This is a genomic window from Marinobacter sp. 1-3A (genome assembly GCF_016597775.1).
GTDB classification, from domain to species: Bacteria; Pseudomonadota; Gammaproteobacteria; order Pseudomonadales; family Oleiphilaceae; genus Marinobacter; species Marinobacter xiaoshiensis.
Genome location: NZ_VCGZ01000001.1, coordinates 461,373 through 519,043 on the forward strand (window position 1 = coordinate 461,373; position 57,671 = coordinate 519,043).

The window sequence follows — 57,671 nt, forward strand, 5'->3', positions numbered from 1 at the left end:
TTGGTACCGGCGAGCTCCTGACTGAACAGAGAGCTGACATCGATCGCGAAGCTCTGATGAGCATGTTGGACCGAGAAGACGTAAAAGGTGCACTTGCCAGTATGGGCGTGGGAGAGCAAGAAGTGCGAGACAGGATTCAAAGTCTCACACCCTCCGAACTTGCAGACTTTAAACAACAGCTTGCCGAAGCACCAACTGGCGAAGGGGTTGTGGGAATAATCGTACTGTTTCTACTGGTTTTCATTATCACGGACATGCTGTGTGCAACGGATATATTCCCGTTTATTAACTGCATTCGCTAAGTAACACGTTTATGTATACTTTCCGGCCACGCCCGGCCGGGCTTCTATTGGCAGCGCTCCTGGGAGTAATCCTCTCAGGCTGCGCCAGCCAACCAAATTGGCCCGACACCTCCAACACAGTCACACTTACCAACGTACCCTTTCATCCTCAAGAGCTGTATCAGTGCGGCCCTGCCTCTCTGGCGATGATGCTCAACGCCCAGGGTGTTCAGGCAACGCCCGATGAATTGGTAACCAAGGTTTACCTGCCTGAACGCAAAGGTGCGTTGCAAGTCGAGATGGTGGCTGCAGCCCGCCAATACGGGATGCTGGTTTATCCGCTGAAGCCAGAACTGGACGTTTTGCTAAAGGAAATTGAAGCCGGGAACCCGGTTCTGGTTTTGCAGAATCTTCGTTTTGGATGGTGGCCACAATGGCACTTTGCTGTGGTGATTGGCTACGACAGCAAGAAGGAAGTGCTGATACTGCACTCCGGCACAGAAGAGAATTACCGCCTACCCGCCAGCGCATTTATGGCGACCTGGGATCGCTCGGAACGATGGGCACGGGTCATGCTGCCGCCAAACCAGATGCCTGTAACGGCGGAACCGCTGGAATTCCTGATGGCGGCCCACGATCTGGAAACAACCCGGCAAACAAACGCCGCAAAAGCTGCCTACAGCGCCGCAGCCCAAACCTGGCCCGATCAACCTGCAGCTTTGCTTGGCTTGGGCAACCTGGCCTATCAGCAGGGCAACTGGTCAGAAGCGGAGAACTACTACCGCACCATGACCGAACGATTCCCTGATATTAGTGCTGGCTGGAATAATCTGGCTGAAGTCTTGTCCAAACAAGGCAGAGACAGAGAGTCTTCTGCCATGCAGAACAAAGCCCAGAAAACGAAGGGAGTTTCAAAAACTCCGGGTGCCGATTAACCGGTCTCAGTGGAATTATCCACTTCTGGCTCTTTACCTAGAAACAGCTTCTCCAAATTCAGCAAGCCTTCCTGAATAAGGTTGAAACCTTCATCGATTTCCGCACTCAGAGTTTCGTTCATCATGCCCAACGCAACTATCTGTTCTCGCGCTTCGGCATAACCTTTCTCGATACCCGCACGGGCCTGAGACATCAAATCTGTCAGCTTTTCCAAATCTGCGCCACCGTCTGCCTCTGCTTGCAGCCGGTTCTGCACAAACCCGAGGATCACACTGGCGACATCCGAAGCGGTGGGTGGTTGCGCCTGTGCGGAATACTTGTCCGCCCCGGATACGGCTTTGTTCTGGCCGCCCATGGCTTCCTGTAGCCGCTGCTCTATACGTGCCCGCATTACATTAATCGCATCTGCAGGTGTACGAATAGCCGCCTGCTTTTCAATTCGAGCCTCGGCAGCTACGCGATTGGCTGGATTGGCTTCGGTGGGGCTCGTGTTCACTCGACCGGTCACATCCGGCCCGCGACCAATGATTGGCGCTACCATAACCTAAACCTCCTGCAAGGGCTTATATGTATGAGTTAACGGCAGGCACGCGCCAAACTTTAATATCGATTGGCTATAACGCACTCACCCCTAATCTATACCTTCTATTTTTTTATCCAACGCTCACCTACCCAAATGTACTGCCCAGCGGGCGTTTTCTCGACTGCTTTCTGGCCCGCTACAGTCTCAACTTTAGTGACCGCGATGCCGTGCTTTTCAGCAATTTCTTTATAGGCTTCACGGCGGGCATCGTTTATTGCACTCACAATATCCTGTGCCTTCTGATCCGCGCTTACAGCCGCCAGATAACCCGAGGGTGTTTCTCCCACAAGACCTTGGCTTTTCGCGGATTCGAGAGCGTTTTTCGCTTCATCCAAACTCATGGCCATTGCCGGCAAAGCAAGGCAGAACGCTAACACCAGGGCGCTGAATCGGGTAAATAATGTCATGGCTAACTCCTTAATCATTCGTTTTTTACACAACCCCAAGGCAATCAGAACAGGCCCTTTTCACTGAACAGTTCGTCTACGTCTTTATCAACTTTCACATAAATTTCATGCTGGATTTTCACGTTCAAATTCACAGTAATCGGCTCCTTGGGCGCCGCCACCTGAACGGTTGGGGTGCAGCCGAGCAATAAGATACCGATCATCAAGCTCGCCAACAGGGCGAATACACGCCCGGGAAACCTCGAACCAAATTGCGTCATATCGATGTACTCCTTTGTTACCCTTTACTCTAACAGGTCGTCTGAATCCCGCTCGCGCTTCTTCAGCATACTTTTAACTCTTTCCGCCACCGCATCACTCACTCTGCCGCTTAACTGCAAGCTGGTAAGCAGCGCCGGTATATTCTCTTCAAGATTGATGTTCAGTACGACAGGCTGACCTTTGCCAACCTCCGGGCTATTGCCTTCAAGGTGGAGTTCCAATATCAGAGTGCCGTTTTCATCATAATTGATCGCGCTATCGAGCACTGAGTAGCGGAAATCCTCCAGAGCACGGGCAACCAGTTTCATGGACTCGCTTTGGCTGGCAAGGGCCTTCAATCGCTCTGCCGTTACTTTCAGCCGCCCGCCCGGCTTAAGGGCATCGATTCTGCCTCTCTCCACCCGAATGCCGGTGGCAGGATCAAACAGCACAGGTACAGTTCCACTGAGGATACCTGTACCGGCCAGCCCTTCCGTTGGGTAGAGCTGCAATAGATGAGCGAGGCTGAGTTGGTGAAGTTCCACGGGAATCGTCACTGGCGCCTGCGCCAAGTTCCAGCTTCCGGGCTGTATGTTTACTTCTCCGCTCAAAGCGCCGGAGCTGGCTTGCTCCAGAGTCATCACCCCCGCTGCAAGCTGGGCCAGAGGCGCTTGGTAATGGCCTGCCAAAAGTACTGGGCCGAAGGGTAAACCCGGGTTCACCTCCTCTACAGTCAGCTCCGTGGTGGCCACTTTAACGCGCTCATTTTCAAGAAAGAACTCAGTGGCGCCGTTCATTTTTGTCCACGCCGTGCGATCGTAGGTGCCGCTCCAGTCTGCAAACACCAATTTTCCTGCCAAGTGCATTGAGCCGTTCCGGGGTCGCTCATATTTGGCGTACGCACTGACATTGCCACCGGATACAAGCAATGATTCTGGCCATGCTGCAAATATGCGAGACAAAGCCTCCACCTCACTTTTCCCGCTCACCCGCATGTTGGCTTCAAGAGATAGAAGCCCGTCATAGGGGAATTTCAGATCGAGGTTTACGGACGTCCCGGCTTTGGCTTTCAGCAAACCTTTAACATCTGTACGGTCCAGTGTGGCATTCACATGACTATCCAGCTGCCAAGGCTGCGGTTGTAACTGCGGGTGCCGGATCTGTTTTGCCTTGATGCCCAGCGGCCCAATCAAAGACAGCTGGCTCAGCTCGCCCTGCTCGCGACGGTAAACCGCTTTAAGGGTCGCTCCGGACAAGTCCACACGCAGGCCATTAAGTTGCGTGCCACCCGTCGCGGCGGCAGTGCCGGGAAGTGGCTCGAGTTTCTCAGCTTCCACGAATGCACGCTTTCCGAATTCCAGCGCAACTGCACTGTCGTCCAGCCAACCTGTTAGCGTGGCCTCTACCTTGGGTTTGGTCAGCCGCCAGCCGGCCACATCAAGTTGTCGCAGTGCTGCAGTAATCTGTGTATCCCCCAACTGCACGCGCCAAGGAGGGCTTGTGGATGCAGCCAGATGGGAATTTATGGCAAGATTTGCACCCCCGCGGCTGGTCACTGCAAGTGTTAACGGTAGCAAAGCAGGCTCTGCCCCGGCTTGGGTAGCAGCGGCTCCGCCAAGAGTTAGGGGTAAAGCCTTTGCGGGTCGCACGGAGAGTTCGAGAAGCTCAGGGCGCATCAGCTCGGGTATGCTTTTGATCCAGGATGCCGGATGACTCAACTTCAGATCCGCCTGCAAGGTTTCGGGCTGCCATATGCCTTCATCAACCTTCAAAGCCACCTCTGCATTGCCACTGATTGTTCCAATACCTGGTGCGGGCCAGGGTTGCGGCAATCGTGCTTGCACCTTCACGCTCCCCGTCGCTTTGGCCAAAAAGGTTTCGTCTCCGGGCCCCTGCAATTGCCAGTTGGCGGCGGCAGAGCCTGTCTTCGGCTGATCCGGCCATTGCTCCATGGGTATGTTCTGCCAGGTTTGCAGCCAGGCCAGCAACCAATCTGCCCGGGGTAACTCTGGCACATCAACAGAACCCTGCCACGACACCAGGTCATTGGCGCTCCGGGTACTGTAAGCCGTATGCGCTGAAAGATACCGCACACCATCAATCGATAATTCTGCTGACAAGTTCAGGTTATCGCGCCCAGCGCGATCAAGAGTCGCCAACAGACCAAGCTGATGACCTTCGTGGTGGAGTTGCACCTGGGCCTCAGTAACCTGAGCCTCATGGGAGTTGTTCAAGGCAAGGCTGCCTGCCAATGGGCAGCGGCCTGTTTCACACGGCAAGGTCACATCAAACTGCTGTACGCTTACTTCCGAAGGCAGCAAGGCCAGCAATTCTGGTTGCCACTGGATCGGCTGTTGCACTCCCGGTGCCGTTTCAGACTGAGCTACCGGTTTAGTGTATAAATCGAGCCACAGGTACTCCGCGGTCAACGTAGCTAACTGCGGCTGCCACCCGCCTCCCCATTCCGGCCAGCGCCAACCAAGCGACACATTCCGGCCATGCAAGGCAAGGTCTCTTTCCGGGATGGACTGAGTCAACGTCAGTTCGCGAATCGTTACACCGCTAAACGACAGATCCAGCCCCAGCCACTCCAGTGATTCGATTCCGTTTTGCTCGAGCGCCTGATTCCAGAAATAGCGAGCGGCCAGACCGCCCGCCAGCACAGTGAGCACCAATACTGCAAACAGTCCCCAACCAACCGGTTTCCAGGCAATGCGCATTGCGGGCTGTCTCCTGACACCTTATCGGTTTATGACAGCTCTCTACCGTACATTGGTTACTGTGGTTCAAACAGTTAAAATATGTGCATACAGGCGCGCACTACTAACCGTGAGACAGCTGGGAGCTGCGCCTCATGGTTGCCACAAACGATCCTGCAACAACCAGCAGAGCGGCAAGCGGTAAACGCCAGTCTGGTGCAGCAACCCCGGCAATCACCAAAAAGGCAGCCGCCAATACCGGTACGCCATAGGCAAGGCTGCCAACCAAGGCGGCCGGGCCGCTACGTAAAGCAACATCCCACGCTACCATGGCAAGTCCATAGGGGCCAACGCCAAGCCCCACACCAGCAACAAGTGCCAGGCCTGAAGGCAATCCAAAGGCAGCACCGGTGAGAACATCGGCTGTTACAGCGCCCACAGCGGCGATCAAAAACAGGCCAGGCATAATAGGCGCAACCGCCACAGGTGCGGCCTGACACACCCACGAATACAGTGCCCAGCAACAAGCTGCCAACAACGCCAAACCATAGCCCAGCATGTACTGGGAAAAACCTTCTGTTCCAGTCCCCGGCGAAAGCAGCATCGCTGCGCCTGAAAAGGCAATGAGCGCCCCACACAACACCGGAAGCGGTATCCGGCGATGGAAAAGCCACTGGCTGATCACAATGAACATGATGGGCCAGGTATAGGTGATCAACGCTGCCTCTGCGGTTGGGGCCATACCGACCCCTGTGAGGTAGCCACCAATAGCACCCAGTATCAGTGCCGGTAACAGACCGTATATCGCCAATTTCCATTTCAGGGTTAGTGGCACCTGAACTGCCTGGCCAGCCCGATTACGGCGCTTGCCAAGGCTCGCGGACCAGGCGACCGCAGCCCCACTGAGCAGAGCAATGGCCGTGAGCTGGAAGGGCGGCACGGAGCTCGCCAGATTCACCAGAATAGGTGCACCCGCCCAGAGCACAACAGCAAAAAGGGCGGCAATGATACTGACATAAAGCGGGCGGGAAGGGTTTGCGATTAGTTGCACCGTCGTGACTCCTGTTGCTGTGGGTGAATTGAATTCGACAGTGACAGGCTACCCAATTACCATTCATCACAACATCAATGCTTTTTGATAGCGAACATCACGAGAATTGATACATTGAGAAACCGCATACTGGATCTGAACATGCTCCTCACACTGGTGACCATTGCGGACACCGGAACGGTTACAGCGGCTGCCGAACGATTGGCTTATACCCAATCCACCGTGAGCATGCAGTTGAACCGTTTGGAAGCTGCGCTTGGCGTTCCGCTTCACGAGCGGGATGGGCGGCGTATAAGGTTTACGGCAGAAGGCCAGAAGCTGGTGGGCTACGCCCGAAAAATGCTGGAGCTCAACAATGAAGCCCTTGATGACGTGCAGCAACGCCAGGTTTCCGGGGAACTGAACCTTGGCATTCCGGAAGACTATGCCTTTCTGCTGACCTCGGCGTTGTCTCAATTCAACCGGTTGTTCCCAGCGGTGCAGTTACAGGTAACTTGCCGCTCAAGCGTTGAGCTAGTGAAGCAGGTGCAGGCGGGAACCATGGACCTGGCCGTGGTAACTCGGCAAGCGAGATCTCCGGGTGGTGAAGTCATCCGGCGTGAGCCTCTTATGTGGGCCGTTGGTGCAAACGCCCAACCCTCTCTGACCGACCCAATCCCTTTGGCCTTTTACTCTCCGGGAGCAGATGTTTTTCGCGATCTTGCCGAACAGGCATTAACGAACGCAGGGAGGGATTGGCGAATGGCCTATTCCAGTCAATCGATGACTGGCCTGATGCCGATTGTTGCTGCAGGGCTTGCGGTAGCGGTTATCACACGGAATATGCTCACACCGCAGTTGCGCGTGCTGGATGAGCGCAGCGGCATGCCTGCTCTGCAATCCGTAGAGATTGCCCTGCACCGACCAACTGGCAGGCCTTCAGAGCCTGCAAAGCAGTTGGCCGAGCTTATTCGCAGTCATGTGTCGACGGCGGAATAAAGTGCATCAGGAAAATGGAGAAGGAGCTTCCTTAAACTCCTCGTACAATTCAGGATAATCTTCTTTAAGCCGTGCCAGATTGGCTTGTGCACCTTCCGGCAGCATTTTAAGGAGGCTTTTTTGTTCTTTTTCCGACAGGTGTTCGCGGAAGAACGGGAACAATAGCTCGCGCTCTGCACGCAGGTATGCGCTATGTGCATCGAGATAGGCTTTAAGGTCATCGGCAAAACGATCCATAGGCACTACAGCGTCCAGCAGGATCATATCAATATTCTCCGACAGCAGGTTCAAACGATCCCGCAACGCCTGGTAATCCTCGGCTAGCCTTTGGCCAACTTCGCCTTCCTTGAACTTTTTGGCCACAAGGTGCTCGGTGTATAGCCGCTCAAGAGGCGTAACAAAGCCGTTCATATAATCGAGAATATAGTCGACAACCTCCCGGATCAGATGAAAATCAGGGCGGTCGCCTTGGGTCAGGGATTCATGCCTGAGCAAGAGTACGTGTAGCAACCGGGCCATGTTGGCATGGTCGTGGCGTATTTGGTTAAGGGTCGCCATATATAAACCTCCTCATGATGGTAGCTCGTATTATAGCTATCTTTTCTAAGACCATATTGGATCGTTCGCTTTTAGATTACCAGCACAGGGCAGTGGCGTGGGTGGCGCGATGCAGAAAAGCCGGGAAGGCGTTACCCTCCCCGGCAACCGGAATACTATACTAGGCTGCCTGTGCTTCCTGCGGCACTAATGGAGCAGACTTTTGCTTCCGCGCTGGGCGAGCCCTCATCAGGCGCATGCCGTTGATGACCACCACCAACACTGAGATCTGGTGGATGAACATACCGCCTGCCATATGAACCTCGTTAGCGAACACGCCTGCCAAGAGGCCAAACACTGTCAGCAGTGCGATGACTACGTTCTGCCGAATATTGTTCAAGGTGGCTCTCGCCAGCCCGATCGCTTCGCCTATCTTGCTTAAATCATCCGCCATCAGTGCTATATCGGCACTTTCAATCGCTACGTCCGTTCCGGCAACACCCATGGCTATGCCAATATCTGCAGTCGCCAGCGCAGGCGCATCGTTAATTCCATCTCCAACCATAGCAGTTGCACCGGTTTCGCGCTGTATTGCCTGGATTGCTTCAAGCTTTTGCTCAGGTAAAAGCCCTGCATGAACTTCATCAATCCCGACTTCACGAGCGATCCGCTGGGCACTGGCTAAGTGGTCGCCGGTTAGCATCACCAAACGCTTCACACCGATATCGCGCAGGTGCTGCAATGCAGCGGCAGCTTCCGGGCGCAACTTGTCAGCAAACCCAAGCAGCCCAACAAGTACGCCATCAACCGACACTGCTGCGACCGTTTCGCCACGCTCACGAATCTCATCCAATGCTATGCGTGCGAGTTCCGGCCATTCATTAACCCGCTCCTCTAGCCACACCGGGCTACCAATTTCTATTCGCTGGTTCTGCCACTGGGCACTGATACCACCACCCGGCGCAGTTTCAAACTGATCTACACGCGGGCCTACATAACCCTCTGGTAATGCACGTTCAACAGCACGCCCTAGGGGGTGCTCAGAACCGCTTTCTGCCAGCGCCGCCCACTGCAATAACCGGGTGCGAGGTGAATCTTCACCAGCCATGCCAGGAAGTGCTGGAATACCAGCCAATGGAGTAGCGGTAAGTACTTCCGGCTGCCCTTCCGTGAGTGTTCCAGTTTTATCAAACGCAACAGCGCGGATTCGGCCTGCTGTCTCCAGGTATTCACCACCTTTGATCAGAATACCGCCACGGGCTGCCCTGCCAATGCCTGCAATCACCGAAATCGGTGTGGAAATAACCAGTGCCCCCGGGCACGCAATCACCAGCAGAGTCAACGCAAGCGCAACATCCTTTGTGACCAGATACGCACCAATAGCCATCACAATAATTGCCGGTGTATACCAACTCGCAAACCGCTCAATCATTCGCTGAGTGGGCGCTTTGGCTTCTTGCGCCTCTTCAACACGCTGAATAATCCGTGCCAGGGTTGTATCTGCACCCACGCCTTCGGCACGCACCTCAAGATAACCGTCGTGGCTCACCGTGCCGGCGAATACCATGTCACCGCTTTGCTTCTGTGCAGGAATCGGCTCTCCGGTGATAGCACTTTCATCTATGGCCGCTTGACCACTCAGGATGACCCCATCAACACCCAAACGCCCACCGGGGCGAACAATCACTGTGTCGCCAGTTACAACTTCGTGGGGCGCCTGGGTAACCTCGGTACCATCCCGGAGAACCGTCACCTCCGTAGGCGCCAACGCCAGCAAATCGCTAAGCGCTGAACGCGTGCGTGACAGGGTTCGCGCCTCCAGGTAGCCTCCTAAAACAAACAGGAAGGTGACTGCGGCGGAATCCCAATACTCTCCAATAAACAGGGCGCCTACGGCTGCAATGGTCACCAGCAACTCGATGCTGATGATTCGGGCGCGCAGTGCAGCAAATGCCCGCAATGCAATCTCGGTACCCGCGACAGCTGCTGCAAATAACCATAATGCGCTGGTAAGGCCGGCCGGGCCACCAAGGAAATTACTGGCAACACCGCCCACACCTGCTGCACCGGACACTAACACGACCAGACCACGCCGGCTTGCCGGTGAATGCCACAAGCGGCGCAACTTATTAAAAAATTCCATGTTCACTTACCTCAACATAGAGCCAGGAACAAACACCGGGCTTGCCCCTGACCTCAAGTTAAAATGCGCTGACGCGAGCCTCGTAACCGACATTCCTAACTGCTGATACCAACTGGTCGGTTTTCACCTGATCAGCATCGTATTCAACCTCGATGCGTCCGGTGGTGAAGTGCACTTTGGCGTGAGCGACACCTGCAACCTGGCCCAAGGCTTTCTCGATTTTGGGAACACAGGATGGGCAGTTCAGTTCGTCACTACGTAAGATAAGTTTCATAGTCATTCTCCTGTCTCTTTACTTTTGATGCATACAGGATGAATGATTTAGGCGGGTCTTTATATGCGCTGGAACATGTTAGTCCAAACACTTGTTAAATATGGGAAAAATCACAAAATCACTCAGCCAGGGCCGCGTCTTTAGCCAGTTGTGCAAGGCCGTCACGATCACGAATACGGATCCATTGGCGCCCGGTTTCAACATAACCCTGGCGGCGAAGATTGGAAATAACACGGCTGACTGTGGCCGCTGTTGACGCAACCATGGCCGCGAGATCCTGTTGTGAGAGCGGAGATTGAATCAGAACGCCGGATTCATCGCTCTCACCTAACCGATCTGCAAGATCAATCAGGACCTGAGCGATGCGCGCTTCCACCGGAAGCGTACTGAGCGACCGAATCACATCGTGAGCAGCTTCAAGATCACGAGCGACACCGTCGAGAGCACTGAGGGCTACTTCTGGATAGGTACGAATTAGATGTCGGAAGTCTGCTGTCGTAATCGTCAGCACGCAGCAGGCGGTCTGCGCCACTGCTGTTTGTGGATAGCGGCGCTGGCCAAGCGTCGCCAGCCCACCGAAAGGATCACCCCGCCCCAGCAGATCAAGCACAACCTCGTTTCCGGAAGCGCTGTGCTGAAGAAGTTTTATCCTGCCATGAGCAACCAGGAAAAGTGCCTCTGCCGAGTCGCCTTCGTGATAAAGAGCAGCGCCCGCGGGATAATCCACACTTCTGAACAGTCGATTCACCGCCTCAATTGCCTGCGCCGGTAACCCACGGAAATAAGGCGCATTGCTCAGGATTCTCGCGCGAAGGTCGGTTGAGCAATTTTCGGGGCTGTGGTGCCCATCATCTAATGGCGTTGAGCGTTTACGTCTCATTTCAACAATTCCCTTCTTTACAATAGTCAGCATGCACCAATCCAGGGTGCCAACCCAATTCCGACAACTTCTCTGCACAGGTTAACTCGCCGGTCGTCATAGACTAACCTCGCGCGTATGTCCCAACATGATTTGCCAAGATGCCTTCATTTTCAGCACTATAGCGCCCACGCTCTAAATAATCAGTCCAAGAGAAGCAGTAATGAACCAGCCAGATACCCATAGTATTACCACAGACGCGGGCCACAGCCTGACAGCACGGCTATTTGCAGCCGACAGCGCCGAGGTGCGGGGTATTTGCGTGCTTGCGCCGGCAACCGGCGTAGCCCAGTACTTGTACGACGACTTCGCCCGCTGGCTGAACACCCAGGGCTTCCATGCCCTGACCTTTGATTACGAAGGCATGGGGTTATCGGTAAACGGCCATGTAAAGGACAGCAAAAGCGACAAGCTGAGCTGGGCAAAATACGACTGTCCTGCGGTTCTTGCATTCATTAAAGAGAAATTTAGCGGCCTGAAAATTGTGTGGATCGGCCACAGCGTGGGCGGCCATATGATTGGTTTTATGGGCCACAACCCGGATATCGATCAGGTAATTACCGTTGGGTGCGGCACAGGAACCTGGTGGCATAACTCACCCCCAACCAAACGTATTGCCTGGTTCCTCTGGTACATTCTTGTACCCACGGTGGTGCCCATTGCAGGCTATTTCCCCGGCAACCGCCTGAAACTCATGTGTGACATGCCCAAGGGCGTGATCATGCAGTGGCGGCGCTGGTGCCTGAATGAAGAATACTCCGTCGGCTGCGAAGGAGACTGGCTGCGGGAGCGGTTTGCCAGTGTGCGCACACCCATTACGGCCATTGAGTTTTCCGATGACGACATGATGTCGCCCACAAACGTTAGAATGCTACACGAGTTCTTTACCAACGCGCCGCAAAAGCACATTCGGGTAACACCGGAAGAGATTAACCAGAAGCGCATTGGCCATATTGGCTGGCACAGGAAGCGGTATGAGGTGCTTTGGGAGAAGGTGTTTGCGCCGCTGCTGCCGGGTGATGAGGGCGCTTCCGGGGCTGAATCCTGACGTACGCTATTAATCCCCCCCCTGCCCTGCACAGGGGGGGGAATTAGGTCACTCGGCTTTTGCACCCACCCCGCTTGTTTCAGTAACGCGCTGATAATATCTCTCGTAGCCAGGATGATAAGGTCCGACAGGGATACCCTGGTTGCTGCTATTGGCAGGTGTTATCAGGGCCCGGGCGTGAACGGTTTTGGTTAAAGGAATGTAGGTCGGATTCGCTCTCTCTACTGCCGCTTCCACTGCATCCACGATCAGACCTATAAGGCCGCCACCGCTGTTATTATTGGGTGAATATTCCGCCTTCAATCGCTCTTCCCAAAGCAGGGAGCCATCGGCAGAAACCAGCTTGTAGCCGAAGTCCACCTGAGTAACAGTGGCAAATACCATGTACTTGGATGTCCACTCGTGGATGGTCACATACAGAACGGCGTCAGCCTTGAAAAGGTTAGTCAGCTGCTCTGGCGGAGCAGCATGAACTTCTGCAGCTTCGTAATACCCCTCAAACTCCAGCAACGTTTTCACCGTATTTACCGGGAAGACATAGAAGCCCTTCTCTCCGAGAAAGTACGGCAAAGTTGCCAAAACCGAAGTCGTGGCCTGAACGTCCGTTACCTCATTCATTGGTGGAACAACCAGAATGGAGGTTGGTTGGGCATCATGAAAGGCGTTTAGCCTGTCAGGGTCACTTGTCGTAGTGGCACAACCCGAGGCAACCAGAGAGATGAGCAGCAGCAGTGCAAGGTTCAGCTTGTTCATTGTTGGGCCTCCAGGTTTTCAATCAGGATGCCAAGCATCGGCCGACTCTCCGGCCACTGTTCGTACTCCATTTTGTAGAAATCAACAGCCCCGCCAACGTCACCCTGCTCCAGCAGGAAGGTGCCTGCCTCCGCATACAAACCGGGAGCCAGGGTTCCCTGGCCGTTATGCGTTTGGACAAAGGCCAGGTAATCGCTGAGCGCCTGCTCTTTGTACTCAGGCTCGTGATAAACCACGAACAGTGTTTGTTCATACTGGCCCCAGTCGTACAATTGCTTGTTACCTGTTGCACATCCCGTCGCTAAAACCGCAGCCAATACCATGGGAATAAAAGGCTTATTCATAACTTCCTACCTTCAGTACCCGGTTGCTGCCAGCGCCAAGATAAACCTTCTGGGTGTACACCACCTGGCCATTGTTCATCAGCTCCACCACATGGCTACCGTCAATAATTCGCAGGCGGTTTTCTCCGTCAAGGTACTGCCCAACACGGCCATAAGAAACACCATCCACTTTCAGCTCGTATGCCTCAGCTGCAGAGGAAGATAGCTCAAAAGCCAGCCCGGGCCGGTCATCAACTACCTGGGTGTTCCGAGTGGGTGACTGAACACAAGCAACCAACATTAACGCAAACACAGATACAATCAGGAATCTCATTACTTCTGCTCCTTAATCTGGAGTTCATTCAGTTTGTAACCTTCAATTGAGCCACTAATAACCATTGTCGCTGCGCCCTGGTTCAGTATGTCGTCGCCAAACAGGCTGACCACCTCTAATTCGGCCACTTTCTTGCCAGGCAAGGTAATCGTTGTGCCGGTGGTCTGGGACTTCACTTCGCGGCCCTTGGTTTCCACGTCAAACACCATGCCGGGCTTTACGCCCTGGCTTTCGCCGCCGCTAATAAACACCATGCCCTCTTCCTGCCCCAATAGATCAGCCGTCCAGGGCTTGTCCATAAACAGCCGAGTCATCTTATCAACAGCCGCCGTTACAGCCGCCGCAATAGCCTGATCATTCAGACTTCCGTCATAACCGGCAGCGGAGCCGAACCCCATGGTGCGAGCATGTTCTGTTGAGGAAACACCAGAACCCGTCACCGACGCAAAGGCCCTGCCTGTTTTTACATCTACCAGACGAATATCGACGGTTGCAGTTGCCTCCTGCTTCTTCGAAGACGAAAGAAAACCACGCTCGCCAGTAGTGGCACGACCAAACTTGGTAAGTGAACCGATTACCAGGGTATCTACACCAACGATGTCTACCTTCTGGCCAAAGAGACTTGCCTCTTTCTGTAAAAGGGAAATATCAGGGCGCTCGAAAACCAGAAAGCTATCGCTATTGGTCAATGCCTGAAGGAACATATCAGTTACTTTGCCACCCAACTGATCTTCAGCGTCACGGCGCAAAAGGCTACGACCATAGTTGGTCTCATTGGAAAGACGGCCAACCGCAATCTTGCGTTTCAGCGCCAGTTGTTCTGGTGCAGCAGCCTCCTGAGCTGCAACCTGAGCAGCGCGTTGCTTTTCAGCAGTTATGCCAGATTCAACATCGTTCATCTGAGGTGTTTGGGTTGCACAGCCGGCCAAGGCTATCGCAAGGGTTAACGAAAGTGTTTTTTTCACGAATTGCTCCAGTTCACAGTTTTGCTCACAATGACGCTTAATTTCTGGCAGATCCCCGCCTTGAAACGGGGCCTTAACGTGTGCTGTCTGACAGCCCATTCACAAATACTTAACCGTAAAATACTCTTGCTTGGAGTTGAGGCAATTGACGTTGAACTGCCGAAGGAGTGTAACCGTCGCTGTTCTCGCCGATCAGGCTGCGGATTAGAATAAGAATAGGATCAAAGTTTTGCAGGTCTGCTTCCAGCAGCTTTGTCATAACCCCAAACATCCGATGTCGTTGCATAATTGATTAAATATTTGTTATCGACATTATGATGCGTCAGATTGTCTCGTAGCGAAAGGGCAACAATGTAAAAGACAGTCATTTAACCAATTGACTTCTTGTTTTACCTCCATCCTAAATCAAATCGTTGAGTGTGGCGTGAGAAGCGGTTAGCACTAGCAACAAAAAGGAACGTTCGGCCCATGCCCTACCCGATTGAAGAGAAACTCGTGATCGCAGTGTCTTCAAGCGCTCTATTTGATCTGGCAAAATCTGACCGGGTGTTTCGGGAACAGGGGGAAAAGGCCTATCGGAAGCATCAGGAAGCCAATCTGGACAAGCCTTTACGGAAGGGGGTTGCCTTTCCTTTCGTGAGGCGGTTCTTGAGCATTAACCAGAAGTTCCCAGAGCAATGCCCGGTTGAAGTGGTATTGCTCTCGCGGAACTCGGTGATCACCGGTAAACGGGTATTCCACTCCATTCATCACCATGGCCTGGATATTACGCGGGCTGCGTTTCTGGAAGGTAAATCACCCTACGCCTACATTCCGGCGTTCAATGCCTCGCTGTTCCTGTCTGCCAACGCTGGCGATGTATCCCAGGCGATCGACTACGGCTACGCTGCAGGCACTGTACTGCCAAGTAAGGTGGTAGACGATGAAGCGGATACGGAGCTTCGTATTGCATTCGATTTTGATGGCGTGATTGCAGATGATGCTTCCGAGCGGGTCTACAAAGCCGGCTCGCTGGAAGACTTTCAGGAGCACGAAACCTCCCGTTCCCAAATCCCCCACAGCCCTGGCCCACTGGCGGATTTGTTCCGCAAGCTTTCACACCTGCAAAAGCTTGAGGACCAGGCATTAACGGACGACCCGGCTTATAAGCGAATACTGCGAACCGCCATAGTGACGGCCCGCAACGCCCCTTCCCACGAGCGGGTGATTACAACGCTGGAACACTGGGGCGTGGACGCCAACGAGGTTTTCTTCCTGGGCGGAATGAAGAAAGACCGCATTCTGAACGTGCTCAAGCCCCATATGTTCTTTGATGACCAACGGTCGCACCTGGAATCCGATGCGGGGGATATTCCTATGGTGCATATTCCGTTTGGGGTGGCGAATGTAGACGCCACCTGACCTTAGTCGACCATGGTTATGCTCGTAATCTGCTCTGAAATACTCAACGAGGCGCCGCTGGTCGTGTCGGTGTAAACCGTATAACCATTCCCGTCGCTCCCCGTGTTTATCCATTCGTTGTTTTTCAGGAACACAGAGTCATCGCTGTCTCCGTCGATTTTCAACTCATTGCGGCTATCGGTTATATCCAGTACATCCTGGATGCTCAGCCCGGCTCCGGTATCACCTATCGCATTGCTACCGCCAATACTGAGATCCAGGGTTTCAATGTTCTTGAGGTTAGCAGTCAGATCGCTGGTTTCCAGGTCTTCGCCAAAGCGAATCTGAATGGTGTCATCTCCACCCCGGCCGTTAATGGCGTTGCCCGTCCAAAGCAGAGAGTCGGCACCATTGGTCGCAAATTGTTTGCTGATATTGGCATCAACACTTTGCCATGGGGCATTTTCAGGATGGGTCCAATCCGAAGTATCACCATTGGCACTTTCCACCGTTTGCGCCCGCACCTCTATATCGGTAATCGCATTATCGGCTTGTATAAAGCCCAATTTACCCAAGTCATCCTGGCTCAGCCCACCAATGGTGTAAACACCCGTGGCACCATCGTAACTAACACTGTGCCCGGGCAATGAGCCATCGCTGATCAAGTCGTTATCGATATAAAAGCTGGCATGCTCTCCCAGGCCTTTAAGTTGCAAGGTGACCGTTTCTACAGAGCTATCTGCAGGGTCGCCCACGCCCGGGTTAGCTGGTGCAGCATTAAGAATAACCTCTTGCAGGTCCTCCATTTCGGCATTGAGATTCAGCGTAATGATCTCGCCTTCTTTGCCAAAACTTGCGGTGGGGTTGATGGTTACATCGTTGGCCACGGCTTCCACTGACAGGCTGAAGTTACGCTCAGTCCCTAACATGCTATCAAGCGCGGTTTCTTTGCTGTTGACCACAATGGCCAGATCGGTAACGGTGCCACTCCAGTTTGCCGGCGGCAGTATCCCTATATATTGGGGCACTGCGCCGTCACCCAGGAGCCAGGTGTTACTGCTACCGTCACCGCCAATATTGTCAGCAAGCGTGGCACTGGCCGCATCGCTTCCGGTATAAACCAGGAATCCATTGGGAAGATCTTTTAGCAGGACACTGCCGATTTCTTCAGAGCCGTCGTTATCGACCAAACCATTGTCGGTGATGCTCACCTCAACAAGGTTACCTCCGTCAGGCTGGGCCTGAGCAAACGGGTTTTCACTGCCGCTTGCACCAGCCACACTGAAATCATACCCACTGTTCACCGGCTTCACCGTTATCACGCCATTTTGTGTATTGGTGATGCGTGAGCCGGCATTGGCCTCTTCTCCCACAACCGAGGCAGTTATACCAACGCTGCCACTGATAACATTGTCTGTCGGCTGATACTTGAGGCTCACCGTGCTCATATTATTCGGCACCTCAATCACGTAGTACTCACCATCTGTTAGCCCGGGAATTCCCGCCACTGCCGTTTTCCCTATGGGTGCGCCAAATGCATCCTGCAACTGACCACCTGCCATATCTCCGGGTTCATTCAAGCTTACGTACAGTTTGCCATCTACCAACGTCCAGTTCGGGTCATCGGCATCATTGCTGATATCAATGCTGATATCGACCGTAGTGCCCTCATCACCGTTTGCCGTTACATTGATTACAGCAGCGTCGGTTACCGGCGTTACTTGCTGGTTAACATTGGCTACCTGCTCTAATCGCACCCCCCCAGGTACGTAAGTTGTCAAATTGGCGTCGTAGGTAAAGTCACCTTTGTTACTGTTCCAGTTTTCAGGCGGCTTCACTGTAATGCCGTCAAGGAGCGTTTGCAGTTCGGCATTGCCGCCGGCGCCCGATGCGGTCCAGACGGTTTCACCATGGATAATAGTTTCGACCATGCCAGTGACTGTCGCGCCAACTGGCAAGCCTTTCAAGGTTACGGTGAAGTTGTTAGCAAGCACACCGTTTGCAATTTCACCATTGATGGCATCGCTTAAGGCAAAAGCTGTGTCTTCTGTTGGCTCAAAGATTGTGTCCTGTGCCCAGGCCAGAATATCTGCCGGCTCATCACCCGGGTTGGAGCCGAAGGTGGTACTCAGACTGATATCTTTACTGGATTCCAGCTTATCGCCATTGCCGCTGTCTTCGGTTACCACGGTAACGCTGATAAGGCCATTGCCCGCTATGCCCGTAAGGCCCGACGCTGTGTTGCCTACGTCCAGAGTTACTGTTGGTGACAACACGCCATTGAAAGCTGTGCCGGGGGTGAGCATCCAGGCGCCACCCCCCAGATACTCGGCATTTTGAACTGTTACACCATCGGGCACGCCTTCCAGAAAGATGCGGGTTAGCGCTTCGCTGCCGTCGTAGTCTCCACCCTGATTGCTGATGCTCAAATCAACATCAACAACACCCGCATCTGTCAGCGTAATAGTGCTGTTTGAAGTGATAGCGAGCTCGGGCGTATCTGTTTCCGGAGTCACGGTAACGGTATAGCGGCCATCAAACCCCTGGCTTACTTCAAGGGCGGGATTCGGTGCGCCCAAAGGGTATTGTGCGGGGTCTGTGATCACATAGTGCACGTCAAAACTTTCGCTATCAGCCAGATTCAGGTTGCCTTGGGCATAGATATTTTCAATCGCTGTACCGCTCAGTTTGTACCAACCATCATCCAACGAAATATCGCTTTCGTTCACATCTGCCGCAGCAATGGCCAAGCTGACACCATCTTGCCCAAAGGTCAGGCTCATCTTGGCCAAACTGTCGGCATCGCTGGCTTTAATCCAAACCTCATCAAGGCGTTCATCCGTATCGCCATTTTGGTGCGCAATGGCAAAGCTCAGGTTACCACTGGTATCTTCTTTAACCGTATCGGCAAGGTTAATGCTGGCTTCAGGGGTGGGAGTAACCTGTATATTCACCTTCTGCGTTTCAGATAACGAATCACCATCGTTTTCAGTTGTCACAGAGGTAAGATTAAAGTCAATTTCACCACTGAAATTATTCGGTGTTATGAGAGTGGCGGCGCTTAACTGGGCCTTTGTCAGCGACCAGGTACCATCCACCGTTACCGTGCCGATATCCAGGCCAAAGCCATCAGGCAAGCCATCTATTTTAAAGGTGAGTGTTTCTGACCCGTCGTCATCTTTCAATTCAGCCTTGCTGATCAGATCGGTCAGTTTAATGCCTCCATTTAGCTCTACTGACTCTTCGGTAAAGCTCTGGCTGGCAACATCAACAATCTCAATATCGGCTTCATCGGCCACGCCTTTGGGTGACACTCTGATCTGCAGGTTTTGCGGGGTCGATTCACTGATATAAGGGCTATTGAGATCGCCCGGAACCACCAGCTTATCAACCGACACGGTAGAGACATCAAGTGTAAATGGCACGTTACTGTCTACAGGTGCAGTCAGGCTCATGCTGTTGCCTTTTACCGGGTCAAAGTCGGTAAATTTGATTGACCATTTTTCCCCAGGGGCAGCAGGCGGTGTGACTTCAATACCAGGCAGGCCGGTCGTGCTTTCAGTGATCACCTGACCGTCGTAGGTAATGGTGGCACCTTCAGGAATGCTGCTGACGGTGACATTAAAGGTTTCAGATGGATCAGAGCTTTTCGGTCTGATCGACAGGGGCATCTGCTCGTCTTCGTTGCCTTTGACATTGGCCGTTACCGTTGTGGTAGCGGTGTCTGCTACGGGCTTTATAAGAACATTTTCCAGTACAGCGCTGCCGCTGACAGCTTCAACATAACTCAGACCGTCAATTTCAGACTGGCTAAGCTGATCAATTGATGTTTTGCCAAGCGCGATAATATCGTCTTCATCATAATCGCGGGTGTATGCGCTCACCTTAATCTCGAAAGCGCCTGAGAAGTTATTGGCTGCTTTGAATTCCAGCGTATTCAGATACGCAACAGGCACATCGATGGCATCGCCACCATAAACTTCCTCCACCCATTGGCTGCCATCAAAATACTTGAAAGCAGAGCCTGTAGCATCGGCAATGCTACCATCACCGGCGATCAGTTCAGGCGTTAACCGAGCGTAGGTCAGTTCGGTGGTGCTGTCCTCATTATTCCAGCCGTCCTCCAGATTGAAACCGCCTTCCTCACCCAGCTTGAACCAGGTATCTTCTTCGCCTGGGGTGGTGTAGCTATACCCTGCTGTCATGGTGATGTCGTCAGACAGGTTGCCATCGGTATCGCTACCCACAACTTCGGCCACGGGCGTCACTCCCACAGGGATACTCACGACGGTATCGACAGGATCACTGGCAACCGTGCTGCTATTCACCGTATTGGTATCAACGGTAGTTACCGTCACGCTGATGTCCTGGTCTTTACTGCTGTGGGCCGCCGGCGTTACTTCAAATTCTTTCAGGGCCAACTCGCGATTGGCCTCTGAACCAGCACTAAACTCAATGGTGTACGGGTTGGCGTTACTACCATCACCGCTAACTGTCCAGGCGGCATCACCCACACTGCCTGCTGTGGGCTGGCCTGTAAGTTGCCAACCTGCTGGCAACTCGAACGCCACTTTGGTGATTACCTCGTTGCTACCGCCAACCGCGTTGTCACTTACGGCGATGTTTTTCATAAAGGCAACAGCAGTATCTTCTTCGGTTGAGATCGCCGGGCCATCAGCGGAAACGTCACCCGCCACCGGATTTACATACAGATCAAGCTCAATGCTGTTGTTAGCCGTGTTGGCCTCCCCAGCGCCATCAACAGTCGTGCCATCGTTGGAGGTGTTAAATCCATCATCGTCTCTATCCTGGGCGTTGATGGTGACTTTTATGCCTGTTAAGTCACCACTGAAGTCCCTGTTACCACCAAGGGTAATATCCGGGAAGCTGTCAACGCCGCCGGTTTGCCCGGCGCTGCCCGCTTTGGCTGCAATGTCGCGTGTTGCCCCAGCCGCAAGCGCTGTGCCATCAACCATAATGGTTTGGCCTGTGGTGTTCTCAATGGTGATTGAACGCACCTCTGACCCGTCGAGATCCTCAAAGCTGGCTGTGAGAATATCGTTGAGTTTAAAGGGCGTATCTTCATTGATAGTGACACTGGCCTTGGTATTACTGGCGTAGCTAACATTCACCACGTTGTTGATACCACTTGTCTGGCTGGTATCAAATACCAGCTCAACATCATCGGTCACGGCCTGAACGTACACTTTCAAGCTGGCCTCGGACTCCGCGGCCGCCACCCGGGTGCCACCGACCACAGCAATGTTGCCTGCGCCATCGACTTCATAGCTGGATGCCTTGATGCTGATGTCGATATTTTCGCTGCGATGCGCCGCAGGCAATAGCTGCAGCCCTTCGTACTGGGCCGTAGTCATTTCTATGGCGCCTGCAGGTTTGACGAGATCTGCAGGGTGGTTGATATCCGTTAACCAGATTTCAACGGTGCCATTGGCTGGAACATCCACATCTACAGCGGCTGAACTGCCATCAATAGGGGCTGTGAGCTTTACGTTTTCAACATGGTCACCGCCGCTAAGGGTCAGGGTAATTTCACCCAGGCGCTCGGCCTCTGCGTTGTTGCCTGCCCCCGTGCCGTCATCGGTAATAATGGGCGCCTGCAAACTCAAAGCCACCGCAACATCTTCCTCGGTGGCGAGATCACTCAAAGTAACATTACCACCGGTGGACGCTCCGCCCGCACCGTCCATTTTTGGGGCATCGGCAACCGGGTTTACGGTGACTTCCACCGTAAAGGTTTTTTCTTCGTTGTCCGTTTTGGTGGTGTAGGTAAACGTATCATCACCACTGTAATTGGCATCTGGAACATAAGTTATGGTGCCATCCGAATTAACCGTAACAGTGCCATGGCTGGGGGCCACTGTGTCACCGGACCCATCACCTATGCTGGTATTGGATTGATTGGCATCAGCGTTGGTTTGGAAGATAGCACTGCTATCTTCGTCCACAACCTCGGTTTGTGGCTGAGCCGGATCTGGCGCATCGTCCATGACCGTAACCGTGAAGTCGACGTTTACCGTATCGCCATCACCATCGGTAACTTGAAGGCCCTCAAACTTCAGATCCAGCCCGCTGACGGAGTCACCAAACTTATTGGTGTGGTCAATGGCTTTGTTCAGCACGAACTTATATCCAGGGGTGCCGGTTGGGTCAGTGATCTCAGCGGTGAATACCGGATCGCTAACACTCTCACTCGGCTTGAAGGCTATAAGGGTGTAGCCATCGGCACTGACAGAATACACCAGCGCTTCACCACCAGATTCCAGCCCCATCGATACCAAACCGGCTGTGGTCGTATCAACCACACCTTCGGTGAATTGCACCTTACCCGCGCCATCAGTACCAAAGTCCACATTCAGGCTGTGGGAAACCTGGGTTCTGGTAATGTCTTCGCCCTCGCTTCCGCGCAGCAGATAGGCTTCATCCACTGACCCCGCCGTGGGGTTTGCTGTTATGGATGGGCCATCATCTTTAAAGATGAACTGCCCACCGATATCCTCACTTACGCTGGCGGTATCACCATCGCCATCCTTAACCGTAGCGTTCAATTTCACAGAGCTGTTGGTCAGGCTGAGTGTATCGTTGGGATTTGAGCTATCCGGATGGTCCAGGGCGCTGTATTGAGTGAGCGTTGCAGCGCCTGAAACCGGGTCAATCTCAATACGAAATGCGATGTCCCCGGTGGCGGTGTTGCCAACACGACCCACAACATCATCACCGTCTTTAAACAAATAAATAGCTGTGCCCGTGGCCGTATCCGTTACACCGCTGGCAGGATTACCGGGTGTAGTTTCCAGGCTGTAGACCACAGCACCAGAGTTCGCAGCACCATCGGCACCGTGATTGAAATCGAACACGCCATTTACAAACGTGGCATTCGTTGCACTGACACTGCCACCTGAAAAACCACTTTCATCGACGGTCAGACTACCCGGGGCGGTGCCGGTAATAACAACTTCAGGGGTATCGTCGGCAATGCTGATATTGACTGTGTTGCTTGCCGTATTGCCGTACTGATCCACTACTTCATAAGTGAAGCTGTCGGTATCATCCATACCTTCTGCAGTGGCACCAGTTAGTTCGTAGCTGAACGTGCCATCAGCTGCAATGCTCCAAATGCCATTGGCCGCAGTGCCGCTTTGTGCGCCGTTGACGTTCCAGCCACTGTCCAGCGCAAGCTGCCCCCCGGTAATCTTGTGGCTATCGCTACCTGCGTCTGTTCCCGCCGCAAGGCCTGCTTCGTTCACAGTTGCCGTGGTGGTTTTTGGCGTGCCCGTAACATCGTTCACGTTAATAGTGAGGGTGGTTTCGACCAAGTCACCATCGCCGTCTTTTACGGTGTAGGTAAACACATCCTGAGCATCAGCAGTCACCGCATTGGCAGTCGAAACATAGCTGTAGCTGCCGTCGGCATTCAATGTCAGAACACCGTATGTGCCATTGATAGCCTGGCCAACGGTTGCCGCATCATCTGTTGTGCCGGAACCGCCGCCTGCCACAACACCAACCACACCACCGGTTGCATCCCAGCCGTCTGCGCCTGGGGCATCATTGTTCAACACTCCATCGTTGGAACTGACCGTTAAGGTGGCACCCTCTGTAACTGTGCCGGTATCGGCGTTGGCCTGCGGTGTGTCGTCAATAATGTTGACGGTTAAGTCGCTTTGGCTGGTATCACCACCAGCACCAGTTACTTCAAGCGCAATCGTGTCACTGCTGTTGCGCCCCACATCGGCATCGTTCGGGTCTGCAGGAGTGTTTTGAACATCGGTAAGCTCATACCTGTATTCCAGCTCACCCGCTGTCGGGACGCCGCCCACATCAGACGTGGCATTGAAATTTGTCAGCGTGATCTGGCCTTCATCGGTATTGATGATGATATAGCTGCCCGGGGTGCCGGTATTCAGCCCTTGCAGATCGCTCAGGCCGATGGTTTTGCCACCTACCCTTATGCTGGCCAGGCCGTCGGCGGCGGAAATGTTTATGGTTCCGGTGCCGGTGTGGGTACCGCTGCTGTCGGTTAAACCACTTTCCTGAACGGTGATATCACCCAGGGTAGTAATGTCGCTGGCATCATCAAGGCCATTGCTGTCTTCAGCGGTAATGGCTGGCGCGCCATCCGTATTGCCATTGATGGTAATGGTCAGATTGGCGGTGGATGTATCTCCGTCGCCGTCGGTCAGGGTGTAGTTGAAGCTCTCAGGTAAGGATTCCCCGTCTTTGAGGGCGTTTACCGCTGCATTGTCATTATCCAGCGCGTAGCTGTAGGTACCGTCCGGGTTGATGGTCAGGGTGCCGTATTGACCCTCAAGGGTCAGCACTCCGCTGTTATCCGTTGCGGTATTACCAGGAACATTGGTGCTGGTAACACCCGTAACACTGGCACCATCGCCACCGAGGGTATCGTTGCTAACAACACTGCCTGTTGCTGGTGTTGTACCATCTTCGTCGATGGTCGCAGTATCATCGCTGGCCACCGGGCCGTCGTCCTGGAAGGCAAGCCGGTCGCCTATGGCAACGCTGGCACTGTCTGTATCCCCGTCGCCATCGGTAGCCGTGGCCTGAAGACTCAGGGAGCCGTTAGCAATGCGTAGTACATCCGATGGTGTGTTGATATCACTGTGTTGCAAGGCGCGAATCTGTTCGAGGGTCACATTGCCGTTGGCATCCACTACCACGGTAAAGGCAAGGTCGTTTCCGGTTGCGGTGCGTCCCTCAATCACGCCATTGTTATTTACCAGGTTGATTGGTTCACCACTGGCGGTGTCTATCAGCCCGGATGCAGCATTATCTACAACAAGTTGGTAGGCAACCGTGCCGCCATCCGCACCAAAGGTTTCACTGAAAGTACCCGAGAAGTCGCCGGAAACTGCTGTGCCCAACGCGGACTCGCTTACCTGCACTTCTGGCAGAACGGCTCCGGTGTTCTCGATTGACGGTGCGTCGTCCACGATTTTGATGGTGAGGTTCTGGCTATCGGTATCACCATCTTTGTCTTTGACCGCAATACCAAAGGCATCGTTGTTATCCGTAGCATCTACATCCGGTGCGTTGTTCAGCGTGTACTCATAGTTGACTGCAATGGTGCCGTCTGCGGCCTGGGTATAGCCATTCAGCAGAAGCTCACCGTATTCCGTGGTGAGGGTTTGATTAGCGGTGCCGAGGTTCTCCAACTCGCTTTGGCTTAGCACGAGATTCGCCGGATTGCCGCTGGCGTCGGTATAGCTCATGGTGACCGCTTCGGTTGCATCAACACCATCCAGGGCTTTCACGGTAAAGCTGGATACAACTCGGGTGTCTGCAGGATTCGGGTTGGAGCCGTTCGCCAAACCGCTTTCAAACACCACCTGATCACTGGTGTTGCCATCAGGCGTAATCGCCGAGTTGTCCACCGGTATATCAAGGCTAACACCGTCGTTAGTGCCGTTAATGGTGATCACCAGGTCAGCGGTATCGGAGTCTGAGTCACCATCTGTCAACGTATAGCTGAATGTTTCGGTTAAGGTTTCTGCGTTACTCAGTCCTTGTACGGTCAGGTTGGTGTTATCCAATGCATAGGTGTATGAACCATCAGGATTGATGGTCAAGGTACCGAAGGCACCGTCAATCTCCAGAACACCAGCGGTGTCGGTTGCGGTATTACCAGGCACATTGGCACTGCTGATAGCACTGACGTCGGCGCCATCGGCACCCAGGGTGTCGTTAGCCACAACATTGCCCGTAACAGAGATAGCGTCTTCAGTAATATCGTTCACGTCCGCTACCGCTGTCGGCGCGTCGTCGACAACCTTGATGCCCAGGGTTTGGCTATCCGTATCGCCATCACGATCCGTTGCCGTGATCACAATATTGTCGTTGGTATCGTTACCGGTAACTTGCGGTGCGCGTTCCAGGGTGTAGCTGTAGTTGATGGTAATCGTGCCATCCGCTGCCTGGCTGTAGCCATTCAATACTATCTCGCCGTATTGGGTATCTATTGTCTGGCTTTGTGTTCCCAGGGCTTCAACTTGCGCCTTGCTCAACTCCAGGGTTCTGGCTTGGCCGTTCACATTGGTGTAAGCCAGGCTCACACCATTACCGGCCGCTAATCCATCCAAAGCCGCCACGGTGAAGCTGGATACAACCTGGGTGTCTGCGGCTCCTGGAGCCGATCCAGTCGCTAAAGCACTTTCAAAGACAACGTGATCCGCCGTATTACCATCGGGTGTGGTCGCCGCATCATCCACAGGCACAGTAACGGTTACAGCGTCATCAGTGCCGTTAATGGTGAGGTCCAGATTGGCGCTGGCAGTATCACCGTCGCCATCCGTTAAAGTGTAGGTGAAGGTTTCTGTCAGGCTTTCGGTATCGGTTAAACCTTGTACTGTAAGGTTGCTGTTATCCAGGGCGTAGCTGTAAGAACCATCAGGGTTGATGGTCAGGGTACCGAACGCACCGTCTATTTCTAATACGCCACCAGTATTCGTTGCCGTATTACCCGCCACATTCACGCTACTGATCGCGGTCACGCCCGCACCATCAGCACCCACGGTATCGTTACCAATCACGTTCCCTGTTACTGGTGCAGCCGCATCTTCAACGATGCTATTGGCGTCGTCAGCAGCAACGGGAACATCATCAATAATGTTCACAACAAGGGTGCCTGAAGAATCAGCACCACCGGCATCCGTTACGGTCAACGCAAAATCATCTGTGCTGTTCAAGCCTGCGGTGGGGTCATTACTATCCGCCGGGGTGTTTTGTGCAGCGGTTAACTCGTAACTGAAATGCAGCTTACCCAGCGTAGGTACACCGCCTACATTTGTAGTGCTGTCAAAGCCTGTGAGGGTTAACTCGCCTACAGTGCCTGTAATCGTGATATGCGTACTGCTGTCACCACTATCGATGGCCTGCAATTGAGCCAAAGTAATAGCCGTGCCCGCAACATTGATACCGGCCAGTCCATCGCCTGCGGCAATGTCGACACTACCGGTTTCGATATGCCCACTACCCGCTGTGCTACCACCCGCCAACCCGCTTTCCTTGACGGTAACATGGCCGATAGTATTGATATTGCTCGAATTATCTTTACCGTTGTCATCAACAGGGGTGATGCTCGGCGCGCCATCGGTACGGCCGTTGATGGTGATATCCAATTGCGCTGTATCGGCGTCGCCATCGCCATCAGTAAGGGTATAGGTGAAGTTTTCAGTCAGATCTACGCCATCTTTCAGCGCGTTCACTGCCGGGTTGCTGTTATCCAACTCATATTGGTAAGAACCATCGGCGCTGATGGTCAGCTTGCCATACTCGCCCTGAATAACGAGGTTGCCGTTTGCATCGGTGGTAGACGTACTGCTGTTATTTGTAATAGCTGTTACTGTGGCGCCATCGGCACCCAGGGTATCCGCTACGCCGCCGTCGGTATCGCCAGCGATCACATTACCCACGATGAAGGCATCGTCTTCAGTAATGCTGTTGGTGTCATTCAATGCTGTGGGCTCATCATCGACAATCGTCATGGTGGCGTTATTGATGACTGTGTTGCCCAGCGCGTCTTTGGTGGTGTAGGTGAAGCTATCGGTGACGTTATCACCGTTAGTGTTACCGGTTAATGTGTAGCTGTAGTTACCATTCGCATCAATGCTGAATACACCATGCGCTGTATTGATATTGTTTTGCGGAATCACTTCCACACCAGCCGGCAAAGTTACTGAGCCGCTGCTTATATGGCTGCTGTCGCCTTCGGTAGAACCGCCAGCTAAACCACTCTCATTGACGGTTTCACTAATTGATGTAACCGGAACCGATTCGTTAGCAACATCAATCGTCAAGGTGGTGTGAGCAAGGTCGCCATCGGCATCGCGCACGGTGTAAGTGAATACATCCTGTGCATCGGCAGTAATGGCATCTGCCGTGGATACATAGGTATAGCTGCCATCGGCATTGAGGGTTAAGTGGCCGTAGTCACCATCAATACGACCACCTACACCGCCAGTGCTGTTGGTTGCAGTATTGCCCGCTGTTACACCAACCACGGCACCATTGGTATCCCAGCCATCGGCGCCGGACTGGTCGTTAGCGAGTACGCCACTGCCCGCACCCACGGTTAAGGTTGCACCTTCATTCACAGTGCCGGTATCCGCAGCTGCAATGGGCTGGTCATCGGCAATATTGATGGTGACTGTATTGGTCACCGTATTGCCATCGGCATCTTGCGTGGTGTATTCAAAGCTGTCGGTAACCGCGTCACCATCGGTGCTGCCGGTCAGGGTGTAGGTGTAGTTGCCATCTTTATCAATGCTGAACTCTCCATGCTCTGTGGGGATATTGGCTTGTGGAATGGCTTCCACACCGGCTGGCAGAGCAACCTGGCCAGTTGCGATCTGACTGCCGTCACCCGCTGTGGAGCCACCTGCCAGACCGCTTTCATCCACCGAATCAGTCGTATTTACCGGGGGCAGGCTCACGTCTGCCACGTTGATGGTTAGCGTGATTTCAGCCAGATCGCCATCACCGTCTTTGACAGTGTAAGTGAAGACATCCTGGGCATCGGCTGTCACTGCGTCCGGGTTGGCCTGGTAGTCGTAACTGCCATCGGCATTTAACGTGAGTGTGCCGTATAAACCGGAAACCGGCTGACCTACGTTTGCGTTCTCAACAGCACTGCCGCCGCCAGAAATAACGCCCACTACGGCATTGCCATTATTCGCCCAGCCATCTGAACCTGGCTCGTCATTACCCAGTACGTTGCCATTGGTGCTGCCACCTTCGGTGGCGTTGGCGCTGTCTGCAACAGCGGTTGGGCCGTCATCCCGGAAAACAAAACGGTCGCCAATGTTCACTTTCGCGGTGTCGGTATCATTGTCACCGTCTGTTGCGGTGGCCTTCAGGCTGATGGCACCGTTGGTGATTTTAACCGTGTCGTTCGGGGTGAGCGGGTCCTGATGCGCCAACGCACGGTTTTGCACCAGGGTTACTTCGCCGGTTGTTCCGTCGACTGTGATGGTGAAAACCACATCGCCATTGCTGTTACGACCTTCAACCATGCCGTTATTATCAAAAAGCTCTACGGCATCGCCGCTGGCTGTATCCACAAGGCCAGAGGCAGTGCTGTCGATCACCAGCTCATAAACAATACCGTTGTCGCCGTCGGCGCCGTGGTTGACATCAAAAGCGCCAGAAAAATCAACCGTAGCCTCGGCACCGCCTGGCGTGCCAATCTGCCCTTCTTCCACCTGGGCTTCATCCAGCTTGGCGCCGGTAAGATCCACATCCGGTGTATCGTCTGTGACCAGAACACCAAGATTGCCAGAGCCAGTTACGCTGTTGTTTGCATCCTGCGGGTCGGCCGCACTAACGCCCAGGGGAATGTCTTTGAGTGCGTTGTCCGCACCCTGGGCCGTGTGGGTTTGTGCATCGGTCAGTTCGTAGTCGAAATCAACTTCCCAAACGGCGTTCTGGCCGTTGGCAGTTTCCACCACCGACGAGGCCTTCAGGGTGATTTCGCCATGGCCGGCAACCGTGATGGTTTGGTTGCTGCTCGCCAGATTTTCAATCTGGGCCAGGCTGAAGGTTTGCCCGCCAATCTCGATGGATTGCAAGCCAGAAGGAGCCGTAATTCGGAGTACCCCACTGACGGTGTTGGAGCCGTCGTTGGTATCCAGCCCCTGTTCGTTCACCGTAAGCTGGCCAGCTGCCGCGCCATTGTCGTCCAGCACTTTTATGCTGGGTGCGTCTATGACCTGGGCCGTGGCACTGTTGCCGCTGGAGCCCACTTGCAGGTTTTCAAAGCCAGGATCTGTACCGGCGTTATCGACAACGCTGTCAATGGTGACAGTAATCGACTCACTCAGCTCGGCGACTGCGTCTGAGTTGGTATTCACAACAAAGCTGGTCGTGGCACTGCCGCCGCTGATAGTAACGCTTGCAGGCAACGCATCCACATCGGCGGTATTGGCGGCTGCGCCGCTCCAGCCCAGATTAACAGTAACGTCTTTACCCGCCACAGCAGGTGCGGGGTCGCCGTTGGCATCCACCAGCTTCACGGTGTAAGTGAGTGCTCCACCCTCCAGCACCGCACCATTATCCACTTCAATGATGGCGTAAACCGGGTCGATAGTGTCCTTGACCACTGTCTGTACAGGCGCACCATCAAAATCCAGATTTTCGAACGAACCAGCGCTACCGGCATTCGCCTCGGAAACGCTGGTAATTTCGTTGCTGACTGTCTCGCCGTCGATGTAAACATCATCCCCCTGCACGGCGACACCCAGCGTGCCTGTGCTATTGCCGGCCGTAATCGTGATACTGCCCTGGGTGGTTACAACGGTGACGTCGTTATTCGCCGCAATCGCATTGCCGTTCGCGTCTTCCAGCGTAACGGTATACACCAGATCAGCAGCACCTTCCTCTGTGCTGGTTTTATCAACAGACAACCTTGCGGTTACTGTGGAACCTACATCCACAATACCCACCGTGGTGGTAGCGCCAAAGCTGCTGCTGTTAATGGTTTCAGTGCCACCAGAGGCACTGACCACTTCAAACGTCTGGTTGGTTTGACCCTGCACATACTCGTCATCAGGGCGGCTGTCCACGTCCAGGGTGCCGCTGGTTGCACCAACAGGGATGGTAATGGTCTGGCCATTATCGAGAACCACATACAACGGGCTTCCCTGCACCGGTGATTCAACAGACGCGGTAAGGGTTATCTTGTCGCCTTCATCAACCTGCGCAGGTGCGCTCAAGGTAATGTCGAGCACCGGATCCATGGAAATAACCAGCTCGCCGGTACCGGTTCCACCATCGGCGTCTTCCACGGTGTAGCTGATCGGGGGCACTGCGCCGTTGTAATCCGCTTCAGGCACAAACTCATAACTGCCATCTGCATTCAGGGTGATCTGACCTACACCGGTTACGGTTGCGGTATCACCTGCATTATAGGATTGGCCGTTAATCGTGTAGTCGGTGACCACGAGCGGGGTATCCCCATCGGGATCGTAGTCATTTGCCAGAACACCGTCAGCAGCGCTAACGGTTAATGTCTGGTCTTCGGTCGCTATAGCCGTGTCGTCAACGGCCACAGGTGCCGGGTTGTTTACACCCCAATTAAAGTTAACATCATCGCTGTTACCGGCTTCATCGGTGACAGTAACCGTAACGGTATGCTCGCCATTACCACCAAACTGGCTGGCAGATTTGTCGATTGTTCCGCTGATAATGCCGGTATCGGGGTCTATGCTCAGCCCATCCGGCAGCCCACTGGCGCTGTAGGTAATATCGCTCCCAGAGACCAGGTCATTAAAGTTACCGCTTATGTCCAGGCTGACAACGTCTGCGTCGTCACTGGTCTGGTCGATAATCGGTGTGACGGTTTCCGGTGGCAGGTTATCGACGGGCTTGTTGTCTGAAGCCGAACTGGTATTACCCGCCGGGTCAGTTACCGTTGCGTTCAGTTCAACATTCGTCTGGCCAGGCACCACCGGCACCTGAACACTGATGCTGCCATTGGTGATGTCAGTTGCGGATACCGTATGGGGCGGCAAGCCGGCAATCGGAGCGCCATTGCCATCGGTGTATTCAATAACATCGCCTTCCTCAACGGTGGAGTCGAGGGTTATGGTCGCCGGGACTTCTCCGTTAGTGATCTCGGACTCGTTGTAAACTCCATCCGGACCGGCGCCATCCAGTGTGACACCAACCGTGGGAATCACGCTATCAATGGTATTGCTGTCTGTTGAGCTGCTGGTATTACCCGCAGGGTCTGTCACCTTTACATTTAGCTCAACGTTGGTTTGACCATCAACTACAGGGATATTTACAGTAATTCCGTTGTCGATGTCGTCTTGCGTTACCGGGCGTTCGATAATGACGTTACCGTCTTTGTCGGTAATTTTTACCGTATCGCCAGGCACTGTCGTGGCGGGATCAAAGGTTACCGTGCCGGTAACCTTGCCATCTTTGGTATCGTCGTCGTTGTACTCGCCATTGGGGCCGGAGCCTGGTTCAAGCACCACGTCTGCCCTTGGGGTGATATCGTCCTTCGGGTTGTTGTCGAACCCTGTGCTGGTGTTGCCTGCAGGATCAGTTACGTCAACATTCAGCTCAACGTATGTCTGGCCAGGTGCTACAGGTACATCTACAACAATGCCGTTATCAATATCGTTTTGGGTTAGCTCATAATCCGTGACCGGATCGCCATTGGCGTCGAAAACCGGGTTACCGTCTTTATCCGTTGCGGTAATCCTGTCACCGGGAACTGTGGTGTTCGGGTCGAAGGTAATGGTACCGCTGACTTTGCCGTCGCTCAGGTCGCCACTGTTGTAATCACCGTTGGGGCCGGATCCGGGCTCAAGCTTCACCACCACTCCGGGGGTAAGATTGTCCACCGGCTTATCATCCAACCCTGTGCTGGTGTTACCCACGGGGTCGGTCACTTCAACGTTCAGCTCAACATTGGTTTGGCCGTCGGTAACAGGCACATCCACCTGAATGCCGTTATCGATGTCACCCTGGGTAATCGGGCGTTCGATAATGACATTGCCGTCTTTATCGGTGATCTTGACCGTGTCACCGGGCTCGGTGGTATTGGGGTCAAAAGTCACCGTACCGGTCACCTTGCCGTCGTTGGTATCACCCTCGTTGTATTCACCGTTTGGCCCGGAGCCTGGCTCCAGTTCAACGGTTGCGCGTGGGGTTTTGTCGTCAGCAACGTAGGGCCGCTCTGTATTTGCAGAAACAGGCGTGCCGTTTGGCTCAACACTGTTAACGCTTGCCTGAACCTTGCTGTCTTTTGCCAGCTCACTGCCGGGTACATCCACTTGCCAGGTTCTACCATCTGCATTCACAGTGGTGTTATAGAGCTGTCCATTCACGGTTACGGTGACCGTATCTCCAGGCGATACGCCGCCGCCCACCTTGCCTGTCAGGGTAACGGGCTGCCCCGCTTCCGTGGCATCTACTATGTCGTCGCCGGTAATCGCATCAATGGAGATGCTCAGCTTTGCGAGCTTGGAGCCACTTTCGGGATAGCTTCTCTCATCGTAGCGAGTGCCGTCGCGCTCACTGCCCCGCACAAAATCACGCTGCGGCAAGCTCAAACCAAACGGACGCAATACTTCCTGAATTCGCGCAACAGTAACCGGCGTGTAGCCATCGGCTTCAATTATTTCGCCAATACGTACCAGTTGAACAAAACCATGACCTTCAGTTGAAGCACCCTGGTCAGAAACTGCAGGGGAAGGTGATGCCGGCTGCTCACTGCTCTCAAAAGGAGCAAGGCCTTCAGCTTGACCAATAAGCGCCCCTCTTTCTTCTGCGGTAACTTGCTGCTCACCCAGGAAGGTCAACTGCTGGTTGTCGCCAAAGTCCAGGTCGATGCGGGCACCCTCGGCCATGGTCAGGGTTTCATCAATAGCCAGCTCATCACCCACTTCCAGTACGCGGCGCTCGCCGTTGGCGTTTACAGCCCAAGCTTGTCCGACCAGGGATACAACAATTGCCAGAGTAGTCATAAGGACCTCAAAATAGTGTTACTTCAGCGTTCGCTCAAAGCGTTGGCTTTGGCGCGCAATAATGGTTTTAGCAAGTAAGATAAAATGCTTTTTTTACCGGTCATGATGTCCAGCTGTGCGGTCATGCCCGGAATAACAGATAAATGCTGCGCCGAGTCTTTTTCGGTGGTTACTGCGCGCACAAGATAAAAAGTGTTGTCGCGTTCGTCCGTTATGGTGTCGGCGCTAATGTGTTCGATGGTCGCGGAAATTCCGCCATATATTGAAAAGTCGTAGGCGTGCAGCTTGATGGTTGCCGGCAACCCGGGGCGCAGAAAGGCTATATCTTTGGGTGCTATTTTAGCTTCCACCAGTAAGCGGTCATCGGAGGGAACAATTTCAACAAGGGCATTCCCAGGCTGAACAACCCCGCCGATGGTATTCAACAGCACACGCTGCACCGTACCGTTCACGGGCGAGCGAACTTCCGAGAACTTCACCTTATCTGCCAACCCGGCAACGCTCTTGTTCAGGCTGTTTAGCTGCGAGCTTGCGTCACTGAGTTCTGCGCGCCACTGGTTGCGAGTGGAAGATTCAACCTCCAGCAACCTGGATTCAGCCTCTTGAATACTGGCTTTTACCTGGCGAACACGGGCCGCTGCCTGCAGGCGCTCACCATTTGCGGCGGCCTGATCCCGCTGCAAACGCAAAATCTCTATCTCTGATACCGCACCCGAAGCCAGCAGTGGCTGCGTTGCCTGTAGCTCTCGTGTCGACATGCCGTAAGACTGCTCCGCCGCAGACACCCGAGCCTGTGCCTCGCTCAGTTCCTGTTGCCGTTGAGCAATTTGTTCCCGTGCAACCGCCAAGCGCTCAGCCAGTTCCTTCAGGCTAGCCTTGTAATAGCCCTCTTCCTGGCGCAGCACCTGTTCCTGCACAGGCGTTACCGCCTCGCTGTAATTGAGTTGTAGAGGTTCGTTATGGATCAGAGCCCGCAGTCGTTTAACTTTGGCGGCCAGCGCAAATGCCCGCACGCTGCCTTCCTGATAGCTGGCCACAAAGCGCGTTGGGTCTATGCGCACCAGCAGGTCGCCTTTGCTCACTCTGGCGCCCTCGTCTACAAACACTTCCTCAATCACACCGCCATCGGCGGATTGAATAATCTGAAGTTGGCGAGATGGAATCACCTTGCCCTCACCACGGGTCACTTCATCCACAGGTGCAAACGCTGCCCAGGCAATCAAAACAATAAACGTAAACGCAATGCCGTACAGCAGGCTGCGGGCACGAAGGGTGCTTTGCTGCTCCATGGCCTGATCTGCATCCGCAGGCCAATACCGCGAATTGTTGCGAAACGCTGAGAAAAAGGGTCGGAACAGGCGATTAATAAAGCCTTTGCCCCGCGCTCCAACCGCGTCTGCCTTGCTCAAGCGCTCAAAAGCTTGTTGTTCAATCTGCTTCTGGGCAGTTTTTTCAGCGATCATCGGGTCGATACTCATTGCGCCCCCCGCTGAATGCTTCCTTGCTGTAGCGCCTGAAGCACACTTTGCTTCGGACCATCCGCAACGATTTTCCCCGCATCCATAACAATCAGGCGGTCGACCAGATCCAGCAAGCTTGTGCGATGGGTTATCAGCAGCACAGTTTTACCCTGGCCGAATTGGTTCAGGCCTTTGCTGACGTGATTCTCCAGAGTGCTATCCATGGCACTGGTGGGTTCATCCAGCAACAAAATACTGCTGTCTGCCATCACCGCACGAGCGACCGCGATTGTTTGCCGTTGTCCGCCAGACAGGCGATTGCCGGCCTCCCCGACCTGCATGGATAAACCATCTGCATGGTCACCCACCAGGCCTTTCAGGCCGGATAGGTTGATGGCCTGCAAAAGGCGCTCGTTATTGGGGTGTTCTATGCCCAGGGTGACGTTGTCGTACACAGTGCCGCTGAGTAACTGCACATCTTGCGGAATATAGCCAATGTTGCGGCGCAGTTCGGCGGGGTCGATCTGGCTTATATTCACGCCGTCCACCAGCAAACTGCCGGAGGTTGGCCGGTACAAACCGAGTATTAGCTTTTCCAGAGTGCTCTTACCCGAACCCACACGGCCGAGAATGCCTACCCGCTCGCCAGCCCGAATGTGCAGAGAAACCCCTTTCAAGGCATCCCGCTCTTCACCCGGGTACTGGAAGGACACGTCACGCAGTTCAATTTCGCCCCGCAACTTGCCTCGGCTGATCAACTGCTTGCCGGGCTCGCGATCCTGCTCGGCATCCATGATCTGCTCAACGGCTGTCATGGCCGTAGCTGCCTGGTGATATTGGGTAAGCAACGAAGCGGTTTGCGACACGGGTGCCATGGCACGGGATGACAACATATAGGCCGCAATTAGCCCACCCTGGCTCATGTCTCCGTTAATAACCAGATACACGCCGGTGATAATCATCACCACCGACACAACCTGTTGTATCCAGGAAGCCCCTGCCCCTACCGACATACCAAGCATGCGCTGCTTGCCTGAACAGCCAGACAAAAACCGGGTGGATTGCTCCCATGCACTTTGCATACGGCTGCTGGCGTTGAAGCTTTTAAGCGTGGGCGCGGCTACCAGGCTTTCCACCAAGCCGGAGTTACGCTGGGCACTGGCTTGGCTCATGGTTTCCGAAAGTTGGTGCATTGTTGCCTGCACCGAGAGCGCATAAAGAATAATAATCGTGGCGCCGATCAATACGGGGATCACCATCACCGGAGATATCAGGGCAATAATGACAACAAACACCAGAAAAAACGGCAGGTCGATGAGTGCCGTCACCGTCATGGAGCCGATGAACGAGCGCACAGACTCAAACGATTGAATGTTGGCCGCAAACGAACCCACAGAGAGGGGCGCATGCTCAAGGCGGGTGCCGAGAATGCGCTCCATAATACGGGCAGATAAGGTGATATCTGCACGGCTTGCCGCCAGCTCAACAAACCAACTGCGAAGCAAGCGCAACGCCAGATCGGCACAGATGATGATCAATGCGCCGAGGGCAAGCACCCACAGGGTGTCCGTGGCATGGTTAGGCACCACCCGGTCGTACACGTTCATTACGAACAGGGGCATGGTCAAAGCAAACAGGTTAATAAAGAAGGCGGCGATCAGGATGTCCCGGTACACCGGCCGGTTTGCCTTGATCACACTCCAGAACCAGTGGCCATTATCAACCGTGGAGCTGGCCCCGGTTTTGCGCTGATCCAGACGAAAATCCGGCCGGCAGTAGAGCGCGATGCCGGAGTAATTTTCCTTGAGACTGGCCAGCTCCAGTTGCTCGATATCCATATCCACATCGGGCAGCCGCACCTGTGCTGTCTGACCTTTAAAGTCAAGGCTCTCCAGCACGCAAGCGCGATTGCCTTCAAGCAAAATAACACAGGGAAGCAGCAAGCTGTTCAGGCGCTCCAACGGCTGCCGCACCAGCTTTACCTTCATATCAACCCGCTCAGCAGCGCGGGCAAATACTGAAGGCGACAAACGGCCGTCTACCAATGGCAAGCCCGCGATCAGCGCATCGTGGCTGATCCTGGTGCCATTTTCTGCGGCAAGCCAGAGCAGGCAGGCGCTTAAGGGGTCATTTGTCTGATCCATAATGGCCCTTTAAATTCACCTTCTTGTGTGAGTAACGCGCACCTCAACACGGCGATTCAGTGCCCTGCCCTCAGCCGTGTCATTAGTTGCATTGGGCTGGTAAGACCCTGCGCCCGAAACCAGCATTACCGTGTCGTCAATACCGCTATCGATCAACGCATCACGCACAGCAATCGCGCGTGCCAACGACAATTCACGGTTAAGCGCATCGCTACCGGTACTGTCGGTATGACCAACAATGTTGATGGATTTCACCGTGTCACGCTCCAGCAAGCGCCGCGCAAACTGTTGCAGGCGGGCCATAGCTTCGGGCTTGAACTCAGCGCTGCCAATATCAAATAGAGTGTCACTGCCAAAGTTAAGAATTTCTTCGGTATCTGCTGTTTTCAGGAAACGGTCAAAACTTCTGTCGTCTTCACCCGGAAGCGTGCAGTAACGGCTGGAGCCCGGATTCACCGAGCGATTAATATCACCCAGGTCGGGCAGTTCTGTACTGTTTACATTCAAAGTGGTGAGCAGGCGCCCCATGCTGTGCAGGGTTTGCAGGCGATTGATTTCCAGATCATAGGAGCCATTGATATAGGCGCGTTCGGCCTGGAAGAACTCGTTCTCAGAATCAAGCACATCCAGCAAAGAGCGGCGGCCTATGTCGAACTGCTCGCGATAGGCGCCAAGCACCCCTTCTGCTTTCTCACGGTGTTCTTCCAGTGAGTCCAGCTTCACCTGAAGATTAAGCACATCGCCATGTGCAATGGTTGCTGTCTGGCGCAAATCGACACAGGTTTTATCCCGCATGCTCTCTGCCTGGCTTATGCGCCTGTCCGCCGCACGCTCAGCCGCGCGATCACTGCCACCACGATAGAGGTTGTAGCGCGCACGCAATTCGATCACCGTGTCGCCACCGTAGGTGTCCGGGTCTGTGCGCCTGTCGAAACTGTTGTTGTTCTTGTAGACACCGTGGCGGGCACCCAGCTCTAGTGTAGGGTATCGGCCAGATCTAGCCTCGCCATAGAAAGCCTCGGATGCCTGAATCTCCTCAAAGGCAGCAAACAACGCAGGGTTGTTGGCGTATACCGTTGTAAGAACCTGCCACAACTCCTCTGGCACCACCTGTGGCTGCACTTCAAAAGGACTTAACTCCTCGGCAGGAAAGCGACCTACCAAACGCTGAAAGCGAGCAGTAACGCTTTGCAAGTTGGCAATTTCTGTCATCAAATTAGAGCGGGCAAGAGACAAGCGCCCATCAATCTGTTGCAGGTCGGCACGGTTACTTACACCCTGGGAGGCACGATCACTGACATGGCGTTGCACCCGCTGATGATTGGCTACATTTTTCTGCGCCAGAGCAACCAGCTCCCGGTGCCGAAGCACACTCAGATAAACCTCACTGGCCTCAAGCGCCTTGGTTTCAGCTTCATCCAGAAGTTCGTAGTAGCGCGCCCTACTACTGTGCTCGGCTCTGGCAACGGCATTGCGCACCCGAAATCCGTCAAACAGCATTTGGGTGAGCGATACTTCGGCATAATTGCGGCTATAGCTGCCACGGCCATCAAAGTCACGGTCGCCCATACCAACAGAAGCGCCCAGATCAAGCGAAGGCAAATAGCCACCGAAGGCTTCACGCTGGTCGTGGGTCGATGCCTGAAATGCATTAAGGCGAATCTGTACTTCTGGATTGGTTTCCAGCGTTTCCTTCACAACACTCAACAAGTCGTCGTGTGGCATTGTTGATGCAGCAAGGGCTGCGGAATAACTCAAAGAAACTGCAAGTGCTAATTTTGCGAGAGAGGGTGTTCTAGCCATAATATCCTCAAGGCAACCATTACAGACCAGGGCCTGAAACGGGCGTGATCATTACGCTGGCTTTACAGGGCGGTGAGCAGATGCTCGCTGGGCACGAGTACAAATGGGGATCCGAGCACATCTGAGCCTTACACTGCGCAACCCAAAGCAACGAGTTATTAGAATCTGTTTCAGACTAGCATAACTCCTTAAAAAGCGGGAGCTTGTGAAAGGCGGTCAAAATCTGTGCCCAAAGGTATTTTTTTTCTGCCCATACGCCGAAACAGAGGCGTTCACCCCATACTTTCGCCCGCGTTTCGCCGGTTGATTGCCACCGCCGCACATTACATACTGTATGAAGTGGCGGATAAGCAGGCACATACAGCGCCAAGGCGACCCCGGGAAGCCGGGCTGCAACAACTCAAAAGGATAGAGATGGAGACGCTGGAAAACAGGCGCATTTTGATTGTTGACGATGAAGAAGCGGCCCACATGCTTCTGTCCGCCTACCTTCAACGGCACAACTGCCAGATTTCTTATGCGCAAGATGGCCTTGAAGGCATCGAGAAAGCCCGCGCCCTGCAGCCCGACCTGATCCTGATGGACTCAGAGATGCCGCGCTGCAACGGCCATGACGCCTGCAAAATAATCACCCAAGACCCTAGAACGCGTGAAATACCGGTTATTTTTATCTCCGGCATGACCTCGCCCGAGCATCGTGTCAGAGGGCTACTTGCCGGCGCGGTAGACTACATCAACAAGCCTTTTGATTTTAATGAAGTGAAACTGCGGCTGGCCATACATCTCCGGCATAAACCCGCGGTACAGGCCAAAGAGGAAGCGCAAAAACCTGAGCCGGCTTCAGCCAGTAATCGGGACCTCATTGTATTCCACTCAACGCGCACTCACCTGCTGAAATCACTGTGCTCAACACCCACAATGGAAGAGTTGGAAAAGCTGACAGGAACCAACAGCAAACACCTGAACACTGCGTTCAAGGCCTGTGCGGGCGTAACGGTATACGGGTACCTTCGGGAAGAGCGGATGAAAGAGGCGCGAGGCTTGCTGCAACACACACCTTACTGTGCAAAACATTTCACTCCAGGTAGGTTTTGCTGACAGCGGTAATTTTGCCACTGCATTCAAAGACCGATTCGGGCTAACCCCCAGAGAATTTCGACAGCAGCACAGCTGATTTCAGGGGCGATATTTTTTGAACTATAACCACTGGATAAACGTATTCACTGCAATTGTCGCCTCGTTATTTTGGGCTCTACCATCTGCAGCAATGGCGATCGCCGCACCCAACCAAGGCCCGGCTATAGATCTGGCAAGTGCTGCAAATAGCCAAGAGCTTATAGGTGCGATGCTGGCAATTCCCGGGAGCAGCGATGTTCAAAACCTCAACCAGGCGCAGGAATTCACCGACTGGGTTCATCCAGAAAAAGGCACTCTGGCTTCCCCACGCAAACACAGCACAATCTGGTTAACAGCTTCTCTGTACAACAGCAGCGATCAAGCACTGGTTCGCTGGCTGGTGCTGGAGCCCTGGCGCATGCAGCAGGTAGATGCCTATTACCTCAACCCGACCACCGGGGAAGTCCTGCGGCAGAAAACCACAGGATTGGCTGTTCCTCTACAGGAGCGAGACGTTGCAAATGGGAAAACCATTATCCCGGTGCAGCTCAACGCAGGAGAAACCCAGCAACTGTTCCTGAAAATCTCCAGCGACAGCCTCCCCTCGATAAGCGTGAAAAACTGGGAACCCGTATCCTACTCCCAGGCCATCAATAGCAACCGTGTATTTCAGGTTGCGCTTTTTGCGGGCATTCTCACCTTACTCGTGGTTTTAGCACTGCAGTTCAATGTCAGCTTGCTGGTTGCCGGCGCATGGCTGCTGGTTGCATTCATCTTTGAGACTGAGAAGGATGGTTTTTTCAGTAATTACCTGCTGAGTTTTCTCGAAGGCTACTCAACCAACCTGAGAGTAACTACCTGGATACTCACAGAACAACTGTTCCTGACAACTTCAGTATTCTTACTCGGATTATACGAGCACCGGAGTTGGCGCGCTTACCTGATGCTCAGCGCCCTCCCCGTGTTTGCCATTGCGATCCTCACCTTTGTACTTGATGGTGCCAGCATCCGGAACCTGGGGATTATTGTAACCGGCACCTATGCAATAAGTTGGCTATTCATGATCGCCCCAGCCCGCCGTATACAACGCACTGGGCAATCTACCCTTCTATTTTTGCTGGCAATCTACTGGCTGGTTTCCTCATTCCTCCTGCTGGGTTACACCTTCAACTTTTACTACACTTCAGCCTTCGTTGCCTTCCGAATTTATGTCGAAATAGCGGTTGCACTGGCACTGATACTCACCTATAGCTGGCAGCAAAAGCAGCTGCTTGAAACGGCCGCAAAGACACTAAGCGCCCAACAATTGAAACACCGGCAGGCGCTCGAGCAAGCCGTTAAAGATCGCACCGAAGATTTGAACATCGCACTGGAAACGGCTCGCAAAGCCAGCACAGCCAAGGTGAACTTCCTGGGGCAGGTCACCCACGATTTAAGGTCTCCCTTAACCGCCATCTTGGGTTATGCCCAGCTCCAGGCGGCGGGTGCTGTCAGTGCCGAGAAGGCAACTCAGGTCATACAGGACCGCGGGCTGTATATGAAAGACCTGATCGACGGCCTGGTTGATTATGCCCATGACATCACGGTAGACGACAACGAACTGCAAGACATTTACCTGATAGCCTTTATCGACAACCTGGTTAATCACTCCCACATAATCGCCAGCAAACAAAATAACCGTTTTCAGCTTAAAATCGAAACTGACCTTCCAACTGTGGTTCGCTGCAGTAGCAAGCAGTTGCAGCGTATTTTGCTGAACCTTCTGGATAATGCCGCGAAATACACCAGCGACGGCAGCTTTTCACTATCAGTTGCGGTTGCGGACACATCGGACCAAGAACAGTTATTGATCTTCCGCGTAAGCGACACTGGCAAAGGAATACCAGCCGAGGATCTCAACAAGATCTATACCCCTTTTTACCAAAGCTCCGAGAGCAACCCCGGTGCAGGCCTTGGCCTGGCCATCTGCTTTGAGCTCACAGAAAAACTTGGCGGCACTCTTGAACTGGAAAGTGAGCCAGAGAAAGGAACCACAGCCACCTGCACCATTCCCTATATCGCTGGCGATGAGCAGCTAGCAGTGTCATCCCTTGCAGCGGTAAACGATTTATTGCCAAAATTTGATGCACAGGGCCAGGTAGCCTGGATTGTGGAGGACTCTCAAGCAATCCGATCATTACTGGACGAGGAGTTTTCGGATATGGGATTCGAAGTCGCGATCTTCCCTACGGCAGAAGCATTTATAGAAGCTGCCGCCAGCCCTGGCGATATACCATCGGTCATTATACTGACTACCGCCTACCAGGTGCTTCTGGCGCAGACGTGCTCCATGCTTCACGCTCCCACTGGCCAAGCGTGCCTGTAGTGTTGCTATCAGGCACCCAGAATAGTAATCCACGGCCAGAAGAAAATGACTCCGAGCGCTTCACCGCATACCTATCCAAACCCGTCGATCGGCTGGAACTGCGCATGACAGTATCGGAACTCTGCAATCTACTTTCAGAGTAGCGCCTGGGTAAAACGCATTCCCGACCACCTGTTGTGACCCAGCTCACAGGCTGGGCAGGCCCGCCCACAAAACCTAACGGGCAATTGTTTTTAAAATCAATTAAGTAGAATAACGTGACACAAATTACCCCAAAGCTCCGGTCAATTACGTCAATGGTTTAACCTCAGGTTACTGCGACTCTAGCTTAAAGATCCAATAAAGCTGGAAGACCCCATGCGCACACCTAACTACAAAAGCTCTCGCCTCTTTTCATTATTCGTTCTGTTGTTTCTTGCTGTTACTTTTTCAGGCTGCTCAGCCATAGGCGCATCCATGAAGGCAGCGCCTACCCTCAGTCACTGGGGTGGGTTGGTCAGCATGGACATGGAGGATCTGGAAAAACGATATACCAACGAATACTCGAAATTCGTAAAGGTGAATGGCTACAACATTCATTATCAGGACCGTGGTCAAGGCAATACCATTATTCTGATGCACGGTATCTTTTCATCTTTGCAAACCTGGGATGCATGGATCGACGAACTCTCCAAAACTCACCGCGTGATAGCGTTGGACATGCCGGGCTTTGGCCTGACTGGGGGGCCACCCGAACTGAATGATTTCGACGAAGAACATGCGCTCGCCGCCTTTGAGAAATTCGTGAACAAGTTAAACTTGAGAAGCGTCTCCCTCGCCGGGAACTCGCTAGGCGGCTACATTGCCGCGCGATATGCTGCACAAAACCCTGGCCGGGTCGACAAGCTGATCCTCCTGGACCCATTCGGATACCCTCAGGACACGCCTTGGATACTGGGCGTTGGCACATTTCCTCCGGTCGCGTTTGTTGGTAACTACATTCAGCCAGCATGGATGGTGGCGCTCAACGTTGCATGGGTCTATGGCGACTCTAGCCGTGTGAGGCAAGAGGACTACATGCGCTACGTGCACATGAACCTGCGCCCGGGCGCAAAACCTCTGTACGTTAAAACCTTGAAAATGATCGAAGCCCGAGCTGAAAATTTCGATCCCCCACCGTTTAACCGTATCGCCGCAGAAACCCTATTGATGTGGGGTGAAGACGACGCCTGGGTTCCGCTGGAGCTTGCAGACAGGTGGATGGCAGATATCCCCAATGCGAAGCTGATCGTATACCCAACAGCAGGGCATATCCCCATGGAGGAACTGCCAAAAGAAACAGCCAAGGACGCCCTGCTGTTTCTGCAACGGGGATTGCAGACATTTGCGGCGCGAGTGGAATGAGTGTAGACAGAACGCTATGGCCTTGCGGGAGCTGCCGGGGGAATTGAGACAGCAACTCCCAATAAACCAAGCACATCATTTTCCTGATAGAATTGTCCGCTAAAGTGGTCGCTTCGATCGGAATCTTCAACCCAGAAGCCCGCCTTCGAACTGCGACCAAAAGCGCCCAGTCTTGAGTGAACAATGATTCCTAATTGCCCGTTAAAACACACCCCAAAAATACCTGACAGCCCGGTGCTAGAGCCATCCCGCCGCTTTTGCGTCGCGCCGATGATGGATTGGACCACATCCCATTATCGCTATCTTGCTCGCCTACTTAGCCGGCACACCCTGCTCTATACAGAAATGGTGACCACTGGTGCGCTGATTCATGGGGATACTGAGCGCTTTCTGCGTCACGATCCTTCAGAATACCCTTTAGCGCTGCAACTTGGTGGTAGCAATGCGGGTGAGCTGGCACATTGCGCGCGGCTTGCTGAGCAGTTTGGCTTCAGTGAAGTAAACCTGAACGTTGGCTGCCCCAGCGATCGGGTTCAGAACAACATGATTGGCGCCTGTCTGATGGGTCATCCCGATAAAGTGGCAGAAGCCGTTCGGGCGATGATTGAAGCAACCCGCCTCCCGGTTACGGTAAAGCACCGTATCGGCATTAACGGCCGTGAATCCTGGGAGGACCTTTGTGAGTTCGTAGATAAGGTCTCCGCTGCCGGGTGCCGCACTTTTATAGTTCATGCCCGCATCGCGATTCTTGAAGGGCTCAGCCCTAAGGAAAACCGGGATGTTCCGCCGCTGAAATACGACTGGGCATACCGCCTGAAAGAAAAGTATCCGCATCTTGAGATCATCATCAATGGCGGCATCAAAACCTTCGAAGAGTGCCATGAACACCTCAAACGCACAGACGGTGTAATGCTGGGCCGGGAGGCTTACCACAACCCTTGGCTTCTGGCCGGTGTAGATGCCGAGTTCTTTGGTGCCACTCCTCCTGCCATCTCGCGCCACGATGCGCTCAGAACCATGTACCCGTTTATTGAGAGTGAGCTGGAGCGCGGCGTGTTTCTTGGCCACATATCCCGGCATTTTCTGGGTCTGTTTCATGGCGTGCCCGGTGGCCGGCAGTTCCGCCGGTACATCAGCGAAAACGCCCATAAGCCTGGAGCTGGCCTGGAAGTGATTCAAACGGCGCTGGAGAAGGTTCCTGAGCCACAACAGCCCCTGCAAGCGGACGCCGCGACACGCGCCTGATCACATCTTTAGACATTGATTACCGAAACCTTACCTTTTGCTGTCTTGTTCCTGTCTTTACAGCCCGTTATTGTAGAAGCACTACCCGCATCCGGGATTTGGATGTGCTGATAACAAAATCAATCGGGACGACGTTACGAATGACCAACAAGCTAGACCAACTGAAAACCATGACCACTGTAGTGGCAGATACTGGCGACATTGAAGCCATTGCCAAATGGCGCCCCGAGGATGCCACCACAAACCCCTCGCTATTACTGAAGGCTGCAGCCTCCGAGGCATATCGCCCCATGCTTGAGAAGGCCGTTACCATGGCCCGCAGGCAGGGCGGCTCCGATGCTGAGCAATTGACTCTGGCAACGGATATGCTCGCCGTTCTGGCCGGCCAGGAAATCCTCAGTTTGATACCGGGTGTGGTTTCCACAGAAGTTGATGCGCGCTTGTCTTTTGACACCGAAGCCACGCTCAAGCGGGCTCGTCGGCTGGTAGAACTTTATGATCAGCAAGGTGTAGATACCAGCCGCGTTCTGATCAAGATTGCTGCTACTTGGGAAGGGATCCGCGCCGCGGAGATACTTGAGCAGGAAGGAATTCGCTGCAATCTTACGTTGCTGTTCTCGTTTGTTCAGGCCGCCGCCTGTGCGCAAGCTGGTGCCTTCCTGATATCACCATTTGTGGGCCGCATCCTCGACTGGCACCTTGCCAACAGTGGTCGCGACCACTTCCCTGCTGCCGAAGACCCTGGCGTACTCTCGGTCGCTCGGATCTATAATTACTACAAGGCAAATGGTTACAGCACCGTCGTTATGGGTGCCAGTTTCCGAAATATCGGTGAGATCGAAATGCTCGCTGGCTGCGACCGACTCACTATCAGCCCCGCACTGCTGCAGGAGCTGAAAGACGACAATGGCTGCTTGGAACGCAAGCTTTCAGCCGCTGGCGCCTCTTCAACAGATGGTTTCGGGGTTCTGGATGAAAAGCGATTCCGCTGGGAGTCGAACGAAGATGCCATGGCCACCGAAAAGCTGGCAGACGGCATTCGTCGCTTTACCCTTGACCAGATTGAATTGGAAAACCGGGTTCGTCAGTTGGCCTCTAAAGCGGCCTGAACCCTGTGCAATTTCAACGCATTCCAATAACACCCAAATAACTGTGCCAGACTATGATTGAAAGCCTTAAAAAGCTGTTTAATGCACCTGAAACGGAGCATCATAAAGCCGAGGAACACCAACTGGCGATCGCCGCAACCGCTTTGATGGTTCAGCTATCACGAGTGGATAGTGAGCAGGATGAGCGAGAACTGCAGACGATCATCGATTGTGCCATAAAAGCTCATCAGCTAACCCCGGAAGAAGCGAAAGACATTCTGGACACGGCCCTGAGTCAAGCAGACGATGCCACGTCACTTTACGAGTTTACCGGCCAGATTAACGAGGCGCTGGACCAGGATGCCAAACAAGCGTTGCTGGAAAACATCTGGCATGTCGCGCTTGCTGATGATCGCATCGACAAGTACGAAGAACACCTTATTCGCCGTATCGCTGACTTGCTGCATCTTAATCACCGGGAATTCATGCAGGCACGGCACAAGGCTGAGAGCGCACGCTCTTAGTCTGAAGACCACTTAGGAGACAGCATGCTAGCCATACTTCACCCCAACACGCCTCTGGATAGCGACGCCTACCGGCAGACAATGCAATACCTGGAACACCTGCCAGGCGTGACGGTGCGGGTGCATGAGATTCAGGGCGTCAGCCAACGGCTGACCGAAATCTACCTGCTGGGCGACACCAAGACACTGGATAAAGAAGATATCGAAGCTCTACCGGCTGTCGAGCGTGCTATCCGCATTTCCGAGGATTACCGGATTCTTGGCCGCCACCGGGACGATAACCGGCAAACAGGTTTCAGCTACAACGGTGTCGACTTCAACCAGTCGAACCTCAATATTTTCGCTGGATTATGTGCGGTCGATATACCAGAGCATGTTGAAATGATGCTGAAAGCTCTGGAAGAAAATGGCCAGGTGTGCACCCGCATGGGTGCCTACAAGCCCCGCACCAACCCCTACTCGTTCCAGGGGCATGGCAAGGGCTGTCTACCCTGGGTGTTTGAAAAAGCCGGCAAACACGGCATCAAAGTGGTCGCCATGGAAATCACCCATGAAAGCCACATCGAAGAAATTGACACCTGCCTTGAGAAACTTGGGCGGCCGACAGGCGTCATGCTTCAGGTAGGCACCCGGAATACCCAGAACTTCGAGTTGCTGAAAGCCATTGGCCGGCAGAGCACCTACCCGGTTCTGCTCAAGCGCGGATTCGGCATTACCCTGAACGAATCTCTGAACGCGGCGGAATATCTGGCCAGTGAAGGCAACGCAAACGTTATTTTCTGTTTGCGCGGTATGAAAACCGAAGCTGGCCAGCCGCACCGTAACATGGTGGATTTTGCCCACGTACCCGCGGTCAAGCGGCTCACACGCATGCCAGTGTGTGTAGACCCATCCCATTCTGTGGGCACCCGGGAAAAATCTCCGGACGGCATACTCGATGTCATGCACGCAACAGCCCAAGGCGTGATTGCAGGGGCCAACATGGTACTGGTGGACTTCCACCCGAAACCCGAGAAAGCACTTGTAGACGGGCCCCAGGCGCTGCTGATGAGCGAACTCCCGGCCTACCTGGAAGACATCCACCTGTGCCACGACACCTGGAAAAAGCGCCAGGCCATTTACCAACGTTTGAAAGGTGAAACAGCGGAATGATTGTCTACGGACACCGAGGAGCTAAAGGTGAAGCCCCTGAAAACACCCTGCCCGGATTCAGGCACGCCTACCGGCAGGGTGTCAGGCATTTTGAGCTGGACCTGGTGCTTTCAAAAGATGGCAAGCCGGTGCTGGTGCACGACCTGACAGTCGACCGCACCACTAACCAGAAAGGCGAGGTTGCCAAGTATACCGCTGCTGAACTTGCCGCAATGGACGCCCGCAACAACACGAGTCCATGGCCCTCACCAGCGGGAATCCCGACCCTGGAAGATCTGCTGGATCAGTTTCAGGACCTTGAGCATCTGCAGCTTGAAGTGAAGTCAGACAACCGCGCCCGGCTGAACATTCTCTGCAATCGGCTGACAGAAATCATCCAACACCGGGATCTCTACCAAACAGCAGCGATTACCTCGGCAGACACCTGGTTTTTGAAGGAAATTCGCAGAAGGAACAAGCGCATTCGTACCGGGCTGGTAGCAGAACGGCGTTTCCCCAGGCCAATTGGACTGGCTGCAAGGTTGGGCTGCGAATACTTGTGCATCAACTGGAAGTTGTGCTCACCACAGCTTGTGGAAACGGCTCGCCGAAAAGGGATGCACGTATCCTGCTGGACCGTGAATAGCATTCAGGACATGCTTCGGCTTGAAGCTATGGGCATAGACAGCGTTATCACAGATTATCCTACAAGCACGCGCATGTTCTTCGATAACCGCGCACGTTCTACTCTGTCGCTGCCTGAACGAAATGAAAACAAGCAGGCGGATAATCTAGTCTTACCCGCCGGCTGAACCTGAACCGGTCAGAAAATCCGGTTCAGGCCATTCAACGCCGCTACCCGATAAGCTTCCGCCATGGTCGGGTAGTTAAAGGTAGTGTTGATAAAGTAGTTCAGTGAGTTGGCCTCACCTTCCTGGTTCATGATGGCCTGGCCGATGTGGACAATCTCGGCGGCCTGGTCCCCAAAGCAGTGGATACCCAGAATTTGCCGGGTCTCACGATGGAACAGGATTTTCAGCATGCCCACAGCCTCCCCGGTAATCTGCGCACGGGCAAGATCCTTGAAGAAAGCCTGGCCCACTTCATAAGGCACCTTGGCTTCCGTCAACTCCCGTTCGGTTTTACCCACGGAACTGATTTCAGGAATTGTATAAATACCCGTTGGCACATCGGTTACAAACCGGAAGTAATCATCCTGAACGATATCAGAAGATGCTGAGCGGCCTTGGTCGTAAGCGGCACTTGCCAGGCTAGGCCAGCCAATTACGTCACCGGCCGCATAAATGTTCTCCACCTCAGTGCGATAGTGCTCATCCACAGGCAGTTGGCCCCGGCTATTCGGTGTCAGGCCCACATTCTCAAGCCCCAGGCTATCGGTATTTCCACTTCGGCCATTGCACCAGAGAAACGCATCTGCGCGGATTTTCTTACCGGATTTCAGGGAGAGAACCACACCGTGGTCGTCACCATCTACAGATTCGTATTCTTCGTTGTGGCGCACCAGCACGCCGTTATTGCGCAGGTGATAACTTAGCGCATCGGAAATTTCGTCATCGAGGAACGAAAGCAAACGGCTACCCGGGTTAATCAGATCCACCTTCACACCCAGGCCCGCAAAAATAGATGCGTATTCAGAGCCAATAACACCAGCGCCATAAATAATCAGCGTGCGCGGTGTATGGGAAAGATTGAGGATGGTGTCCGAGTTGTAAATCCGATGATGGCGGAAGTCCAAATCAGGCGGCAAGTACGGGCGTGAGCCGGTTGCGATAACAACCTGCTTGAAATGCAGGGTTTCAACCGACTTGTTACCCCGAACTTCCAGCCGGTTCTTGTCCAGAAACGACGCCCGCCCATTAATCAGGTCCACCCGGTTACGGGAATAGAACTGGGTTCTGAGCTTTACCTGTTTGCCTATAACCTTCTGTGCACTTTGCAGTACCCGGGGAAACGAGAACCAGCGAGGCTCTCCGATGTCCCGGAACATCTGGTTGGTGTTGAAGGTAATAATCTGCTTGACCGAGTGACGCAACGCCTTGGAAGGAATCGTGCCCCAATGGGTGCAGTTGCCTCCCACTGTGGGCTTGTCTTCAACGATAGCAACACGCTTGCCATGCTTCGTCGCGTTCATTGCCGCACCTTCCCCTGAAGGCCCAGCACCGATAACGACGACGTCGTAATGATGTTCTGCCATGCGCGCAGTGACTCCTTATCTACGTCGTGAAAAGTAGTTGTAATTATTCGAATCTGTCAGCGATTACTGCTTCCGGCCCGCTTTTGAGGCATCGTAAGCCAGATCCTCCGCCGCTAGGGCTTCAGTGGCCACACGCTGGTTTTCTTCCTCGCACTTCTGAGTGTTACCACCGCAGATGTCACAGGATGAACTGATGCCAAGCGCGCCAATACCGCCACAGGTGCCACTGATTGGCTTGCGCCCGAAAATGACACCAACAGACATGCCGGCAACCAGCAAAACCACAATCATTAAAACCAAAAGAAAAGTACCCATGTTGCCCTCCCGTTACTGCGTAACGTAGGACGAAAACGCTGGAGTCTGATGCGACTCGAACCCGTTTTCTGTCCGGATAATAAAATAGGCAGGAATGTTCTCCCGCGTTGCAAGCGCACTCGCCCGCTCATACCCCATCACTGTGAAACCGGTGGCCAGCGCATCTGCCGTCATGCTGTCTTCTGCAATCACCGTGACAGAAGCCAGATTATGTGCAATTGGCTGACCAGTTTCGGGATCTATTGTATGGGATAAACGACGCCCTTCCGATTCGTAATAGTTACGATAGTCTCCAGACGTGGCCATCGCCTTGGAAGGCAGTGTAACAATACGGTTTACCCTATGCTCCTCACCTTCTGCAGGCTGCTCGATGGCAAGTCGCCATACACTGCCATCAGGCTTTTGCCCCTGAGTGCGCACTTCACCGCCTATTTCTACGAGATAGGCCTGAATACCTTCACGATCAAGGTAACGGGCCACTACGTCTACGCCATAGCCTTTAGCGATAGCCGACAGGTCGATATATTGCGGTGATGAGGCCTTTACAGCAGGCGGATCGGACTGCAAAGAGAGATTCTCAAATCCGGTTAATGCCAGAGCTTGCGCGAGATCTTCATCAGACGGGATCTCTACAGGCCGGGCATCGGGCCCAAAGCCCCACAGGTTGACCACTGGCCCGATGGTGATATCGAAGGCACCCTCCGTCAGGCGAGAAATCTCTGCCGAACGGGACAGCACTTCAAAAAGCGGATCGGATACCGGGACCCAGTCCGATTGATCTTCAAGGCGGTTCAGCTTTGACAACTCCGAGTCGTCCCTCCAGGTCGACATGGACGCATCAACTCCGTCGAGCGCTTCTTCAATGCCTTGTGCCAATGCTTCAAGCCGCTGGTGATCCTCCGGCAAAACCACACTAATGTGGTAGCTGGTGCCAAACACAGGCCCTGAGATCTCCCAGATTTCTTCATCCTGCTGAAACGAGCAACCCGCCAGGGCCACCAATACCAGCATCAAAAAGATGCTGGCAAAGGCCGCCCGGGCGGGTTCAAAGATACTGGATGTCATGTGAAAGGTTTAACCTCCGAAGTCATCCAGCATGATGTTTTCTTCTTCAACACCCATATCCTTCAGCAACTTGATTACAGATGCGTTCATCATTGGGGGCCCACACATGTAGTACTCACAGTCTTCAGGAGCAGGATGGTCCTTCAGATAGTTTTCGTAGAGTACGTTGTGGATGAAGCCCGTTGGGCCTTCCCAGTTGTCCTCGGGCTGTGCGTCGGAAAGAGCAACGTGCCACTCGAAGTTATCGTTCTCTTTGGCAAGCATGTCGAAGTCTTCTACGTAGAACATCTCGCGAACACTACGGGCGCCGTACCAGAAGCTGATCTTACGCTTGGAGTTCAAGCGCTTTAGCTGGTCAAAAATATGGGAACGCATGGGGGCCATACCAGCACCACCACCAACGAACACCATCTCGGCTTCGGTCTTCTTGGCAAAGAACTCACCAAACGGTCCCATTACCGTAACCTTGTCACCCGGCTTCAGGTTGAACACATAACTGGACATTATGCCCGGCAAGTGATCAGTTCCAGGAGGCGGCGTGGCAATACGGATATTGAACTTGAGAACGCCCTTCTCTTCCGGGTAGTTCGCCATGGAGTAGGCGCGAACTGTCTCTTCCTTGTTGATGGCCTTGTAGCGCCAGATATCGTGCTTGTCCCAATCGCCATGGAACTCCTTCTCGATATCAAACTCCTTGAAGTCGATTTCGTACGGGGCACATTCCAGCTGAACGTAACCACCGGCACGGAAGTCAACTTCCTCGCCTTCTGGCAATTTGAGTACCAGCTCTTTAATAAAGGTGGCAACGTTATGGTTGGAGACAACCTCACACTCCCACTTCTTGACGCCGAAGAACTCCTCGGGCACCTCAATCTTCATATCCTGCTTAACCGGAACCTGACAAGACAAGCGCCAGCCTTCTTTCTCTTCACGGTTAGTGAAGTGGGTCTTTTCGGTGGCCAGCATGGCGCCGCCACCTTCAAGAACCTTACACTTGCACTGCGCACAGGTACCGCCGCCGCCACAAGCAGACGACAGGAAAATCCCACTGCCCGCCAAGGTGCCCAGCAGCTTGTCGCCGGCTTCCGTTTTCACGGTGTGTTCCGGGTCGTCATTGATTTCGATGGTCACTTCACCGGTGCTTACCAGTTTGGATCTTGCCGCGAGGATGATCGCCACAAGCGCCAGAACGATAACGGTGAACATGACCACGCCGAGTATTATTTCTGTATACATGGTCTCGCCTTTTCGTTAAACCGAATCACCGGGTGAATTACAGGGAAATCCCTGAGAAGGACATAAAGCCAAGGGACATCAAACCAACAGTAATGAAGGTGATGCCAAGGCCACGGAGCCCGTCCGGAACGTCACTGTACTTCAGCTTTTCACGGATACCTGCCAGAGCAACGATGGCCAAAGCCCAGCCCACGCCAGCGCCAAAGCCATAGACCACACTCTCACCGAAGGTGTAATCACGCTCAACCATGAACAGTGCCGCACCCATGATGGCGCAGTTAACTGTAATCAATGGAAGAAACACACCCAGTGCGGAGTAAAGTGCCGGTATGTATTTATCCAGTATCATTTCCATGATCTGAACAATGGCCGCGATAACACCGATATAGGTGATCAACCCAAGGAAGCTCAGATCCACATCAGGCAGCCCAGCCCAGGACAGTGCGCCCTCACGAAGGATGTTGTTGTAGATCAGGTTGTTGACCGGCACGGTCAGCGTGAGAACCACCACAACGGCAATGCCAAGGCCTGTAGCCGCTTCAATCTTCTTGGAAATGGCAAGGAATGTGCACATACCCAGGAAGAATGCGAGCGCCATGTTCTCAATGAAAATTGCTTTGAGAAGCAGACTGATATAGTGCTCCATCAGAAGGCCTCCTTATGGGTGTGGCGGGACATTTTGTAGTCCTCTTCTTCAACTTGCTCAGGCATCCAGGCACGCAGTCCCCAGATAGCCAGGCCGATAATGAAGAAGGCGCTTGGGGGCAACAGAAGCAGTCCGTTGGTGATGTACCAGCCGCCTTCGTTAACCGGCGTCAGCAGAGTTACACCAAAGAGCGAACCTGCACCCAGCAATTCACGGAAAAATGCCACAAACAGCAGCATGATCGAGTAGCCCATACCGTTGCCCACACCGTCGAGGAAACTCAACCAGGGGCCATTTTTCATGGCGAAGCCTTCGGCACGACCCATAACGATACAGTTGGTAATGATCAGACCAACGAATACCGACAGCTGCTTACTGATTTCGTAAGCATATGCCTTCAGTATCTGGTCAACCACGATAACCAGAGAAGCGATAATGGTCATCTGCACGATGATCCGGATGCTGCCTGGTATCTGAGTACGAACCAGCGATACTGCCAGGTTGGAAAATGCAGTAACAGCAATAACCGACAAGCACATAACAATGGTGACGTTCATGCTGGTGGTTACAGCAAGTGCAGAACAGATACCAAGAATCTGCAGCCCGATCGGGTTATTACTGAATATTGGTTCGAAAAGAACCTGTTTGGCGGTCATTTCAGACATGATCAGGCCTCCCCTTCACGAAGTTTCTTGAGGAACGGTGCGTAACCCCGGTCACCCATCCAGTAGTTGACCAAGTGTTCAACGCCGCGACTGGTCAATGTTGCACCGGAAAGCGCATCAACTTTGTGCTCTTTATCGGCAGTGTTGGCGCCAACGCCACCCTTTATCAGGCGGATCTGGGGCTCGGTTTTATCGTCACCGTAAAGCTCTTTGCCAACCCACTGGGATTTCCAGCGTGGATTATCCACTTCACCGCCCAAACCAGGTGTTTCTGCGTGGGCATAGAAGCCAAGGCCTTCGATGGTGTTCAGATCACCTTCAAGAGACACGAAGCCATACAGTGTAGACCAGAGGCCATAGCCGTGAATCGGCAATACCACTCGCTTCATTTCCCCGTTTTCGCTCAAGGTGTAAACCTTGGCAATGTTAGGGCGACGCTTGATGCCAGCCTTGTCTTCAGACGACGGGATCCTGGTTGACATCTTTGGGTCTGAAGCGGCTTTGTACATGTCGTATTTCATTGGATCATTCACATCCACGAAAGACGGCTCTACATAGTCACCGGTATCCAGATCTACCAGGCGCACATCAAACCGGGAGAAAACGCTTTCGATTTCATCAGCGCTTGCTCCACTTGGCAGCATACCCGCCGCCGCCAGAATATTGGTCTTGATGTCCAGATTCTGGTTCTTGATCTGGGCCGGGCGAAGCATTACCGCAGCGGTTGATACCACTACGGAGAACACGATACTCAGTACCAGAGCGACAAACAGCGTTCTGGAGACAGTTTCTTTAGGCTTAGCCACGAGCGAGCCTCCGTTTAACGTTTGCCTGAACCACGTAGTGATCCATCAGCGGCGCGAAAAGGTTGGCGAACAGTATCGCCAGCATGATGCCTTCCGGGAACGCCGGGTTAACAACCCGAATCAGAATGGTCATCACACCTACGAGAATACCGAAGCACCAGCGGCCGGTATTGGTCATGGCAGCTGAAACAGGGTCGGTTGCCATAAACATCATGCCGAAGGCAAAGCCACCCATTACCAGGTGCCAGTGAGCTGGAACCGAGAACATTGGGTTGGTTTCGGAGCCGATTACGTTCATGAGGACAGCTGTGCCGATCATGCCAATCAACACACCACCCACAATGCGGTAGCTTGCAATGCGCATCGCAACAAGTGCCAATCCACCAATCATCACGGCGATGGTAGACGTTTCACCCATTGAGCCCTGAATGTTGCCAACGAAGGCATTCATCCAGCCAATGTTTGCTTCCAGAGCTTCCAGGCCACCACTTGCAGCCCAGCTCAGTGCAGTCGCGCCACTGAAACCATCAACGGCAGTCCACACGGTGTCGCCAGAGATTTGCGCAGGATAGGCAAAGTACAGGAAGGCACGACCGGTCAGTGCGGGGTTCAGGAAGTTTTTACCAGTACCGCCAAACACTTCCTTACCGATGACTACACCGAAGGTAATGCCCAAAGCCACCTGCCAAAGAGGAATGGATGGTGGGCAAATCAGTGCAAACAGGATAGAGGTTACAAAGAAGCCTTCGTTTACTTCGTGACGACGCACGGTAGCAAACAGCACTTCCCAGAAACCGCCAACAATAAAGGTTACCGCGTAAACCGGAATGAAGTAGGCCATTCCATATACGAAGTTATCCCAAATGCCGGCACCTGCTCCGGTTACCGCAAGAGCCTGAATGAAGGCAGTACGCAGCCCGCCGTCGGCGATCAAGGCATCCGGATTGGAAGCCAGGAAGTTGTTGGCCTGGAAGCCAATGTTCCACATACCGAAGAACATCGCCGGGAAGGCGCACAGCCACACAGTAATCATTATGCGCTTCAGGTCTACACCATCGCGCACGTGAGAGGTTGTGCCCGTTACCGAGCTGGGCGTGTAGAAAATAGTATCGGCTGCTTCGTACAGAGCATACCAGCGCTCGTACTTGCCACCCTGTTCAAAGTGATGCTCGATTCCATCGAGAAACTGTCGGATAGACATTGTGTTAGCCCTCGATTTCGATTCGGGTCAGATTCTCGCGGAGAATCGGACCGTATTCATATTTACCCGGGCACACAAAGGTGCACAGCGCCAGATCTTCTTCTTCCAATTCCAGAGCGCCGAGCTTCTGAGCCATTTCGGTATCGCCCACAATCAGCGCACGCAGCAGCTGAGTTGGCAGAATATCCAGGGGCATCACCCTCTCGTAGGAACCCACGGGAACCATGGCACGCTCACTACCGTTAGTAGTGGTTGTGAAATCAAGCTTCTTGCCACCCATAAACTTGGACAGGTAGATATTCAGAACCGAGAACTTGTTAGCGCCAGGTGTCAGCCAGCCAAGGAAGTGCCGCTTGCGGCCTTCTTCGAGCAGGGACACCTGATTCGCGAAGCGACCAAGATAGGCAACAGGACCGTCTCCACGGCGCCCGCCGAATACAGAACCGGAAATCGCGCGAACTTCACAATCGGTGGGTATTTCGCCATCGAGAAGCTCCGCCAGGCTTGCGCCCACACGGGTGCGAACCAAACGCGGCTTCAGAGCTTTGGGGCCACCCAGTGCGACTACGCGACTGACATTCAATTCACCCGTAGTAAACAGCAGCCCGATGTCGATCACATCCTGGTAATTAACTGCCCAGACAGACTTGGTGGCAGAAACCGGATCAAGGTGGTGAATATGAGTGCCAACGTTGCCAGCGGGGTGTATGCCGTCGAATTGCTGAACGTCGATCTGGTCTGATTTGGGTACCGACACATTGGAACCAGGCCGGCCAGTCACAAACACTTTGCCTGAAGTCAGCCGAGCCAGAATGGTCAAACCGTTTTCGAAGGCTGCCGCATTTTCAGCGATCACCACAGTGGGATCTGCTGCCAGCGGGTTGGTGTCCATAACGGAGACAAAAATAGAATGGGGAGCGGAATCGATCGCTGGTACTTTGCTGTAAGGGCGTGTTTTCAGAGCTGCCCACAATCCGGACTCAACCAGATTATCGACCACCTGCTGACGCTCAAGACCCGCCAGGTCCGCAGCTTTGTAGCTGGCAAATGCCTCAGCTTCGTCGCCATCGATCTCGATGACCATTGACTGGAACACTCGCCGCTCACCGCGATTGATTTCTTTCACCACACCTGCAGCGGGTGATGTATAACGAACGCCTTCGGTCTTCTTGTCCGTGAACAGCAGCGTACCGCGCTTGACACGATCTCCTTCTTTAACAGCCATCGTCGGCTTCATGCCGATATAGTCGTAACCAATTAACGCCACATGGCGAACTGGCTTACCGTCTGTAATGGTCTGTTCGGGAGCGCCGCTGATGGGAAGATCCAGGCCTTTTTTGATCTTAATCATTAGCCTCATCCAATCATCAGAAACTATTTTGTGGATTCGTATTGCCTGACACCAGCGGCCCAGAAAAAGTTGAGAAACAGGGAGCCAGACATACCCAAATTCGCGCCAATTATAGAGTTTAAGGCAAGCTATTTCCACCTGAAACGAGAACGGCTTTGTACAGGATTGTAAACCTGCAACAACCGGCAACCGCTTACAAAAAAACCCGGCGACTTTCGGCGCCGGGCTTATGGAACTACCTACGCCAACTCAGGCGCTTTCCATTAGTCGCGTGAGCGCTTTGGAAAGATGGGGTAGTCAATACCAGCCATCTGGTTAACCACACGAATCACCTGGGCACTGTAGCCAAATTCGTTGTCGTACCAAACGTACAGAATCAAGCGTTTACCCCCGGCAATCGTGGCTTGGGCATCAACAATGCCAGCATGTCTGGAGCCAACAAAGTCGGTTGAGACCACTTCCGGAGAGTTCACAAAATCGATCTGTTTCTGCAGCTCTGAGTGCAAAGCCATCTCGCGCAGGTAATCGTTCACAGTTTCCACATCAACCTC

General features: G+C 53.6%; 42 protein-coding genes (2 of these 42 cut by a window edge). 14 read left to right on the forward strand and 28 right to left on the reverse strand.

Annotation, left to right across the window (positions count from 1 at the left end):
- Positions 1-302 carry the 3' portion of a PA2779 family protein gene (locus tag FE848_RS02115; protein ID WP_200201067.1) on the forward strand. The gene continues 100 nt to the left of window position 1, outside the view, so only the last 302 of its 402 coding nucleotides appear in the window; its start codon lies off the left edge, out of view; its stop codon occupies positions 300-302.
- A gap of 11 nt (positions 303-313) precedes the next feature.
- Positions 314-1,216: a PA2778 family cysteine peptidase gene (locus tag FE848_RS02120; protein ID WP_200201068.1), complete on the forward strand. Its 903-nt coding sequence runs from the start codon at positions 314-316 to the stop codon at positions 1,214-1,216.
- Here FE848_RS02120 and FE848_RS02125 read toward each other — a convergent pair.
- The 5 genes from FE848_RS02125 to FE848_RS02145 all read right to left on the reverse strand — a co-directional run bounded on the left by FE848_RS02125 (position 1,213) and on the right by FE848_RS02145 (position 6,197).
- A complete protein-coding gene (locus tag FE848_RS02125; protein WP_200201069.1) occupies positions 1,213-1,758 on the reverse strand; it encodes a DUF5610 domain-containing protein in 546 nt (181 codons plus the stop codon). The two genes, FE848_RS02120 and FE848_RS02125, sit on opposite strands and share 4 nt — an antisense overlap.
- 104 nt (positions 1,759-1,862) lie before the next feature.
- On the reverse strand, positions 1,863-2,207 hold the full coding sequence (locus FE848_RS02130) for a YdbL family protein (protein WP_200201070.1): 345 nt from the start codon (positions 2,205-2,207) through the stop codon (positions 1,863-1,865).
- Positions 2,208-2,251: 44 nt separating this feature from the next.
- Positions 2,252-2,410, reverse strand: coding sequence for a YnbE family lipoprotein (locus tag FE848_RS02135; RefSeq protein ID WP_413785001.1), 159 nt, complete (start codon positions 2,408-2,410; stop codon positions 2,252-2,254).
- 81 nt (positions 2,411-2,491) lie between these two features.
- A complete protein-coding gene (locus FE848_RS02140) occupies positions 2,492-5,167 on the reverse strand; it encodes a YdbH domain-containing protein (protein WP_200201072.1) in 2,676 nt (891 codons plus the stop codon).
- Between the two features lie 103 nt (positions 5,168-5,270).
- Positions 5,271-6,197 (reverse strand): DMT family transporter, encoded by a 927-nt coding sequence (locus FE848_RS02145; RefSeq protein ID WP_200201073.1) that lies wholly within the window; start codon positions 6,195-6,197, stop codon positions 5,271-5,273.
- A 141-nt stretch (positions 6,198-6,338) separates the two neighbouring features.
- Between FE848_RS02145 and FE848_RS02150 the strand changes: the two genes are divergently transcribed.
- The gene (locus FE848_RS02150; RefSeq protein ID WP_227715079.1) at positions 6,339-7,175 is read left to right on the forward strand and encodes a LysR substrate-binding domain-containing protein; all 837 of its coding nucleotides are present in this window, start codon (positions 6,339-6,341) and stop codon (positions 7,173-7,175) included.
- A 6-nt stretch (positions 7,176-7,181) separates the two neighbouring features.
- Here the strand turns inward: FE848_RS02150 and FE848_RS02155 are convergent, their stop codons facing one another.
- The 4 genes from FE848_RS02155 to FE848_RS02170 all read right to left on the reverse strand — a co-directional run bounded on the left by FE848_RS02155 (position 7,182) and on the right by FE848_RS02170 (position 11,009).
- Positions 7,182-7,733 (reverse strand): hemerythrin domain-containing protein, encoded by a 552-nt coding sequence (locus FE848_RS02155; RefSeq protein WP_200201075.1) that lies wholly within the window; start codon positions 7,731-7,733, stop codon positions 7,182-7,184.
- A 160-nt stretch (positions 7,734-7,893) separates the two neighbouring features.
- Positions 7,894-9,855 carry a heavy metal translocating P-type ATPase gene (locus FE848_RS02160; RefSeq protein WP_200201076.1) on the reverse strand — a complete coding sequence of 654 codons (1,962 nt, stop codon included), beginning with the start codon at positions 9,853-9,855 and terminating at the stop codon, positions 7,894-7,896.
- 58 nt (positions 9,856-9,913) lie between these two features.
- Positions 9,914-10,129: a heavy-metal-associated domain-containing protein gene (locus FE848_RS02165; protein ID WP_200201077.1), complete on the reverse strand. Its 216-nt coding sequence runs from the start codon at positions 10,127-10,129 to the stop codon at positions 9,914-9,916.
- A 118-nt stretch (positions 10,130-10,247) separates the two neighbouring features.
- Positions 10,248-11,009 carry a Crp/Fnr family transcriptional regulator gene (locus FE848_RS02170; protein ID WP_200201078.1) on the reverse strand — a complete coding sequence of 254 codons (762 nt, stop codon included), beginning with the start codon at positions 11,007-11,009 and terminating at the stop codon, positions 10,248-10,250.
- A 202-nt stretch (positions 11,010-11,211) separates the two neighbouring features.
- On the opposite strand from FE848_RS02170, the gene FE848_RS02175 reads away from it, so the two are divergent.
- Positions 11,212-12,096 carry an alpha/beta fold hydrolase gene (locus FE848_RS02175; RefSeq protein WP_200201079.1) on the forward strand — a complete coding sequence of 295 codons (885 nt, stop codon included), beginning with the start codon at positions 11,212-11,214 and terminating at the stop codon, positions 12,094-12,096.
- A gap of 48 nt (positions 12,097-12,144) precedes the next feature.
- Here FE848_RS02175 and FE848_RS02180 read toward each other — a convergent pair whose 3' ends face one another.
- From FE848_RS02180 to FE848_RS02200, 5 genes are all read right to left on the reverse strand, one after another.
- Positions 12,145-12,849 (reverse strand): DUF799 domain-containing protein, encoded by a 705-nt coding sequence (locus FE848_RS02180; protein ID WP_200201080.1) that lies wholly within the window; start codon positions 12,847-12,849, stop codon positions 12,145-12,147.
- Positions 12,846-13,193: a DUF4810 domain-containing protein gene (locus FE848_RS02185; protein ID WP_200201081.1), complete on the reverse strand. Its 348-nt coding sequence runs from the start codon at positions 13,191-13,193 to the stop codon at positions 12,846-12,848. Before FE848_RS02185 ends, FE848_RS02180 begins: the two co-directional genes overlap by 4 nt.
- Positions 13,186-13,506: a hypothetical protein gene (locus FE848_RS02190; protein WP_200201082.1), complete on the reverse strand. Its 321-nt coding sequence runs from the start codon at positions 13,504-13,506 to the stop codon at positions 13,186-13,188. The genes FE848_RS02185 and FE848_RS02190 overlap by 8 nt, the downstream gene beginning before the upstream one ends.
- Positions 13,506-14,471, reverse strand: a complete 966-nt coding sequence (locus FE848_RS02195; protein ID WP_320159494.1) for a CsgG/HfaB family protein — start codon at positions 14,469-14,471, stop codon at positions 13,506-13,508. Before FE848_RS02195 ends, FE848_RS02190 begins: the two co-directional genes overlap by 1 nt.
- A 109-nt stretch (positions 14,472-14,580) precedes the next feature.
- Positions 14,581-14,730, reverse strand: coding sequence for a hypothetical protein (locus FE848_RS02200; protein ID WP_200201084.1), 150 nt, complete (start codon positions 14,728-14,730; stop codon positions 14,581-14,583).
- Positions 14,731-14,939: 209 nt separating this feature from the next.
- On the opposite strand from FE848_RS02200, the gene FE848_RS02205 reads away from it, so the two are divergent.
- Positions 14,940-15,872, forward strand: coding sequence for a 5'-nucleotidase (locus FE848_RS02205; RefSeq protein ID WP_200201085.1), 933 nt, complete (start codon positions 14,940-14,942; stop codon positions 15,870-15,872).
- Positions 15,873-15,874: 2 nt separating this feature from the next.
- Here the strand turns inward: FE848_RS02205 and FE848_RS02210 are convergent, their stop codons facing one another.
- Genes FE848_RS02210 through FE848_RS02225 form a run of 4 tightly spaced genes read right to left on the reverse strand, consistent with a single transcriptional unit; the run spans position 15,875 to position 38,768 of the window.
- The gene (locus FE848_RS02210; RefSeq protein WP_200201086.1) at positions 15,875-33,361 is read right to left on the reverse strand and encodes a DUF5801 repeats-in-toxin domain-containing protein; all 17,487 of its coding nucleotides are present in this window, start codon (positions 33,359-33,361) and stop codon (positions 15,875-15,877) included.
- A gap of 23 nt (positions 33,362-33,384) precedes the next feature.
- Positions 33,385-34,839: an HlyD family type I secretion periplasmic adaptor subunit gene (locus FE848_RS02215; RefSeq protein ID WP_200201087.1), complete on the reverse strand. Its 1,455-nt coding sequence runs from the start codon at positions 34,837-34,839 to the stop codon at positions 33,385-33,387.
- The gene (locus FE848_RS02220; RefSeq protein ID WP_200201088.1) at positions 34,836-36,965 is read right to left on the reverse strand and encodes a type I secretion system permease/ATPase; all 2,130 of its coding nucleotides are present in this window, start codon (positions 36,963-36,965) and stop codon (positions 34,836-34,838) included. Before FE848_RS02220 ends, FE848_RS02215 begins: the two co-directional genes overlap by 4 nt.
- Positions 36,966-36,980: 15 nt before the next feature.
- Entirely contained in the window at positions 36,981-38,768 is a 1,788-nt protein-coding gene (locus FE848_RS02225; protein WP_200201089.1) for a TolC family outer membrane protein, read from the reverse strand.
- Between the two features lie 225 nt (positions 38,769-38,993).
- On the opposite strand from FE848_RS02225, the gene FE848_RS02230 reads away from it, so the two are divergent.
- The 9 genes from FE848_RS02230 (at position 38,994) to FE848_RS02270 (ending at position 48,432) form a co-directional block, all read left to right on the forward strand.
- Positions 38,994-39,866 (forward strand): response regulator, encoded by an 873-nt coding sequence (locus FE848_RS02230; RefSeq protein WP_200201090.1) that lies wholly within the window; start codon positions 38,994-38,996, stop codon positions 39,864-39,866.
- Positions 39,832-39,942 (forward strand): helix-turn-helix domain-containing protein, encoded by a 111-nt coding sequence (locus tag FE848_RS18990; RefSeq protein ID WP_200201091.1) that lies wholly within the window; start codon positions 39,832-39,834, stop codon positions 39,940-39,942. The genes FE848_RS02230 and FE848_RS18990 overlap by 35 nt, the downstream gene beginning before the upstream one ends.
- A gap of 18 nt (positions 39,943-39,960) precedes the next feature.
- Positions 39,961-42,249, forward strand: a complete 2,289-nt coding sequence (locus FE848_RS02240) for an ATP-binding protein (RefSeq protein WP_200201092.1) — start codon at positions 39,961-39,963, stop codon at positions 42,247-42,249.
- Between the two features lie 357 nt (positions 42,250-42,606).
- A complete protein-coding gene (locus FE848_RS02245) occupies positions 42,607-43,632 on the forward strand; it encodes an alpha/beta fold hydrolase (protein ID WP_200201093.1) in 1,026 nt (341 codons plus the stop codon).
- 183 nt (positions 43,633-43,815) lie between these two features.
- On the forward strand, positions 43,816-44,877 hold the full coding sequence (dusA, locus tag FE848_RS02250; protein WP_200201094.1) for a tRNA dihydrouridine(20/20a) synthase DusA: 1,062 nt from the start codon (positions 43,816-43,818) through the stop codon (positions 44,875-44,877).
- Positions 44,878-45,017: 140 nt separating this feature from the next.
- On the forward strand, positions 45,018-45,986 hold the full coding sequence (gene tal / locus FE848_RS02255; RefSeq protein ID WP_200201095.1) for a transaldolase: 969 nt from the start codon (positions 45,018-45,020) through the stop codon (positions 45,984-45,986).
- A gap of 53 nt (positions 45,987-46,039) precedes the next feature.
- Entirely contained in the window at positions 46,040-46,489 is a 450-nt protein-coding gene (locus FE848_RS02260) for a TerB family tellurite resistance protein (protein WP_200201096.1), read from the forward strand.
- A 24-nt stretch (positions 46,490-46,513) separates the two neighbouring features.
- On the forward strand, positions 46,514-47,641 hold the full coding sequence (locus FE848_RS02265; RefSeq protein WP_200201097.1) for a 3-deoxy-7-phosphoheptulonate synthase: 1,128 nt from the start codon (positions 46,514-46,516) through the stop codon (positions 47,639-47,641).
- Positions 47,638-48,432 carry a glycerophosphodiester phosphodiesterase gene (locus FE848_RS02270; protein WP_200201098.1) on the forward strand — a complete coding sequence of 265 codons (795 nt, stop codon included), beginning with the start codon at positions 47,638-47,640 and terminating at the stop codon, positions 48,430-48,432. Before FE848_RS02265 ends, FE848_RS02270 begins: the two co-directional genes overlap by 4 nt.
- An 11-nt stretch (positions 48,433-48,443) precedes the next feature.
- Here FE848_RS02270 and sthA read toward each other — a convergent pair whose 3' ends face one another.
- The 10 genes from sthA to FE848_RS02320 all read right to left on the reverse strand — a co-directional run.
- On the reverse strand, positions 48,444-49,835 hold the full coding sequence (gene sthA / locus FE848_RS02275) for a Si-specific NAD(P)(+) transhydrogenase (RefSeq protein ID WP_200201099.1): 1,392 nt from the start codon (positions 49,833-49,835) through the stop codon (positions 48,444-48,446).
- Positions 49,836-49,898: 63 nt separating this feature from the next.
- Positions 49,899-50,150: a (Na+)-NQR maturation NqrM gene (nqrM, locus tag FE848_RS02280; protein WP_200201100.1), complete on the reverse strand. Its 252-nt coding sequence runs from the start codon at positions 50,148-50,150 to the stop codon at positions 49,899-49,901.
- A gap of 12 nt (positions 50,151-50,162) precedes the next feature.
- A complete protein-coding gene (locus FE848_RS02285; protein WP_200201101.1) occupies positions 50,163-51,215 on the reverse strand; it encodes an FAD:protein FMN transferase in 1,053 nt (350 codons plus the stop codon).
- A gap of 9 nt (positions 51,216-51,224) precedes the next feature.
- Positions 51,225-52,451: an NADH:ubiquinone reductase (Na(+)-transporting) subunit F gene (gene nqrF / locus FE848_RS02290; protein ID WP_200201102.1), complete on the reverse strand. Its 1,227-nt coding sequence runs from the start codon at positions 52,449-52,451 to the stop codon at positions 51,225-51,227.
- 37 nt (positions 52,452-52,488) lie between these two features.
- On the reverse strand, positions 52,489-53,097 hold the full coding sequence (nqrE, locus tag FE848_RS02295) for an NADH:ubiquinone reductase (Na(+)-transporting) subunit E (protein ID WP_200201103.1): 609 nt from the start codon (positions 53,095-53,097) through the stop codon (positions 52,489-52,491).
- Entirely contained in the window at positions 53,097-53,762 is a 666-nt protein-coding gene (locus FE848_RS02300; RefSeq protein ID WP_200201104.1) for an NADH:ubiquinone reductase (Na(+)-transporting) subunit D, read from the reverse strand. Before FE848_RS02300 ends, nqrE begins: the two co-directional genes overlap by 1 nt.
- A 2-nt stretch (positions 53,763-53,764) precedes the next feature.
- Complete coding sequence (locus FE848_RS02305) at positions 53,765-54,568, reverse strand: Na(+)-translocating NADH-quinone reductase subunit C (protein WP_200201105.1); 804 nt, start codon at positions 54,566-54,568, stop codon at positions 53,765-53,767.
- On the reverse strand, positions 54,561-55,769 hold the full coding sequence (locus FE848_RS02310) for an NADH:ubiquinone reductase (Na(+)-transporting) subunit B (protein ID WP_200201106.1): 1,209 nt from the start codon (positions 55,767-55,769) through the stop codon (positions 54,561-54,563). The genes FE848_RS02305 and FE848_RS02310 overlap by 8 nt, the downstream gene beginning before the upstream one ends.
- A gap of 4 nt (positions 55,770-55,773) precedes the next feature.
- Positions 55,774-57,120: a Na(+)-translocating NADH-quinone reductase subunit A gene (locus FE848_RS02315; protein ID WP_200201107.1), complete on the reverse strand. Its 1,347-nt coding sequence runs from the start codon at positions 57,118-57,120 to the stop codon at positions 55,774-55,776.
- A 263-nt stretch (positions 57,121-57,383) separates the two neighbouring features.
- Positions 57,384-57,671, reverse strand: partial view of a glyceraldehyde-3-phosphate dehydrogenase gene (locus FE848_RS02320; protein ID WP_200201108.1) — the 3' portion only. Its footprint extends 1,182 nt past the window's final position; 288 of the gene's 1,470 nt are visible here — the last part of the coding sequence; the start codon falls outside the window, past its right edge — the gene reads right to left on this strand; it ends in the stop codon at positions 57,384-57,386.

Coding starts and splice junctions, on each gene's coding strand:
- FE848_RS02155 (WP_200201075.1), bottom strand. CDS start 7,733: ATGGCGACCCTTAACCAAATACGCCACGACCATGCCAACATGGCCCGG.
- FE848_RS02245 (WP_200201093.1), top strand. CDS start 42,607: ATGCGCACACCTAACTACAAAAGCTCTCGCCTCTTTTCATTATTCGTT.
- FE848_RS02300 (WP_200201104.1), bottom strand. CDS start 53,762: ATGTCTGAAATGACCGCCAAACAGGTTCTTTTCGAACCAATATTCAGT.
- FE848_RS02130 (WP_200201070.1), bottom strand. CDS start 2,207: ATGACATTATTTACCCGATTCAGCGCCCTGGTGTTAGCGTTCTGCCTT.
- FE848_RS02310 (WP_200201106.1), bottom strand. CDS start 55,769: ATGTCTATCCGACAGTTTCTCGATGGAATCGAGCATCACTTTGAACAG.
- dusA (WP_200201094.1), top strand. CDS start 43,816: ATGATTCCTAATTGCCCGTTAAAACACACCCCAAAAATACCTGACAGC.
- FE848_RS02160 (WP_200201076.1), bottom strand. CDS start 9,855: ATGGAATTTTTTAATAAGTTGCGCCGCTTGTGGCATTCACCGGCAAGC.
- FE848_RS02170 (WP_200201078.1), bottom strand. CDS start 11,009: ATGAGACGTAAACGCTCAACGCCATTAGATGATGGGCACCACAGCCCC.
- FE848_RS02150 (WP_227715079.1), top strand. CDS start 6,339: ATGCTCCTCACACTGGTGACCATTGCGGACACCGGAACGGTTACAGCG.
- FE848_RS02200 (WP_200201084.1), bottom strand. CDS start 14,730: ATGACAAAGCTGCTGGAAGCAGACCTGCAAAACTTTGATCCTATTCTT.
- FE848_RS02180 (WP_200201080.1), bottom strand. CDS start 12,849: ATGAACAAGCTGAACCTTGCACTGCTGCTGCTCATCTCTCTGGTTGCC.
- FE848_RS02220 (WP_200201088.1), bottom strand. CDS start 36,965: ATGGATCAGACAAATGACCCCTTAAGCGCCTGCCTGCTCTGGCTTGCC.
- FE848_RS02215 (WP_200201087.1), bottom strand. CDS start 34,839: ATGAGTATCGACCCGATGATCGCTGAAAAAACTGCCCAGAAGCAGATT.
- FE848_RS02210 (WP_200201086.1), bottom strand. CDS start 33,361: ATGACTACTCTGGCAATTGTTGTATCCCTGGTCGGACAAGCTTGGGCT.
- nqrM (WP_200201100.1), bottom strand. CDS start 50,150: ATGGGTACTTTTCTTTTGGTTTTAATGATTGTGGTTTTGCTGGTTGCC.
- FE848_RS02120 (WP_200201068.1), top strand. CDS start 314: ATGTATACTTTCCGGCCACGCCCGGCCGGGCTTCTATTGGCAGCGCTC.
- FE848_RS02165 (WP_200201077.1), bottom strand. CDS start 10,129: ATGAAACTTATCTTACGTAGTGACGAACTGAACTGCCCATCCTGTGTT.
- FE848_RS02260 (WP_200201096.1), top strand. CDS start 46,040: ATGATTGAAAGCCTTAAAAAGCTGTTTAATGCACCTGAAACGGAGCAT.
- FE848_RS02205 (WP_200201085.1), top strand. CDS start 14,940: ATGCCCTACCCGATTGAAGAGAAACTCGTGATCGCAGTGTCTTCAAGC.
- FE848_RS02285 (WP_200201101.1), bottom strand. CDS start 51,215: ATGACATCCAGTATCTTTGAACCCGCCCGGGCGGCCTTTGCCAGCATC.
- FE848_RS02225 (WP_200201089.1), bottom strand. CDS start 38,768: ATGGCTAGAACACCCTCTCTCGCAAAATTAGCACTTGCAGTTTCTTTG.
- FE848_RS02265 (WP_200201097.1), top strand. CDS start 46,514: ATGCTAGCCATACTTCACCCCAACACGCCTCTGGATAGCGACGCCTAC.
- FE848_RS02125 (WP_200201069.1), bottom strand. CDS start 1,758: ATGGTAGCGCCAATCATTGGTCGCGGGCCGGATGTGACCGGTCGAGTG.
- nqrF (WP_200201102.1), bottom strand. CDS start 52,451: ATGTATACAGAAATAATACTCGGCGTGGTCATGTTCACCGTTATCGTT.
- FE848_RS02135 (WP_413785001.1), bottom strand. CDS start 2,410: ATGATCGGTATCTTATTGCTCGGCTGCACCCCAACCGTTCAGGTGGCG.
- tal (WP_200201095.1), top strand. CDS start 45,018: ATGACCAACAAGCTAGACCAACTGAAAACCATGACCACTGTAGTGGCA.
- FE848_RS02270 (WP_200201098.1), top strand. CDS start 47,638: ATGATTGTCTACGGACACCGAGGAGCTAAAGGTGAAGCCCCTGAAAAC.
- FE848_RS02140 (WP_200201072.1), bottom strand. CDS start 5,167: ATGCGCATTGCCTGGAAACCGGTTGGTTGGGGACTGTTTGCAGTATTG.
- FE848_RS02175 (WP_200201079.1), top strand. CDS start 11,212: ATGAACCAGCCAGATACCCATAGTATTACCACAGACGCGGGCCACAGC.
- FE848_RS02315 (WP_200201107.1), bottom strand. CDS start 57,120: ATGATTAAGATCAAAAAAGGCCTGGATCTTCCCATCAGCGGCGCTCCC.
- FE848_RS02190 (WP_200201082.1), bottom strand. CDS start 13,506: ATGAGATTCCTGATTGTATCTGTGTTTGCGTTAATGTTGGTTGCTTGT.
- sthA (WP_200201099.1), bottom strand. CDS start 49,835: ATGGCAGAACATCATTACGACGTCGTCGTTATCGGTGCTGGGCCTTCA.
- nqrE (WP_200201103.1), bottom strand. CDS start 53,097: ATGGAGCACTATATCAGTCTGCTTCTCAAAGCAATTTTCATTGAGAAC.
- FE848_RS02185 (WP_200201081.1), bottom strand. CDS start 13,193: ATGAATAAGCCTTTTATTCCCATGGTATTGGCTGCGGTTTTAGCGACG.